Raw genomic sequence first — 57,671 nt, 5'->3', positions numbered from 1 at the left:
GCATACCAGGTGGTTTAAACCCAGGTGCTACAGTAACGGTAACCGAAGTTTACACTTTAACGCAGGCTGATAAAGATTTGGGTACTGTAAGTAATACGGCATCAGTTAAAGCCAAAACTCCATCATCAGCTGATGTTCAGGATGTATCAGGAACGGCAGAAGGGAATAATACCCCAACGGTAATTACTGTTCCTAAATCGCCAGTGGCAATAAATGACAAGGCAGAAACTCAGGCAAATGCGCAAATCATAATAAAAGTGCTTGATAATGATGATCCAGGTAACTCTACTTTAGATAAACTGGGTATAGAAATTATGGAGCAACCAAAACATGGAACGGTAAAAATAAATGCTGACGGAACAATTACCTATATGCCAAACCCTGGTTATACAGGAACGGATGTATTTAGCTACCGCGTTAAAGATGCCTATGGTTATTACACCAACGTAGCATCTGCAACTATTCAAATCAATTTCTTTGATGTAACGGTGCCAACACTTTTCACCCCGAATGGCGATGGTATTAATGATACATTCGAAATAAGAGGCTTAGATCAATATCAGGCAAATGAATTAACGATTGTAAACAGATATGGAAATGAAGTATATCGTGCTAAAAACTATCAAAACACCTGGACGGGTGAGGGCTTGAACGAGGGAACTTATTTCTATCTATTAAAAGTGAAGAGAATTGGTAGTAACGAGTTCGAAATTAAAAAAGGATATATAACGCTGATTAGAACATTTAAAAAGTAAAATGAGCCGGGATGTTTTGGCTTTCCAAAACATCCCATTTCAATCAGTAGATATTAAAATAAAATTTTCCATGAAAAAAATATTATTATTCATTACACTTTCTTTAGTACTGCTATGCAGATCGGCAATTGCCCAACAAGATGCCCAGTATAGCCAGTACATGTTTAACGGAATTTACATTAATCCAGCTTATGCCGGATATAAGGAAGTGTTAAACGTGCATAGTTTTTATCGTAGTCAGTGGACGGGCATTAATGGGGCACCAAAAAGTATGTCGCTTGCGGTAGATGCCATTGCTAATGATGGCAACGTTGGTTTAGCACTTCAGGTGGCGAGTGATAAGCTTGGTGCACAAACCAATTTAAGTGTATATGGAAATTATGCATACCGTATTAGAATGAATGACGATGGAAGCTCTCGCCTTGCATTAGGTTTGGGGGTTGGTATGGTTAATTTAGCGATAGATGGTTCAATGCTTAACCCTAATGATGTAGAAATAAATCAACCGGTGGGTACACAAAGTACGATAGTGCCCGATGCAAGGGCAGGGGTTTACTTTTCTAACGATAGGTTTTACGCAGGTTTCTCTGCCGATAATTTAATTGCGCAATACATTAACATTGATAAATATGCATTTATTCCACAGCCCAAACCCCACTATTATTTAACAGCAGGAGCTTTATTTCCTTTAAACGAAGATTTTCAGATTAAACCTTCATTTCTAATTAAAGATGATAGAGGCGGACCAACAAGTTTAGATATTAATGCATTTTTAATGATAAAGGATGCAATCTGGATTGGCGGCTCTTACCGTACTGGAATTAAGCTTTACGACAAAAGTTATCTGCAAAAAGATCTTTCTACCCGAAATTCAGCCGTGGCAGCCATACAATTATTTCCTTCAGAAAAAATTAGAATCGGATACGGTTATGATTTTTCAATTGGCCCATTGCAAGGATATAGCGGTGGTACACACGAAATTTCTGTAGCCTTTTCTTTTGGTAGATCGGATGTTAGAATGGCTACCCCAAGGGTTTTCTAATTGTATAGTAGAGCTTAAACCGTAAACATGAAAGATAAAACTAATGATAATAACATCAGAATTATTGTTGCCCAGCCACAAGAAATTGTTTACCGCGGACTAAAAGATTTGCTTTCTACATTTTGGAAAAAAACACAGATTGTTCATGTAACTTCTATGGAAAAACTGGTTGTACAACTTAAGAATAATCCAAACATTGTGTTTATAGATCCACAACTAAAAGGAATAGAAGGGAAAAACTTTATTAATGATTTAAAAGCCGTAAATAACATCACTAAAATTCTTGTGTTTTCATCTCTTAACGAAATGATTTATGCAATTCCATTATTGAAAGCTGGAGCCGATGGTTTTTTATCTAAAAATGCAACCGAATCAGAAATATTAGTTGCCATTACCACGCTGCTTGCAGGCAGCCGATACTCGAGCCAAAAAATTAAGGAAGTATTGTTTGATGGCATTTTAAGAGGCGGTGATGAAAGCGATTACTTAAGGCTTTCTAACAAAGAATTAATCGTTGCCGAATACCTTGCCAATGGATTTAGTGTTTTGGAAATTGCAAATACAATGAAACTGCAAAAAGGAACAATAAGCACATTTAAAAATAGAATTTTCAAAAAGTTAAAAATTTCCAATGTAATTGACCTCGCTGGAAAAATGAAAACTTACGAAAAATAAAATATGATTAACCGGACTCAGGTCTTTTTACATCTCAAAATAATGAAGAAAATTATATCAGGTATATCGCTTTTAGCTTATGGCGTAGTGGCTTTCAGCTTTTCGGCAAAAGCACAATATGTGATTAAAGATGCCGATAAACAGTACGAGTTGTACAATTATAGCAAGGCAATTGATCTTTATGAGCAAGCCTATAAAAAGAAAGAAACTTTACATGCAGCAGAGCGTTTAGCCAATGCTTATAGTTTTGTAAATAATTATGTACAGGCCGAAAGTTGGTACGCAATTGCATCTAAAATGCCCAACAGCAAACCCGAAAATACATTGGGTTATGCTAAAGCCTTGCAAAGTAATTCAAAATATTCTGAAGCCAAAGTTCAATATTTAAACTATGCAGATCAAAATAAAAAGGTCTCTCAAAAGCAATTGGCGGTGTGGGTTGCTTCCTGCGATTCTGCGATAAAATGGATGAAATTTCCAAAACAGGTGGAACTAATCAACCAAAAGGCTTTAAATACCCAACAATCTGATTGGGGCGCAGTAAGCTATCAAGGTACTCTTGTTTTTACTTCCGATAGGATAAACAGCGGTTTGACAACAAAAGAAAGCAAAGGCTTTTTAAAATTCGATGGTACCAAAATGCCCGATAAAAAAACTTACGGGTGGACTGGTAACGGTTATTTGAAACTGTACATTAAATCTAAAACGGATAGTTTGCAACTTTTTCCAATTAAAACAGGAACCAATTACCACGTAGGTGCTGCAAGTTTTACTGCCGACGGAAAAACCATGTATTTTACCATGACGAAAATTCCTGGTGATTTAGAAAAAGTAAAGAACATGCCAAGTACTGTAAATGTAGAAATTTATAGCAGTACCAAAGATGCCAACGGCAACTGGAGCGAGCCTGTTTCGTTTCCATACAACAACGTTAACAACTATTCTGTAGGTGATCCTTTTATTTCTACTGATGGTAATAGCCTATATTTTGCTTCCAACATGCCAGGTGGTAAAGGTGGTACAGATATTTATGTTTGTCTTAAAACCGATGCTGGCGAATGGGGAAAACCTGTAAATCTGGAAGAAATTAATACTGAGGGTAATGAACGTAGTCCTGCTTTTGATGCTAACAACAATTTGTTTTTTGCGAGTGATGGTCGTGTAGGAATGGGAGGTTTAGACATTTTTAGAGCGCTGAGAAATGGTGCTGGCATTGGCCAGGTAGAAAACTTAGGGTATCCTTTTAATTCGCCACATGATGATTTCGGCTTTAGTTTGAATGATAAAGATGGAATTGCGTACCTATCTTCAAATCGCAATGGCGGTGTAGGTAGCGATGATATTTATGCGGTTGATAGAAACATGGTTTTAGCTTTTAAACTTGAAGGACGTGTTTACGATAAGAAAAGTAACCAACCAATTAGTGGTGCAATTGTAACGCTAGCAAAAGTAAATGGTAGCGAGCTTAAAGTTGAAACGGATGAAAATGGTGGTTATAAATTTAACCTTTCAAAAAACTCAGAATATAATGTAAGTGCCGAAAAAACGGCTTATAGATCTGACGTAGAAAATTTAGCAACAATTGGTTTAACTACTTCGCAGGTACTTCAGCAAAACCTCTATCTTGAAGCTATTGAGATTAATAAAGGCATTAGATTAGAAAACATTTACTACGATTTTGATAAGTGGAATATCCGTGCAGATGCTGCGGTTGAACTGGATAAACTGGTTAAGATTATGAAAGATAATCCAACCATTTGGATTGAGCTTGGATCTCATACCGATAGTAGAGGAAAGGATAGTTACAACTTAAAACTGTCGCAAAAAAGGGCAGAATCAGCAGTTGATTATATCATTTCAAAAGGAATTGATAAAAACAGAATTACTGCTAAAGGCTATGGCGAAACGCAATTGCTAAATGCTTGCGCCAATGGGGTAGAATGTAGCGAAACCGAACACCAGCTAAATAGAAGAACTGAGTTTAAAATCGTTAAATAAAAACTCTATTAGCAGCAGTATAAAATATATTTTTAGGGTAACGCTCTCAAATTAACGTTCTCCATTTTTATATTTAAATTGCTAAACGACCGTTATTGCGAACTAAAAACTGTTCGCAATAACGGTCGTTTTGTTATAAGTAGATTTCAGTTGGGCCAATTTTGCCCGATTAATAAAAATCATTAATATATTTGCCGCGTGAACAAAGTTGTAATTTTCTTCCTGTTCCCGGTATTAATCTTTAGCACTTCTGTACGTGAAGTATTAAAGATGCCCCAACTTATAGTACATTTTATTCAGCATCATCAATTAAACTCGCAAATTAGCTTTATCGATTTTTTAGAAATGCATTACATCGGAGAGGATCAGGATGATAATGACGATGAGGAAGATATGAAGTTGCCATTCAAAAAATTAGATGGTCACCACGTAATCTCCATCGGCGTCCCTTCCGAAAAATTTATTCTTCTAAAAGCCGCCTGCTTAAATCTTTTAGTAGATTCTTCCATCGCTTACGAGCAAATATATAGTAGTCCTACTTTTGGAAGTCTTTTCCGCCCGCCAATTGCATTAGCATAGTTTTATATCTATTTCCAGTTTTCTTTCAAGGAGCAATTTTGCAGTCACCTTGAATAATATGTCGATCCATTTAAAATAATTTATTATGCTAAATAAGATTATCGGCTTTTCCGTGCGGAATAAGCTGATCATTGCCTTATTTGTTCTCTCCCTTGTGGGTTGGGGAACTTATGAGGTTACAAAATTACCCATTGATGCCCTTCCTGATATTACCGATAATCAGGTGCAAGTAATCACCGTTTCACCATCTTTAGGTGCACCGGATATCGAACGACTAATTACTTTTCCTATAGAACAAGCTTGTAGCAGCATTTCAGGACTTAAGCAAATCAGGAGTTTTTCCCGTTTCGGACTTTCTCTTGTTACCATCGTTTTTAACGAAGAAACAGATGTTTACTGGGCAAGGCAACAAATTGCCGAGCGATTGCAACAAGTTCAACAAGAAATTCCACAAGGAATCGGTTCGCCAGCAATGGCTCCGGTTTCAACGGGTTTAGGAGAAATTTATCAATATGTTGTCCGTCCGAAAAAAGGATATGAAGGCAAATATGATGAACAAGCACTCCGCACCATTCAAGATTGGATTGTTCGCCGTCAATTACTGGGTACACCCGGTGTGGCAGAGGTTTCAAGCTTTGGTGGTAAACTAAAGCAATATGAAGTTGCAGTTAGGCAAGACCAACTTAAAGCCTATGGGCTTACCATTGCTGAAATTTTTGATGCCTTAGAAAAAAACAATGAAAATACAGGCGGTGCTTATATAGAAAAAGGCCCAACAGTACTTTATATAAGAAGTGAGGGCTTAACAACAAGTCTTGCCGATATTGAAAAGATTGTTGTAAAAACACTAAATAATGGTATGCCTGTACTATTGGGGCAGGTAGCCAAGGTACAATATGGTTCGGCTATTCGATATGGTGCCATGACATATAATGCACAGGGTGAAGTTGCCGGAGCAGTTGTAATGATGCTGAAAGGCGAAAATTCATCTGTTGTAGTTAAACGTGTAAAAGATAAGATTGCTGAAATACAAAAGATGGTGCCCGAAGGTGTTGTTGTTGAGCCTTTTTTAGATAGAACCAAAATGGTAGATAATGCAATTAGCACTGTAGAAACCAATTTAATGGAAGGTGCATTGATTGTAATTTTTGTATTGGTTTTCTTCCTTGGAAATTTGCGTGCAGGCTTAATCGTGTCTTCTGTTATTCCATTATCAATGCTTTTTGCCATTATTTTAATGAATAAGTTTGGCGTAGGAGGAAATTTAATGTCGCTTGGAGCAATAGATTTTGGCCTCATTGTAGATGGTTCAGTAATTGTTGTTGAAGCCATTCTTCATCGTTTTTCACATAGCAAACACTTTCGATCACTTAATAGAATAGATCAGAATCAAATGGATACGGAGGTTGAAAAATCTACAGGCTCTATGATTAAATCTGCCGTATTCAGTCAAATAATTATTCTAATCGTTTACCTGCCAATTTTATCATTAGAAGGTATTGAAGGTAAAATGTTTAAGCCAATGGCATGGACAATTGCCTTTGCAATATTGGGAGCGTTTATTCTATCAATTACTTATGTACCAATGATGTCTGCACTATGCTTAAATAAAACCATCAGTCATAAAAAGAATCTTACAGATAAATTAATGGCTTGGTTGGAGCGCAGGTATCAACCAATTTTAAGTAAAGTACTTCAGTTCCCAAAAACTATTTTGGCGGTTACCATTTCATTATTTGCTATTTCCGTTTTCGTAATGGGTACACTGGGTGGTGAGTTTATTCCCCAGCTGGAGGAAGGTGATTTTGCTGTAGAAACCCGCTTGCTTACTGGAAGTAATCTGAATAATACGATTGAAACCACACAAAAAGCATCAAAAATCCTATTAGATCAATTTCCTGAAGTGCAGAAAATTGTAACCAAAATTGGTAGTGCCGAAGTGCCAACAGATCCAATGCCTTTTGAAGCTGGAGATATGATGGTGATTTTAAAACCTAAAAAGGAATGGACTTCTGCAACTTCTTTTCCTGAGTTAAGTGCAAAAATGACAAAGGCCGTTGAAGTTATTCCAGGCATAACGGTAGGTTTTCAGTTTCCGGTACAAATGCGTTTTAATGAGCTAATGACGGGTGCTAGGCAAGATGTAGTTTGTAAAATATTTGGCGAGGATTTGGATTCTCTCGCAAATTATGCAAAACGTTTGGGTAGCATTATTGGAACGGTTAAAGGTGCTATTAATGTGTATGAAGAACAAGTTACCGGTATGCCACAAGTTGTAATTAAATATAATAGAGATGGCATGGCGAAGTATGGAATAAACGTTGCCGATGTAAACCGCGTAGTAAATACCGCCTTCGCCGGGCAAATTGCAGGGCAGGTTTATGAGGGCGAAAAACGTTTTGATATGGTCGTTCGCTTGGATGAGGCTGCCAGAAAAAACATAAAAGATGTTGAAGATTTAATGGTGCTAACCCAATCAGGCACGCAAGTACCTTTAAGTATGGTTGCCAATATTGAAGAGGTAGAAGGTGTAAACCAAATACAAAGAGAAGATACCAAAAGACGGATTATTGTAGGTTTTAACGTTAAGGATCGCGATGTGCAATCTATTGTGGAAGAACTGCAACAAAAGGCAGGGCAACAGCTCAACCTATCCAAAGGATATACCATTTCTTACGGTGGCTCTTTTGAAAATATGACGGCGGCTAAATCCCGATTGGCAATTGTTGTACCTATTGCGTTACTACTAATTTTTCTGCTCCTTTATTTTGCTTTTAGCTCGGTAAAGCAAGGTTTACTTATTTATACAGCTATTCCTTTATCTGCCACCGGAGGGATATTTGCCCTTTGGATAAGAGATTTACCTTTCAGTATTTCTGCTGGAGTTGGCTTTATTGCTCTGTTTGGTGTTGCTGTACTAAACGGAATTTTACTGGTAACAGAGTTTAACAGACTTAAAAAAGAAGGATGGACAGATGTTAAGCGCATCGTTATTCATGCAACAAAATCCAAACTCCGTGCAGTATTAATGACAGCGCTCGTGCCATCATTAGGTTTTATTCCAATGGCCATAAGTACTGGTGCCGGTGGTGCAGTACAAAAACCACTTGCAACAGTTGTAATCGGTGGTTTATTGGTATCAACCATGCTTACATTATTCGTTTTACCCATGTTATACATCTTATTTGAAAAAGGCTTCGGTTATTTTAAACCAAAAAGTAAACTCGCTATAATTGCTGTATTAATTTGTTTAGGAACAACACAGTCTAACGCACAACAAATTAATCTTCAGGCTGCCCTAGATACTGCAATGAAAAACAATGTATTGTTACAGGTTGCTAAAACAGACATTGAATATTATAAGCAACTCACTAAAAATAGTTTTGATGTTTCTAAAACTGCTATCAGTTTTGATTACGGTAAGTTTAACAGTTTGGCAAATGATAATAAGTTTTCGGTGGTGCAAAGTCTTGATTTTCCAACAGTTTATAGCAGGCAAAATGCCGTACATAAAACTAATGTTCAAATTAGTGAAGCACAATTAAGTGGCAAGCAATTAGATCTTAAAGCAGAAGTTAAATCCACCTATTTCGATATTGTATTGTTACGCCAAAAACATAAACTATTAATTTGGGCGGATAGCGTTTATAGTGCTTTTCTTGATAAATCATCGCAAAGGTTTAAATCTGGCGATGTTGATGTATTAGAGCTTCGCACGGCAGAAAACCAAAAACAGCAAATCCGTAATCAATTGGATTTGTTAAATATGGATTATGAGCAAAGCTTAACAAGGTTTAGGTTTTTACTAAACAGCAGTCTTAATTTAGAGCCAACAGGTGATAGTTTTATTTACGCTTTTAATTTAATAACCAATCAACAGGCAGAAAACAATCCAATGCTTAAGCTCGGTGAGGCACAATTGGAATTAGCCAAAAAACAAAAGGCATTAGAAGGAAGTAAGCTATTGCCAAATCTAAGTTTTGGGTATAACAACTCTAGCATTATTGGTTGGCAAACCAACAGTATTGGTGCCGAGCAATATTTTAATGGTAATAAAAGATTTTCTTCTGTAAGTATTGGTGTTGGCATTCCTGTTTTTTTTGGTACCCAACAATCGAGAATCAAAGCTTCAAAAATTGCAATACACCAAAAGCAGCAAGAGCTAGAGTTACAGAAGAAAACCCTTTATCACCAATTGGAAAATGCCGTTTATCGCTATAAACAGTTAAATAATGTAATAAAATCCTATCAGAAAGTTTCATTAGCAAACGCTGGCGATATTATTAAAACAGCATCTGATAAATTAAATGCAGGAGAAATTGCTTACCTGGATTGGGTTATATTAATTAATCAATCTATACAACTTAAGGCAGAATATTTTGATAAGGTACAGCAGCTAAATAATGCTGCATTTGAAATAGAAAAATTAACGGCAACAGATAAATAACACAAAATGAAACATAAATTAAAAGTCGGAATTGTTTTTATAGCCGTTTTAATGGCATGCGGTAATCCAGATAAAAATGAAAAAACAGTTACTACGACACAGCCCATAAAAGTTAATGCAGATGAAGTACAACTCAGTGCAGAACAGGTTAAAAATGCAGGTATCCAATCAGGCAAGTTAGAATTGAAGGGCATGCACAATACCATTAATGTAAATGGAGTGGTAGATGTACCACCAGAAAATACCTATTCGGTAAGTGTACCCATGGGCGGATATATTAAACAAATGAATCTTATTCCTGGTATGTTGGTTAAAAGAGGAGCGGTGCTTGCAACGGTAGAAGATCAGCAATACATTCAATTGCAACAAGATTACCTGACCTCAAAAAACAAGCTTAAGTTTGCTTCAGCAGATTATATCAGACAGAAAGGGTTAAACCAAACAAAAGCAACGAGTGATAAAATTTTTCAGCAAACAGAAAGTGAATTTAATAACCAGAAGGTTTTAGTAAAAGCCTTGGCAGAAAAATTAAGATTGATTGGCATTAATCCTTCAAACTTAACTGAAGATAATATAACCAGAAACATTAAGGTTTATGCACCTATTAGTGGCTATGTTACCAAGGTTAACATTAATGCAGGTAAATATGTAAATGCGGCTGATGTGCTTTTTGAGTTAATTAGTCCGGGGGCTTTGCATGCAAGTCTTACTGTATTTGAGCGTGATGCCGCAAACTTAAAAGTAGGGCAGGAGATTATTTGTACAACAACTGCCAATCCTGATAAAAAATATATAGCTAAAGTACATTTGATAACTCCGAATATAGAGGGTGATAGAACAACGAGTGTGCATTGTGATATAGAAAATGCAGATAGTAAGCTATTACCAGGAACATTTTTAAATGCGGCAATTTCAGTTTCAAATGCAATGGTTGAGGCCGCCCCAGAAGATGCAATTGTAAAATGGGAAAATAAAAATTATGTATTTGAAGATCTAGGAAACAATCGGTATAAAATGATTCCTGTAGAAACAGGAGCAAATTTAGATGGCTTTACAGAAATTAAAACTAAAGCTAAACCCGCAAATATTGTAACCAAAAATGCTTACTCCATTTTAATGAAAATGAAAAATAGTGGAGAAGAAGGATAGTCAATTTTTTATCTAAAATAAAATTAAGCACGTTCAATTTGCCCCAGTAAATTGAACGTGCTTCCATTAAATCAAATCCATTCTTTCGGCAATTCTACAAGCCTCAAAAGAATTGCTTACCCTAAGTTTTTCTAAAATATTTTGACGGTGCCTGTTTACCGTGTTAATGCTAATAGATAATACATCAGCAACCTCCTTACTCATTTTTCCCTTTCTTATCAGTTGTAATATTTCCTTTTCTCGGGTTGATAATAGCTTGCTATAATCTTTTTGATCGGGCTTAATAGATACTCCAGTTGCAGAATTTAAAATCACACCGTTTAGTGCATCTTCGGTAGCCTCACTATAAGAAAGATTGTACAAACAAAGCGCTAACCATAAGCTACCATCCTCTGCGCTGCTTATGTAAAACATACGATGCTCAATAATAATATACTTACCAACTTTATTAAGCATTCTAATTTTACTTTTAACCTGGTAATCTGATCTTTCAATAAGCGGCAAACCTTTAAGCATATTAAAAAACTTTAGTTCCAGCAAGTGTTTATCAATTAGATCATCCGGGTGGATTTTACTAAAAATATCATCCTCCCAAATTGAGTTAATCTCCTCAGATGCATACCTTTCTTCAAAACCCAGTTCTCTTGCTACTCTGCCATTATAAATATAACTTTTATTGGCTCTCATATCACTCAGTACAGCAATAGCATTCTCTATCCTGGCGTACATAGCTGCCATATGTTGGTAATGCGGTATACTTACCAGTTTATTATGATCCTCGGCGAAGGGTTGTTTTAATAGTTTTTCATTCAGGGTATTAACAATATTCATTTTAATATGGTTATTAATCAGTATTGGAGGGCAGCCAATGGGGTTTTACATTTGTAAACTAAAACTAACATATGGTTATTAACACAAAACAACAAATGAAAAAAATTATTTTGAGCATCGTTGCTTTCATAACGGTACAAACGGGCTTTGCCCAAACACTGGAGAAAATGCAATGGTTTAACGAACCTAAAAAATGGGAAATTAAAAATAATGCCCTAACCATGCAGGTAACACCACAAAGTGATTACTGGAGAATTTCTCATTATGGATTTACCGTTGATGATGCTCCATTTTATTACAGTACTTACGGTGGTGAGTTTGAAGTAAAAGTTAAGATTACCGGAAATTATAAAGCACGCTTCGATCAAATGGGCTTAATGCTGCGTACAGATCACGAAAATTATATCAAGGCCGGAATTGAATTTGTGGATGGTAAATATAATTTAAGTACCGTAGTAACTCATAAAACCAGCGATTGGAGCGTAATTACTATAGATAAAGTGCCAGATTTTGTATGGATAAAAGCCGTACGTAGATTGGATGCCGTGGAAATATTTTATTCTTATGATGATAAAAACTATATCCTGATGCGCAACGCTTACCTGCAAGATAACAGACCTGTAATGGTTGGCTTTATGGCAGCCAGTCCAGATGGAAATGGATTTAACGCTAAGTTTGAAAACTTTGAAGTAAAGCAATTACCCGATCAGCGTAGATTGGAATGGTTAAAAAAGAACGCAAATTAACAATCTCCTTCCCAGGGCTTTTACCCTGGGAAAAACTACCTGTTTAAGGAAGAATATGTTTTTGATTAGAATTTTATTAAATTGTGTTAGTTCAATTTAATTTTACCTAATATGAAAACTACTCATTACCTAACTCTTGTTTTGTGCATGTTATCCTTTGGAGCATGTAGCATCTTTAAAAAATCGCCCACTCCGGGAGATCAAAACCCTCCGCAAACCAATGTAATTACAGATCGTAAATGGAAATTGGTAGAGCTTAATGGCAAACCCGTAGCAGATAAAGTAAATGGTAAGGAACCATTCTTAATGCTTCAAAAAAGCGATAACCGTTATTCTGCATCTGGTGGCTGTAATGGAATAGGAGGTAATTTTACATTTCAAGATAACGGAAGAATAAAATTCTCTCAGGGCATGTCAACCATGATGGCTTGCGAAAACATGGAGATAGAAAACGGACTTAGCAAAGCATTAATTACTGCTGATAACTATACCATTAGTGGCGATAATTTATCCTTAAATAAAGCTAGAATGGCACCTTTAGCTCGTTTTAAAGCCATAAAGTAGATTAACATTATTCTGTTGATTTTTAACTTAATGAAAACTTAATAAAACAAGTTATAACTTAATATTGCCTTAACGTACAGCGGTATTTAAGCCATTAAATTTGCGGTAAAGAGTTTCTCTTCATCCCGCATGTTTAAAGAAATAAAAGATTTACAGGACACTGATTTATTAAAAAGGTATAAAAATGGCGATGCAGCCGCTTATGATATTCTTTTTAAAAGATATTATGCCGAACTGTATAAATATGCCCTTAAAAATGTAAGAGGTACTTGTATTGCCGAAGAGCTTACCATGGATGTTATGCTAGGTTTATGGAAAAAGCAGGGCGATATTCAAATCGATTTAAATTTAAAGGCTTATTTATACCGCTCGGTTAAAAATGCCCTATATAACCATTACCGTAAAAAAATATTGGCAACGGTTTCTTTAGATGAAGAAATTGAAATTAATGCAGTACAATCACGACCAACAGATGATGCTATTATTTATTCGGAACTGGAAAAAATATATCATCAAAAACTTGGTGAATTAAGTCCTGCCCGCCGTAAGGTTTATCAAATGAGCAGGGAAGAAAATAAAACCTATGCAGAAATAGCAAAGGATATGAATCTTTCTATCAATACGGTAGAAAATTATATGGTTGCCGCTTTGGGGTTCTTCCGACAGCACATTAAGGAGCATGCAGATTTTACCCTTCTGATTATTATATTAACACTATTTTAAGCCTCTTAGCTCAATTAAATAGTCTTTTCAAACCTCCGCAGGTTTTAAAAACCTGCGAGATTTATTAATGACCAACAACCCTCAATTTCCAACCTGGCAAACGGTTATTAATAAATTCTAATATTTTTTTCATTTCCATAGGTGGTCTATTAAAAAGATGGTGTTATGTCTATTGAAGAACAACATCAATGGATTACAAAGAAGAAAAAAAAGCACTAATCAGAAAATACATTAACGGAATTAGTACGGCCAGTGAAACTGCTGAGCTTAAAAGGTTAATGTCTGAGTATGATTTATCTTCACTTTTTGATGAGGTGATGGATGAGCTTTCTTCAGTTACTACTAAAAACCTACCCGATGATGAACCTGATGCAGATGCTGCTTTGTTAAGGTTTAAAAACCATTTATCATCAGAAAATACTGATCCGCTTCCTGTGCAGCAAAAATTAAGAGCCCACGATATTAGGCGATACTTATCTTATGCAGCAGCTATATTGGTTGTATTTGGTTCAATTTCATTTTTTATGCTGGCTCGCTTAAATCAAAAACCTGTAGAGGTTGCGATTACTTATGAGCATTTTGAAAATCCAAATGGCAAGCGTTCTAAAATTACACTTCCCGATCAATCAATAGTATATCTTGGTGCAGGGAGTAAGCTTACTTTTCCCACCCGCTTTAATGCCAAAATACGTGAAATTAATTTGGTTGGAGAAGCGTTTTTCGAGGTAACTAAAAACCCCAAGAAGCCTTTTATTATTCATACCTCGAATATTGTAACCAAGGTTTTAGGTACCTCATTTAAGGTTGATGCCTTTGCAAATAAGCCTGTAAGTGTATTGGTAAGCACAGGTAAGGTAAGAGTAGATAGAGAAGTAAATAAAAAACTAGAATCTATAGCCGTGCTTTTACCCGGTGAAGCCGTTACCTGGAATGAAAAGCTTAAAAGTAAGGAGCTAAAAAATGTTTCTATAAGTGATGTTAAAGATTGGAAAAATGGTAAGCTGGTTTTCAGAAAAACTAAACTGGCAGATATTGCTTCCATTTTAGAAAGATGGTACAATGTGGAGATTAAAATTAACAGTCATTCTATTGCCGAAAAACAAATCAGGGTTAATTTAACAACCGATGTGCCTTTGAGTAAACTAATTAAAATACTCAGTATAGCAGGCAATTTCAAATATCAAATTAATGAAAATAAGGTGACCATTTTTTAGTAAGAAAGGAATTGGATGTAAATATTTAGACTCAAACAAAAAACGTCCCCCTTTAAAGGAGGACGCGTAAATCATCAGCGGACTGGCTGTTTTCGAAGACCCGTCAATCCACGATAAAGTATTAATAGATATCCGCCCGAGGGCGAAAAATCATAACGAATCAAAAATATGCAAAAAGTATTACATCTGCATGTTTCTTTTCAATATGTAAAGCAACTTCAAAGTGTTGTAAACCATGCTAAAAAGAAACTGAGGCAGATGGCTGATAACAATCTGCTAGCAGATAAAATTTATTTCTTTATGAAATGCTCTTTTCTAGTGATCCTTGTAAACCTTACCGGCTTAGGTGTACTTTTTGCCAGTAGCGTATCAGGTCAGGATCTTAATCAGAAAATTAAACTAAAGCTTGAAGCTGCAACTATAGAAAATAGTTTGGCTACGGTAGAAAAGCAGAGTAATATACAAATTAACGTAGCCGTAAGCCTGTTGAGCAAAGTAAGCAAAAAGGTAAACCTCAATACAGAAAACATTACCGTTGCCGAGGCACTAAACAATATACTAGCCAATACAAACCTAAAATATAGCGTGGTAGAAGGTTATGTGGTTATTACCCGCAAACCTGTACCGATTTTAATTACAGGTATTGTTTTCGATGAGAAAAATAAGGAAACACTTATTGGTGTAAGTATAAAAGTTAAGGGTGGTGCAGGTGCGGCATCAACAGATGTAAATGGAAAGTTTCGCATTACCGTGCCAGAAGGTGGCGCTACACTTGTTGTTTCTTATATGGGTTATATTACCCGCGAAATTAAAGTAGATGCGAACACAAAGGAGCTAAGTATCGCTTTAAAAGCCTCATCCACTCAGTTAAATGAGGTAATGGTGCAAGCACGTAGAAAAGGGAATACTGAAATTGCCGTGTTGGATGAGCGTAAAAAATCTGCGATTGTACAAGACGCAATTTCTGCCCAGTTAATAGAACGTACCGGAAGCATTACAACTACACAAGCCTTACAACGTGTTTCGGGCGTAACCGTAACCGATGATAAATATGTAGCCATCCGCGGTTTAGGAGATAGGAGTGTTATTGGCCAGTTAAATGGTGTACGTTTAGCTTCTTCTGATCCTGATCGTAGTACCATTCCTTTAGATTTAGTGCCAGCATCCTTATTGGATAATATTACCATTTATAAAACGGTAACTCCGGATAAACCTGCCGATGCTGCCGCTGGTATTGTAGAGCTTAAAACTAAATCGGTACCAGAAAAAGAAACCTTTGAAATTATTGCTCAATCTGGAATAAACTCTAATGTTGGCATCGGCGGACAATATAATAGTTTCTGGAACAGTGATATGGGGGCTTTTGGCAATAAAATCAATCAGAAAAACCTGAGTGAAGATTTTAAAAACCTTTCTAAGCAATATCCTAATGGTTTAGGGTCTATTCAAAGCATGATTGCCAACAGCAATTATAGTCCTACGGCTTATCAAGAGGTAAAACGCATAAATAACATTATGCAATCTTTTGATCCTGTAATGACAACCCAATACAAAAAAGCACCGTTAAATCAGCTTTATTCTGCTACTTATGGCAACAGCTTTAATGTTTTTAAAAAGCATAAACTTGGTTTAATACTAGGCGGTAACTATTATCGTCGCATTACCGATATAAGCGGTGGCGATTTAACTCAATACAGTATTTATCAAGGTGTAGTAACCGGAAATCCAGATGTTTATAGTCCGCGTAATATTCCAAATTACATTACACCAAACAGTTTATTTATGGGTAAATACCAAACCTATAAAGAAAACACCGGTGTAGAAACTTTAAACTATGGAACTTTGGTGGGAGTTACTTACCGCTTTAATCGCCGTAACGAAATTAGTATGCAGTATTTGGGCAGCTGGGGTGGCGAAACTAAGGCTACCAATCTATCTGGTAGATACGAATATACGGGCTTACCTGGTGAAGTAAAAACAACAACTTACTCGCTTAAACAAACCTTTAGAAACTTAAATACCTTTAACTTACAGGGAGAGCACAAGTTTTTTGATAAAGAATTGTCACCACGTTTAAGTTATAACATAGCCAGTTCAAGATCAAAGCAAAATGATCCCGATTTCCGTTTCGCCAGTCTTGCAGATTATACCCCACGTGGTGGCGGTTATTACACCGTAGGATCAGGCAATAGTGCACCAGCCACGGTTTATAGCAAACACCTTTATGCCTTAACTTCTGGTTATGTAAATGGTTTTGGTCCTTACGGCATTATTCAGGCAGAACCCAATGGAAGAAGATGGCGAAATCTTGATGAGAAAAATTATAATTACAAAGGTGATTTAACCATTCCTTTTAAGCTTTTAGGACAAAAACAGGAGTTTAAAACCGGAGTAAATTATTTGTTTAGGGATAGAACTTTTAATGAAAATCAACTTTTCTTACCAGGATCTAACTTTACAAGCAACAAATCTTTACCACTTTATGGTGCCGAAGGTAACCTAAATCGCTTGGTAGGTAACGAATTTATTGGTGTTAAACTTCCTACGGGCAACCAGGGAGAAGGTATGATGCCGATAGGTGGCTTCTTATACAACAGTCAAAAATCGCCAAACAATTATACTGGTTATTTTGAAACCAATGCCTTTTATGGAATGGTAGATTTAAAGTTAACAGAAAAACTACGTATTGCAGGTGGTGTACGCTTCGAAATGACCAATATTGGTTCATCAGTTGATACAGCAGGCGTATTTTTAGATCCTTCGCTTACTGCGGGTGGTGCAAACGGAAGTAAAATTCCGCTTAATCCTATTAACCCAAACTCGGTGTATAAAACGGGTTATAAACCATTTTACTCTGTTAACGCAACTTATACGTTAAACGAAAATATGAATTTCCGTGGTGCTTACAACACTACATTAGCCCGACCAGAACTAAGGGAAATAACCAATGTTTTTGAGTTTGATGCCTTTCAAATGGGGCTTGTAGTTGGTAATCCAAATCTTAAAAATCAGTTTACTCAAAACCTGGATTTCCGCTGGGAATGGTTTCCAGAAAAAGGAGAGGTATTAGCTTTATCGGCATTTGGAAAACGTATAGAAAACCAATTGGTTAAGGTTTTTAGTTTGCAAACCGCAGGTTTAGCGGCAACCTATCCTGAGTTTCCAACTATCCAGTTTCAAAACGACCCTAACGTAGGTAGAGTTTGGGGTATTGAAATAGAAGTAGTAAAAAGTTTGGGTAACATTTGGGATCCCTTGAAGAATTTCTACTTCGGCTCTAACTTATTATTGGCGCAAAGTGATATTAAAAAAACACCAGAACGCTATGAAGCCATTCGCTCTCTTGATCGTTACACACCAAAAAATAGTCCGCTTTTTGAGCAGGCACCATACTCTATAAATGCTTGGTTAAACTATGAAAATCCAAAATCAGGATCAGATTTTACCTTAACCTTTAATGTAGTTGGCGAGCGTTTGGTACAAATTAACCTAACAGGAGAGCCTGATTTATACACCCGTCCGGTGCCAGTTTTAGATTTTGTATTTAGCCAACGCCTTACTAAAAATGTAAAATTTAAAGGCTACGCTAAAAACATTCTTAACCCAAATATTAAAACTGTTTATGCCAACCCGCAAACAGGCGGTAAATGGTACGGTAACGAATACATTAACAGAAGTTATACCCGTGGCGCCGAAATTATGTTGGGCTTTACCTATAATCTATTTAAATAATGAATAAGATAAATTATAAACTCTTCAGCCTGCTATGCTTCAGTATTATGCTACTGTTTCAGGCCTGTAAAAAGGATAAGGTTGATTTTGAATCAGATAATCGGATAATAACCCAAAATAGAATTAACTCTACCGTAAGGATTGTTAATGTTACAGGCTATAATCAGGTTATTGCTAATGGCGATAGTTTAACCAATTTTATTGTAAGAACTCCAAATGCATCCAATAGTAAGCAATATCCAGGAACATCATACTTCCCGCAAAACGGACAATTAGGTGCAACATGGTTTGTACCTCAAGATTTGTTTAATGCGCAGGAAATAGTAAAACTGGATTTTATGGTCAGAAGTTATGCGCCCACTGGGATAGGTGCCTTAAAACTTGATGCAAAAAACGACTATAACAACCCGACTGATTACTTTTTGGTACCCGCTTTTATAATGGATGGTCAACAAGATGTGGTTCCAATTACAAGGAGCGTTACTGCACCATCAAAACCAGATCATTTTAAAATTAGAATAGTAAACCTTTCTGGAGTAATTAAAAACCCAGCTAATAGTGGTAGCGGCAGGCAGGAAGATGTGAGCGGAAATGTATCATTAGCCTATGCAGATGGTACTTTAGTTGATGCTAAAACGAATAACATTAGCCAGGTAAATAAAGCATCAGAATATATAGAACTTCCTTACGGTACCTATCAGTTTAAAGTGTTAACAACAGATGGAAGGCAAATTTCTGCTTTAAGTAATGGTTTTGATGGAGTTACATTAATAGATCCACCAACTTCTACTATTCCAATTGATTTGATGAATACCACAGGATTAACCTATGCGCCCATTCAAACTTATCAGCCAGGCGGTATTTATACCATTTTAGTTGCCCCGCAAAAATTTAATTATCCCATTAATGATATTGGTGAAACATCAGTTACTTATCAAAACTCGTTTCAGGTAATTGCCGACAATAGCCCAGCAGCAAATAACACTTATTTTAGGGTACAGGGTGTTAATGGGTTTAATGCTCAAAATATAAGTTTTAAGGTAGATGGTAAAACAATAGCCAGCAACCTAAGTTTTGGTACCGCCGGTGCCTACTCAAACCTTATTCAAGGAAACCACACCGTTGAAGCTGTAGATGCTTCGGGCAAAGTTATTGCAAGTGCAAATCAGGTTCTTCGCCCGGCACAAAACTATACAGCATGGCTGTATGCAGATCAGGCTGGTGCCGCAAAATTGCTGCTTGTAGCCAACGATTTAAGCGGTACAACTTATCTTGGAGCAGATGATGACGCAACATATAGCCGCAACCAATACCGTTACTTTTTCTTTAAAAGGTTTTTAAATCTTTCAATCGGGAATCCATATATCACTTTTACGCAAAGTAACGGGCAATCCTCTTCAGATACTAACGATAATCCGAATGCCGGTGTAAACCTTCAACCAGGCTTGCCACTATATGAGCGCCCTTATATAAGCAACCTTTACACACAAAAAGTATTTGAAATTATGGCTTACAGATCCAAACCTAATGTGGTACCAGGCATATGGGCCAGCGATATTGATGTGTTAAAAAACGATGCTTTTATTGCCGATAAATCCCTTTATCAAAAAGTAGGCAGACCATTACCTGTACAAGAACCCGGCATTTACACGGTGGGTTTAATCGGGCAATCAGGCGAGGGTAGTACCCCAGCAAACAAGGCTAGAATGATCATTATAAAACATAATAAATAATGAAAAACGAGAGATTAAATAATAGAAATATAAAAACTGGATTTGAGCAATTGGCTTGGCTTTTTGCAATAAGCTTTATCCTGCTTAATGCAGGCTGCGTTAAGGTAGAGTACAGCAAAATAGATGATCCGGCTTATTTGCGAGTGTTCAATAACCTTAATTATGTGCAAACATTAGGTAGTAAAGATAATAAAGTGCCGTTTTTTTGTATGCTGATTAATCCGGTAATTGATGGAAATGGCATACCAACAAGCGCAGAAATTGTAGGCGATTTTTTAGATCAGCGTGATGATTATGCCCCGCCTTATCCATCACACATTGGTAACAGTACATCGGTTAATAATCCCGAATATCCTGGTAAGCAAAATGTTTTGGTTGGACCAATTTTAAACGGTTTCGATTTAAGTAGCTGGGCACAAGTACCCTCTGGCAAGGTGCGCATTATGTTTCTTTACCGACCTAAAAACACCGTATCGTTTTTTCAATTAGAGCCTCAATTGAAGAAAGATATTATGATAGATACTACCATTAATTTAACCAGTAAAGAGGTTTATACATTACACCTGTTGCAAAAAGATTTTGTAACCAAAAGAACTGGTATGTTATTGCGTCAGGAAAATTTTCAAAAGCTATCATTATCAGATTCATTGACTTATGTGAATTTTTACAATATGAGTGCCAAGGGTTATTGGGAAGCGGATAAATCACTAAAAGCAGATAATTTTTTAATGGCAAGTTTTCAGGGAGGAATGAAAGATGATATGAACATTTTTCTATCACTTTATGAAGATCAAGGCATTTTAAGTCCGAGTGGTGCAACCATACCCGGTTTTAAAGGTAAGTATTTAGCCAATGTAAAGCTAAATACAGCAACGGGAGATGTAAGTCCGTACGTAAGTTTCCCTATTTGGGCAAGTAAAAAGGCAAATGGCATTACGACAAACATTTGGCAAAGGTTTGATTTTTTTGTGCCAGGAATGGATATCACCAACAACCCATTTTATATAGCCTCGGTTGATAATGGTGGTAATTGGGTATCAGTTAACTGCCTGCTTAATGGTAAAATAAGGATGACCGACAATGATAATGCGGCAATATTGCCCAATCTGCTGGTAAATATTCACTCCGGAGTAAATAATCCTAAAACTTTTGCCACGGTAAATACTATAGAAGTGGTAAATGGCAAAGTTTACTTAACAACCATTCAAAGAAAATATGCACCGCCCATTTACTAAAAACATGATTTCAATGAAAAAACTAAACAATTTCAATCATAACAATACAGTTTTGCTAAAGGGTAGGGCACTTTTTGTATGGGCAATGGCTTTACAATTTCTGTTTTTTGCTGGTTGTAAGCACGATGACTTATCGGTGCCCTTACCCAATGAGAACCTCCGCCCGGCAAGTGATTTCATAAAGAATAATTATGAAATGAATTTATTTTATGCAGCACTTAAAAAGGTGGGTTATGTAGATAAATTAAATGGCGAAGGCCCTTTTACCATTCTAGCCCCATCAGATGCGGCTTTTAATGCACTGGGCATTTTTAATGCAGCAGATTTCGATAAAATGAATGTAGATAGCCTTAGAAAAGTAATTGGTTACCATGTTTTGCCCCGCAAATTAAGGTTAAGCGATATTCCAAATAACGGTGTTGATGTGCGTTATGCTACTTTAGAAGGAACTGAACTTTATGCTACACTAGCATCAAACTATCCCAATAATCCAAATCCTGAAAACGACCTTTATTTTAGTGGTATAAAAGTTAACCGTAAGGATGTGGTTTTAGCCAATGGCATTTTACACCTTTTATATGGGGTAATGAAGCCTAATTTTAAAAAAACTACGCAGCAATGGTTAGCTGAACATGCAGATTACAGCGTTTTTGTAAAAGGCTTAAAAAAGTTTAACCTATGGGATCAGCTCAATACAAATGCACAATTTACAATTTTTGCACCGAATAATACGGCGTTAGAAAATGTAGGCATTACCGAAGCATCTTTAAACGCTATGGATCCAAGTAAATACATCGGCGATTTACTTTTTGGCGCTTACCTTTTGTATGATAGGCATTTCTTTATTTCAGATTCGGAAGCATTTGCCATTATCAATGCCAATGGGGCTTATAACTACTATCTACACAACAGCAATTACTATATGAATTTTGGGAGTTACAGGGCAAATGTTAGCACAAGTTATTATGGTCTTACCCTTCGCACCGGATCATCTTTTAGCGATGTTATTGTGAAAACCGTAACAAGCGATTTACCAGCCAAAAATGATAATGTATGCAGTAATGGGGTAATTCATCATTTAATTGATGGATTGGTTACCCCAGATCAAGCAATTAAGAAATAATATATCATAAATAAATATGAGAAATTTAAAAAAACTAGGTTCGGCAATGCTGTTGGTAAGTATGTTTTTATTAAGTGCTTGCTCTAAAACAGAATTTTTGCCTGATCCGGAAGGTGCTCAGATTCCTTTTCAAAATAATGCCACACAAACTGTAGATGAATTATTGGCTGCATCGCCAGCAAAACTCTATTACACCGCATGGCAAAAAAGCAACATCAAAAATGTACTTAAACAAAATAGTAATAAGCTTGTATTCACGGTTTTTGCACCTAATGATGCCGCTATGCAAGCTGCGGGATTAACAGCAAGTGTAATAAACCAAATGCCTGTTGCCGAGCTTGATAGCTTAATGATGTTTTACACCACTATAGGTTATATTACTAAAGAAGAACTGAAGCTAAGAAACGATAATTTTATTGTTAAAACACTGCTAACACACCTAGGTTTATATTTGCCATATTATGAAGGTAATGCTCAGGGTACAACAGGTTATGATGATTATTATTACAAACATTATGTAGCCCTAAAAGGTGATGACCTTTTAATGAACGGTAAAAATGTAGGTAAAGCTAATTATTTGCCAGCAACAAATGGTGGCGTTTACTTGATAGAAAAAACCATTCAAAAACCAGATAAGACTATACTTGAGGCTTTAAAAGCTGATGGCAGATTTACCATATTCATCGAGTCGCAGCGCTTAACAGACGAAATGTTTCTGACTAAAATTAGTGCCGATATTGAAGCCTTATTTGGCGTAGTAATAGAGGATGAGGATATAATGAGAGATTATGCTTCCAGACGTCTGTTTTACAAAAAAGATTGGGGAATTAATCCGCCGATATATCAGGGCTACATTGGGCCAAACATAACGGTATCTACATTATTTGCTCCAACGGATGAAGCTTTCCATAAAGCAGGCTTTCAAACCGCTGCTGATGTAGTAGAGTTTAATAAACGCAGTGCCTCCACTGTTTTTTTTGATGATGGTATTTATCAGGCAGCAGGCGGCTACCCTATGGATACCGTATATAATTACCACCGCAACTGGGGTAGAATTGTTCAACCTGCTTCTCCCAACGGAGATAAAGCTATTAATAATGCAACAGTTTTTTACAGCAACGTTTTAAATCCTGCACTTAATAATTACCTGGTAAATGCCGGCGGAAACGTAACCCTAGAGTATGCTTATAAAATGCCTTTAGAATTTTCTGTAAACAATAATACGTCTCAATTAAAGGTTAAAGGCTCCGAGTTTCCAGCTGCTACAGTTATAGATGGTGATATTAATACCTTAAATGGGCCCATACACGTGGTAGATAGATTGCTTTTTCCTAAAGGATTTAAATTAAAATAAAACATGGCACAGCAAATTAATCTATATAAAAAGAACAGCTTATTTTCTTTATTGCTGGTAGCCATTTTGGGTGCCGGGTGTAGTAAAGATGATAATAAGCTAAGCAATTACGATAACAATAAAATTAACCTTGTTATAACCGATAACTTTAATCTTTCTGCTTTTAGCGCCGCTTTAAAACGAAGTGGTTTGGATAAAGATTTGCAAGATGGAACCGGGCCATATACAGCTTTAGTGCCTTCTGATGAGGCTTTTAATAAGGCAGGTTATCCCAACCCAGTTAGCGTTTTAACGGCGAACCCAACCATCATTTCTCGTATTGCTTATTACCATACGCTTGATGGGAAATATGAACTTAATAAATTGCCTTTCCTGTTTAATCAGGAAATCCGCTCTCGTGGTGGTAAATTATACGCAACACATTGGATAAAGGGAAAAGATACCGTATTAACAATAAATGGCTCACGAATTATATCGCAGAACATCCCGGCATCAAACGGATTAATTCAGGTAATTGATCGTTTGCTAACCCCATATTTGCACGATTTACTGAGCGATGCAGTCTCAGCAGAATCCAGTATCACACTGTTTACACAAGCTTTAAAAAATTCGGGCCTATTGCAAACGGTAAATGAAACAGGACCTTACACCATTTTTGCACCTAATAACCAAGCAATGCAAGCGATGGGCTACACGAGTTTAGAGCAAATTAATAATACTGATAAAGATGTGTTAAAGCGTTTAGTAAACTATCACATTGTGAAAGATAGACGCTTTATTTATGATTATATCTTAAGTACGGGATCTACAAACACCAGCCGCCAGGCCATGCTCGATGGTAATTCGGTTTCCATAACGCTAACACCAGACCCCAGCGCACCCGGGAGTTTTAATGGAATAACGTTAAAGGGAATTGGAAATACAACAAATGTAAAATTAGTTAAACAAGATATCCTGGCGGGTAATGGTGTATTACACATTATAGATGCTGCTTTGCGAATTACTCAATAAGAAGCTAAATCGCAAATAATTAAAATTAAACTGATGAAGAAAATTATATATTCAACACCCGTCTTTTTGCACAGTGTATTAGCGCAGCTGCATAAAGTAGGGGTTAAAATTATTGTAATATGCGCTTTAATACTAACTTCTTTTTACGGTATAGCGCAAGAAACAAGCGGCTCATTAACGGGCCAAGTTAAAGATGCAAAGGGCGTGGCAATTCCTGGTGCAACAGTTGTAGCAGTTCATACTCCATCGGGTACCCGCTATGCAATTTCTGCAGATAAAGATGGCCGCTACTTTTTAAATAATTTAAGAATCGGCGCTCCTTATACCTTAACTGTTTCTACAATGGGACTTAAAACCGAAATACTTAATGATATTTCCGTTCGTTTAGGTGGCAGTCAGCAGGTAAATTTTGTGCTGCAAGAGGATGCACAAGAGCTTAGCACAGTAGTGGTATCAGGCAGAAGTAAACCAAAACAAAAAGCTGATAATTATGGAACAGGCAAAAATATTAGTGCCGAGCAGGTTAAAAACATGCCAACCATTAATCGCAGCATTACAGATATTACCCGTTTAACACCTCAAGGAAGCCGTGATAATAGTTTTGGTGGTACCAACTTTCGTTACAACAACGTAACCATTGATGGTGCGGTAAATAACGATGCCATAGGTTTTAGTCCCTCGCTAGGCGGTCAAACAGGTACATCGGGCATGAATGGCAGTAGCACCAGAACCAACCCCGTTTCTTTAGATGCCATCGAAGATATGCAGGTTTATCTGGCTCCGTTTGATGTTAAAATAGGGAACTTTACAGGAGGCTCGGTAAATGCCGTAACCCGAAGTGGTACCAATAAAGTAAGTGGCTCTGTTTATGGTTTTGGGCGCAATGCATCCATTACAGGCAATGATCGCATTGGTAGCCTTGGTAAAATGAATAATGATTTTCAGGATTATCAAGCAGGTTTCCGCATAGGTTTCCCGATTATTAAAAACAAACTGTTCTTTTTTAGTAATGAAGAGATTACCCACCGTCAAGATCCTACACAATTATTTGTAGGTACAAAAGAAACAAGTCATATTCTTAGCATAGCCGATGCGGATTTAATTAGCAATGCTGTAAAAACCCGCTATGGTAATACTTTTGATGCTGGTACAGCAGGTGTTTATACCAACTGGAGTAAATCACAAAAGTTTTTTAACCGCCTAGATTGGAACATCAATGATAAACATCAACTGGCAATTAGAAATAATACCATTTTTAGTAAAGCCACACACATGGATCGAGATCAACAGGATTTCCGTTTCAGCAGCATGGCTTTTCAGCAAGAAAATAATCAAACCAGCACTGTAGCTGAATTAAAGAGCCGTTTTAATAATGAGCTTTCGGGTAATTTATTGGTAGGCTTTACTCATGTAAGCGACAGCCGTGATCCTTTAAGCGATCCCACTTTACCACAGGTTCAAATTATGGGGCGTACACCCGGTACAACCATTTATTTAGGAACAGATAGAGAAGCGAGTATTTTTAATATGAAGCAAAAAACATGGGAATTTACCGCAAACTTAAATTGGACAAAGGGCCGACATAAGTTTTTAATAGGTACTCATAATGAGCTTTATAATATACAATATGGCTTTGTTAACGCTTGGAATGGTCGTGTAGATTATCAAAGTATTGAAGATTTTATAAGCAATAATCCTTATCGTGTTAGGGGCAGCTACAATTACACCAATAACAGCCGAGATTATTTATTGGCTAATCCTGCTGCCGATTTTAATGTAAACATGTACAGCTTATACCTACAGGATGAAATTAGAATTAGTGATAAGCTGCGTATTACTCCAGGTTTACGAGCCGATTTAGTGAATTTACCAACCATGCCACAACTGAGTGATAAAGTGCGTGATATTATGGCCGATCCTAATTTTGGTAATACTTATACTTACACACCACTAAACAGGATAGAAAATAAGTTTTTAAATAAAATTCAGTTATCGCCACGTTTAGGTTTCAGGTATGATGCATTGGGCAATCAGAAACTAATTGTAAGGGGTGGTGCAGGGTTATTTACCGGCCGGATTCCCTTTGCATGGTTAGCCTACGCTTATTACAATACAGGAAATAACTTTGGTGCTTTTGATCAAAGAGCAGACCAACAGCCTTTTGCGGCAGGTAGCGATGCCATTAAGCCAAGCCCTAACGGTATTGGTAATTTTATTGAGCAAAACGGTGCCGTAATTAACAATCCAAATAGCGGGCGCACACAAATAGATTTGGTTGATAATGGCTTTGTAATGCCCCAGGTTTTTCGTGGCAGCTTAGGAATAGATTACGAAACAGAAGGCGATTGGCGCTTTACTGCAGAAGGCATGTATACCAAAAGCTTAAAGGATGTATTGTTTCAGCAACTAAATACTAAAGATAACCCACTTTATTACGGTTACGACAAAGAAAAACAACAACCAGTTTACAGTGGAACAGTTGATCCTCGTTTTTCTAACATATATCTGTTAAGCAATACCAGCCAGGGCTATCGTTATAGCCTAACCGGATCAATTGCTAAAACATTTGTTAAGGCTTTAAATATCAGTGCTTCGTATACCTATGGAGAATCAAAAGATTTAAGTAACGGTGTGCGTAATTCAATGGAAAGTAATTGGCAGTTAAACCAAGCTTTGGTACCAAATAATCCAGCGTTAAGCTACAGTAATTTCGATACTCGCCACCGTATTGTATCCAGTATTAGCTTTAACCACGAGTGGAAAAAGGCAGGTAGAACTACCGCAAGTTTATTCTTCAGTGCACAATCAGGCAGCCCGTTTAGTTACGGTATTGTAAACAGCAGTATTCAAGGCTTATCGCAGCAAGTAAGTTTGGCTTATATTCCGCAACGCGAAGAAGCCATTCGTTTTTTTAAAGATCTGCCAACGCAAACCGCTGAACAGCAAGCTGCAGCATTTAACCAGTTTATTGATGGAAACGAGTATTTAAGCAGTAGAAGAGGTAATTTTACCGAGCGTAATAAAGGGCGTACTCCATGGAATATACAAGCAGATTTACACCTGGCGCATGAACTTTTTGTAAATAGTGCTAAATCGCAATCGTTAAGTTTAAATGTAGATATTATAAATTTAACCAATTTGATTAATAAAACTTGGGGCATACAGTATTTCTCTCCAAACACATTTAACTCAACAAGCAGTGTGGGTTTAACGCCAACATTGTTTCCACCACAGCAAAATGCAGGTAATTATCCTGTATTTACCTTCAGCAACCCTGGCCAGCCATATAGTATTGATTATTTCGGTTCAAGAACGCAAATGCAACTGGGCTTAAGATATAGCTTTTAACATAAAAATTAAATCAAATGATTATTAAACATAAGTGGAATTTAAGTATCGGATTGATGCTATTTTTTATGCTCATCATCGGTGCCTGCAAAAAAGATAAAACTGAATCTGTAGCGGTAGCATTTAAAATAGAAAGCTATTACCCAAATAGTGGTAATGCAGGTACGCTGGTTACCATTACCGGCAAAGGGTTTGGTACAGATCTTAGTAAATATTCTGCCACCATTTCGGGTAAAACAGCTGAAGTTATCAGTGCCACTACCGAAGCCGTAGTTATTCGGATGCCCGAAGGTGGAACAACAGGAGCACTTGCCTTAAAATATGATGCGCAAAGTTTTAATATTGGTGCCTACACCTATCAGGATTTAACGATTACAGCGGTATTGCCAGCAAATGGTCCAGCTGGTTCTCAAATTAGAATTACAGGCGCCGGCTTTAGCAGTACCACCAGTCCGGCTACGGTTTTTATTAATGGTAAAGCCGCTTTGGTTGTAAGCGTATCCGATAATTTAATTGTTGCAGAAGTTCCTGCGGATGCCGGCTTTGGTCCAATAATGGTAAAAGTTAACGGAAAGGAAGCTAAAGGGCAGAATTTTACCTATCAGTCCATTAGCTCAATTAAACCTTTAAGTGGCGGCAAAAACACAAAAGTAACCATTAAGGGTATAGGCTTTGAAGAGTTGGCAGCAGATAATATTGTCGATTTTAACGGAACATCAGCCACTGTTTTAGAAGCCACAACAGAACAACTGATTGTACTTGTGCCTGATGGTGTTAAAACGGGCCCCTTATCGGTAAATATAAACGGACAAAAAACAACCGGACCCATATTTACTGTAGTTGCACCACCAACTATTCAGTTTGTTAGCCCGCTCAGCGGACCAAAAGATATACAAATGACCATTTCAGGTGCTTTGTTTAGTACTGTATTAGATGAAAATAAGGTTTTTATAAATGGTGTTTCAGTTCCAATTCAATCCGCTACTGAAAGTGAATTAAAACTTGTAATTCCAGGCGGTACGGGCAGCGGAGTTGTAAGAGTAATTGTAAACGACCAGGCTGTTGATGGACCGCAATTTAAAGATCAAACTTTAGGTATTGCTTCAGTTAGTCCTGATAATGGTTTGGCTGGCACAACTGTTACTATTAAAGGTTCGGGCTTTAGTACTATTGCGGCAAATAATAAAGTTTATTTTAATGGCGTATTGGCTAATGTAAAAACAGCGACAGAAAATAGCTTGGTGTTGGATGCACCAACGGGATTAACCACAGGCGATTTAAAAGTTATGGTTGGCACTCAGGAAGCCATTGCACCACAGCAATTTAGAAGGGCAGGAGTAGAAACGTTAGCTGGCGGACCAAATAGCAACACTTTTGGTCGTTTTATGGCAGGAATAGCTATTGATAACAACGGGAATATTTACGTAACGGATAGATCTAACAATGTGGTGAAAAAGATTACCGCTAGCGGTACGGTTAGTACGTTACAGGCAAATGGTGCCGATATAATTTTTGATACCCCTTACGGAATCATTCTCGATAAGCAGAATAACATTTATGTATCTGACATCGGTCGAAACCAAATTAGAAAAATTACTCCAACTGGGCAGAATACGGTATATGCCTCGGGCTTTGCACCAGGTTTAATGACGTTTGATAACGCTGGAAACCTTTTGGTAAATATTGTTAGCGCTTACGCAGGTATGAATAAAGTAAATACTGCTGGTGCTTTTTCAAAAGTGGTAGGTCCTTTTTGGCCAATTGCGCATAGTGCTGTAGATGCCGCCGGAAATCTTTATTATGTAGATTCTGGTTCGAGTAGCAATAACGCTATTTCTCGTATTGGCACAGACGGCGTAAATACAGGCTATTTTGTTGGAAGCTCTGATGGCGCATATAATGATGGAATTGGAACTCAAGCAGCTTTTAATAGTATTTCTGGAGGTTTATTTTTATATGGCACAGGCAAATTAATTGCAGGAGATAGGTTTAATTATGCCATCAGAGAAATTGATATCAACAGTAGAAAGGTTTCTACTTTACTTAAATTATCTTACGGATATGCAAATGGTTCATTTAATGAAGCAAAAATAGGATCAATGGAGGATATGGCAGTTGATAAAGATGGAACTATTTATGTTTTAGATGCAGAGAATAAAGCCATTAGAAAGATCTTTTTGAAATAGTTTTTTTATTGGGTAGCCCGGGGAGCCAATTGCGCTTCCTGGGTTTTTTGTCATTAAATAAATTGCGAAAACTAAAAACCTCATTTGTTTGTATCTTTAATTATAAAGCATTTTCATCCAGTTTATTTAATGGAACATATATTATGGAACCAATTGAAAGAAGAAAATTTATAGGATTAACCCTAACTGCTGCAGGCGCAATAACTTTAGGTAGTATCGGCGGCTTGCCACTAAGTGCATTTGCCACCGAAGTTGATAGCGGAGATAAAAACAAAGAAGCATTTATTTTTGCTCAAGATCCTTTGCCATATTCGTATGCGGCATTAGAGCCTTATATTGATGCAATGACAATGGAAATTCATTACACCAAACACCACGCAACATATATTAAAAATATAAATGAAGCCATTAAGGCAGAAAACTTAAATTATAAAAATGCTGTAGATTTTTTTGCGCATGTGTCGGGCATGTCGGCAAAGGCAAGAAACAATGCAGGCGGAGCATGGAATCATAATTTTTTCTGGGCATCCATGAAACCTACACCTTCGGGTCTTCCTCAAGGAAAACTAAAAACGGCAATTGAAAGTACCTTTGGCTCTATAGATGCGTTTAAAGCTGAATTTACAAAGGCGGCGCTAGGGCAATTTGGCTCTGGTTGGGCTTGGTTAATTTCTGATAAAGGAAAGCTAAAAATCATTGGTACATCAAATCAAGATAACCCTTTAATGGATAATGCCGCTGTAAAAGGTACACCACTTTTGGCAATTGATGTATGGGAACATGCTTATTATCTAAAATATCAAAATAAACGCAATGATTATATTGCTGCATTTTGGAACGTTGTTAATTGGGAACAAGTAACAAAACGGTTTTCTTAACACATTACAATAAAGTAAATTAATGATTTTTACAGCAGGGTAATCCAATGGATATCCTGCTTTTTTTATGTCAATCAAAAATCAATTATTTAATACAATTATTCAATTTGGTTTGTAATATGCCAAAGTTTAGTATATTTGTGCCGAGAGCGTTAATTTAGATGCGGGTGTAAGGTTTAGGCTTTATACCCGTTTTTTTTTGAAATCAAAATTTTTGATGTTTCAAAACCAACGAATTTAAAATTATATTTAACCCTTAAATGTGGTTACGGTTAATAAATAGGTGTTAAAACCTGTTTTATTTAATACCTAAGGCACTATCCAAAATTGTAATACTTTATTATTCCTCGTAAAATATATTAATACGCCTGTCAGTTTTAGAAGATTTATTTGCAATCACTCGCTTTATTTAACCCTTAATTCAAGATTTTTTTTCTGCTATTCTGACTAAGAATATATTTTTTAGATTATTATTTTTAATCAGTCTAAATAGTATTAGCTTTGCCGAAATTTAAATCCATGAAACAGCTATACATAAAGCATTTTACCACAGTTCTTTTCATATTATTTTCTACGGCATTATTTGCACAAAACAAGGCCAGCATTAGTGGTATCGTGTTAGATTCTTTAGGCAATAAGATTCCTTATGCCAATATTCAAATTAGGAAACACAATCTTAAAACAAGTACAAATAAAGCGGGAGAGTTTTTACTTTCTGGGGTACCAGTTGGTACGCAACAAATTAAAATATCTAGTACAGGTTTTAATCAGCTAGAGCAAAATATAGTGGTAAACTTAAATGATACCACTAAAATTACTTTTATTTTAAAGGAGCAAAGCGAAGGATTGAATGATGTTATCGTATCTGCCAGCCGCAGACCTGAATCATTATCTCAAACGCCATCATCCGTTACGGTTTTAACAGCTAAAGAGCTTAATACACAATCTACAATTAGTCCTAATTTAGCCAATATTCTATCTTACAGCGTACCAGGATTAGGTTTTTCTACTAATCAAACTGGAAATTCAGGACAAACATTAAGGGGTAGAAACGTATTGGTTTTAATAGATGGGATTCCACAATCCACACCATTAAGAGCAGGTGGAAGAGATATTAGAAGTATCGATCCTTCAGTAATTGAACGTGTAGAAGTTATTAAAGGTGCTACAGCAATTTATGGTAATGGCGCCGAAGGTGGTTTAATAAACTACATCACTAAAAAGGCAGATCAGGGAAAATCTTTTGGTGGTTATTCGCAGGCAGGCATAACAGGCAACTTTAAAGGCGATAGTACAATAGGCTACCGTTTCTCACAACAATTATATGGTAAAGCTGGAAAAATGGATTTTCTGGTAAGTGGTATGTACGAAAAATCGGGTGTATACCGTGATGCAGAAGGCCTGGTAATTTCACCAGAATATGGTTTGGGAGAAACAAAATCTTACAATGGTTTTGTTAAGCTAGGTTATAATTTTACACCCAAACAACGCTTGCAATTAATGTATAACTATTTTAGTTCAAGACAGCACTCTCTTTACATAACTAAAGAAGGCGTTTACGGTCAATCTCCGGCAATTGGTATTTACGGCGTAAGAAAAGGTGAGGATGAGGGTACACGCTACAACCACAATGCCAACTTACAATATACTAATCAGCAAATTTTTGGTAAAACCGATTTAACAGCAAATTTATACTATCAGGATTTTTATACCATTTATTCTAATTCTGCGGCATTTTTCGGTAGCGGCCAATCTGCCATTACTTCAACCAAAAAAGGTGGTAGAGTAAATTTAAATACACCTTTAAAAGTATCTGAAGGAGTATTATTCCAACTAAACTATGGATTGGATTTAATGAATGATAAAACAGCACAAAGCTTAACTGATGGTAGGATATGGGTGCCAGATATGAACATGATAAACTTTGCACCATATTTGCAGGCATCAACAACTTTATTTAATGATTTAACGATTAAGGGAGGTTTAAGGGCAGAAAACATAAACATTAATGTAGATGATTTTAACACCCTTGCTACAGGTGCAAATGGTGCAGGTAGCATTGCCGTAAAAGGTGGTAAATTAAATTATAATGCATTGGTGTTTAATGCTGGTGCGCGTTATTCTAAGTATAAATATTTTAATCCTTTTGTTAGCTATGCTCAATCTTTTTCAGTATTTGAATTGGGTAGAGTTTTAAGGGCTGCCAAAAGTAATACGTTATCTCAGCTAGAAACTAAGCCAATTATTGTAAATAACTACGAGGCTGGTTTTAGCAGCACCATTGGCAAGCTTAATTTTAGTGCAGCATATTACTACAGTACCTCTAAATTAGGTGCCAACTTGTTAGAAGTTAATGGTACTTATATTTCGCAAAGAATTCCGGAAGAAGTATATGGATTCGAAATTCAGGCAGATTATCAAATATTAAAAGATTTGAGTGTTGGTGGTAACTATGCACAAGTAGAAGGTAAAGGCGATGTAGATAATGATGGTAAATTTGATGGTGATAAAGATGTTTACTTAAACACCACTCGTATACCTCCATCAAAAACTACTGTATATTTAAAGTATGCTGGCATTAAGAATTTAACGCTTGATGTTAACTGGATGCGTGTTGGCAACAGAGATCGCTTTAAACCAAATGCTGCAGGAAAATATTTAATTGGTGAAGGACCTGTAAAAGCATTCAACTTATTTAATGTGGCTGCCGCATATCAGGTTATTCAACCTTTAAGAGTTTCATTAGGTGTAGAAAATCTGCTAAATAAAGTTTATTACCCAGCCATTTCTCAATTTTATGGTAGCGGTATTAATTATGTAAGAGGTAACGGACGCAGATTTAATTTAGCCGTAGGGTATTCTTTTTAAAAGAAGAAAGAACTTAAGTCGAAAAATTTAGACTGGTGCCCCATGAAAAATAAGCCTTTGTAGGTTTAAATAATTGGGGCATCAGCATAAATAAACACTTAAATTAGAATCTACATTTTGCCCAATTATTTTTTAATACTTAATTTATGTCTGAAATTTAACGTAAATTAAGGCATGAAAAAAATACTTGCCTATGCATTAGCCATTATACTAAATATTGCATTTTATTTCTTTTTATCCGTTGTAGATGCCTTTGCTGTATTTGTCGTTTTTGGAGAAGGGCAGCAAAGTGATAAATATTCAATCTGGGTATCTGTTTTCTTTCTTTTATTACAAATATTAATTCTGTATTGGCTCTATAAAAAACAATTTCTTATAAGAGATAAAACCTTGCTCATTGTTAATACGGTTATTACAATTTTGCTATTCTTATTTTTTGTAGTTTACCTTTCTGGTACTTTTTAAAGCCCAATAAATCAATGCTGGCTGAAAAAACAAACGTAAAAATCTTTTACCATCGGTATTTAAGCCAAATGCACTTCTGTTGTGGGTAAATTGAGAAATATTGCCAGGGAAAACTAAAACGAATAATGCAGCTGCCAAATTTCCTATAGTTTTTCGTTGTTTTACTGGGGCCAACGCTAAGGCAGTACCCATCGCAATTTCTACAAAACCAGAATAAACTACAGTATCATCTTTTTTTAAAGGAACCCAATCTGGTACTTGTGCCTGGAAAGGTTTCCTCGCAAAGCTTAAATGACTAATTCCTGCAAAAACTAAACCTGCACCCAGCGCTATACGAGCAATATTTTTAATGCTTTCTTCTTTCATAATGTTATTCTTTAACGCATTTTTTGTAATCGTCAATCTAATAGAAATTCATTTAGTAGAACAGCAGTTAAATAACTATTGTTTGGTGAAGGCAGATATCTTTAAAACATAAACTACAGCTCAGTGTTGTTATCTTTAACCAATTTGATTACACACGCTTCTTAACCAAATCATGGAAACATCTAAAGATAAAGATTGGCGTTTTAAACTGCACGAGGTTATTTATGAATCGAATACGCCAGCAGGTAAAGCCTTTGATGTAGGTTTGCTAATCGCAATTTTAGCCAGCATTGTTGTAGTAATGTTGGATAGTGTAGTGCATATTCATCAACAATATGGCAAGTTGTTTAGCCATTTAGAATGGATTTTTTCTATTCTGTTTACCATAGAATATATATTAAGATTAATCTGCATCAAAAAGCCCATTCGCTACGTTTTAAGTCCGCTAGGTATAATAGATTTAATTGCTTTAATTCCATCTTACCTGAGTATATTTTTTGTTGGCGCTCAATCACTTCTTGTTTTTAGGGCTTTACGATTGCTACGGGTTTTCCGAATTTTTAAACTGGGACATTTTCTAACGGAGATCAATTTTTTAACACAGGCTTTAAAAGGCAGTGTTCGCAAAATCAGTATATTTTTATTAACGGTTTTAACATTAACAGTTATTCTTGGCTCAATAATGTACTTGGTAGAGAAACGTGAAAATGGTTTTTCTAATATCCCTGAAAGTGTTTATTGGGCCATTGTTACCATTACCACAGTAGGTTATGGTGATATTTCTCCTGTTACACCAACCGGTAAGTTTGTGGCTTCAGTAGTGATGTTAATCGGTTACTCAATTATTGCCGTACCAACAGGCATCCTTACGCATGATTTGGCTATGGCTTCCAGACAGAAGAAAGAACTGCCAGAATCTTGTCCATCATGCAGTAGGGAAGGTCACGATACGGACGCCGAATTTTGTAAATATTGTGGCGCACCTTTATTTAGAGATTAATTTTTTGTGGCTATTTGGCATCATAAAAAGCATATTTCAGGAAAAATATTAATCACACTGTAGCATTTTCTCTATGCATATCGTTTAAGGAATAAAGCCAATATAAATCGATATGAAAAAAACATTAAAGTTAGCTGCTCTACTGCTTGTGTATTCAGCTTTATTTTTTGCATGTAAAAAGAAAACTGAAAATGCACCTTTTGATCCGCTTAAAGGTACCTGGGTAGAAACTCCAGCGCAAAATTATAAAAGGATAGTTAAATTTAATGATGGAGGGAAATTTTCTATGCATATGAGTAATACTGCCGATGCAAACTATATGTTAATATTAAATGGAACTTATACTGTGCAAGGCGAAAATTTAATAGTAAAGATTACAGAGCAACAAGAAAAGCAAGGCAATGGGCAAATCGTTACAACAATTGTTAATCAAAGTGATTTATTTGAAAAAGGAACTTTTAGCATAATTAATACGGTGCTTACGTTAACTTATACTTCTTATCCAGCTGATGCACCAGTAAGAACACAAGTGAAATTTAATAAAGTTATTGCTATAGATTAGCGTTGATTAAAATTTTTAAAAGGTCATAAATTGCTTAGAATTTGCAATTTATGACCTTTTTTGTTTGTAAGATTAATTCGTTCATCATTATTTATATTTGTGATAATTGTATCAGCAAACCAGTTTAAATTATTAATATGTTTAAAAGAAAGTTACCCATCTACGTTATTCTTGCTCTTTTAATGTTGATTATAAATATGCCAGTTTGGGCGCAAAACAACCTTAAAATTATTCTCATTAGGCATGCTGAAAAACCTGCCCAAGGCGATAATCTTAATTGCCAGGGTTTAAATAGATCCATACAGCTACCGTCTGTTATTGTTAAAAAATTTGGCGTTCCGAATTATGTTTACGTTCCTAATTTAAGTGCAGGTAAAGGAACAAAACGCTCAAGGGCTTTTCAAACGGTTTTGCCTTTATCCATTAAATATAATTTGACCATAAATTCGTCATTTGATGTAGAAGATGGCAAAAATTTGGTGAGTGACATTACCACAAAAAAAGGAACGGTTTTAATTTGTTGGGAACATAAAGAACTAACGAAAATTATGAAGGCTCTTGGTGTAAAATCAGGAAATATAAAATGGGATGACGGTGATTATGATAGCATTTGGACCGTTAACTACCAAAACGGAAAAGCAATATTTAGTATAGATAAAGAAAACCTTAAACCTAAAAATAATTGTGCTTATTAAGTGTTGATATAAAGGTTATTATGTGCTTTAGTGCTGTTCTAAAGCTAATTATTGAAAAGTTTTTTGTTCAGGATCGATCAAAAATTACTAAGTTTATGGCAACAGATATTTAAGCCGAAACCGAACAATTTATTACGTTTGCAACTTTCAATATTTTCTACTCCCGATAGTCTAAAAGCGCAAGATCGCAACTTAACCATTTGCTTAATTGAAGCGGCTCATTATGTAATGGCACTCAATTTTATGGATGAGTTTTCGCTGTTATACATTACACTAAACCAAACAGAACGCTCTGCCAAAGGCGGATTTCGCTTTGTTAGAAACGGGCACCTTAAAATGCATCCAATGGTTTACGATCATTTGGCGCTCATTAGTATATCTGGCATATGTGCTGCAACCATTGATACTCATGGATTAGAAGTGGTAACCACAGAGCGTAATAATTTCCCGATAGATTCTACTCTTTTAGTAATGGCAAATTGCGAGGAAGATTATGCTAACTTTAAACGCTTGGTGAGCCCAATATCCCGTCATTTTTTACTTCCTGCACGAGAAGTGCAGTGGAGTACCATGTTAGCCGCTTTTAACTTTTTTACAGTACCCGGTGTTTGGAAAAGTGTTGAGCTTATTGCTAGTTTATTAATGGAAAGTTCGGATGATAAACTTATGCATGCAGATATTTTGACTAAACTTAAAACGGCCGATTATTATGCAGATTTATGTGTAGCAATGGATCATTTGAGGGCTTTACGGTATCCATTATCAAAAACTGTATTAAAGGTTAGCATCGGTTAATTTTCCTTAAAAAAGTTCATTAGTGCCCAGGTAACTGTTAATCCATTTTATAATTTCTCTGCCATGATCTGTAGCATTTCCTATGCCAACACCCTTTATAGCAGCTAATTGCTCTGTAGATTTTGGTAGCTTTTCTGCAATAAGCTGCAAAACCTGTTCAGAAAGTATGGTGTGTTCAGCTACATTTCTTTTTTCACTTACAGCTTTTCTCCATGTAAGTAAATCTTGATATAGAAGTGGATTAATGATCTTTTTTGGAGCTTCAACTTTTTTAGCAGCTACAACCTTTTGCGCAATTTCCTTAATGCTTCCTGCATGGTATGCTTCCATATAAATTGCCGGACTAAAATCAGACCACGAAATTTTAAATAATTCTAACTTAATATTTAAGGCATTGAAGCAATAATTTAACAGATTTAATATTTTTTCCGAATGCTCGTCCCGATAGATTTTTAATTTATGAAACTCGGTTAACTCCTTTAAAATGGTTTCAATTTTTGGTATAAAATAAGCTGAAGCCTTTTTTAATCGCTCAATAAATAAGCTTTGGGCTTTAAAACTGCTGTTTTCGGGTATTTTAGAGCGTTCCTGATTTTTAAATTGATTGGCAATTTTAATCACTTCAGTTTCCAATATTCTGCTGCAATGATCTATTAATTTACGAAAAGCGCTATTTTCTATGGTATGATTAAAATTCGATGATTTAAGCTGTATCCAATGATTTTGAATGGCTTGAAAATCAAGTAAATCATCAATTAAGCTCCATTCAAATGCAATTTGGTAAAAGTCGAGTTGCTGCTGGTCGGGCTTTTTCTTTGTTGATTCCTTTGTAAATTTTATAACGCCAGCATCAGTAATAATATTCTCCATTTTAACTGGAGATTTAAGTACCAATCCCTCCAAACTTCTGCACCTACTTAGTGCCACATACGCTTGCCCGTGGGTAAAAGACGAACTTACATCAACTATGGCTTGCTCAAATGTTAACCCCTGACTTTTATGCACGGTTATAGCCCATGCAAGTTTAAAAGGATATTGAGAAAAAGTACCTGTATTTACTTCATTAATCTTATTTTCTTCTTGATTAAGATTGTATTTAAGGTTTTGCCATTCTTCTGGAATTACTTCCAGTTCAGATGCATCATCTATAAATTGCACTTTAACCGAATCGCTGTTAATAGCTAAAATTTTTGCGGCTTTACCATTATAAAATTGCTTTTTACCTGAAGAATCATTTTTGATAAACATTACTTGTGCGCCAACTTTCAATTGCAATATTTCATCAACAGGGTAGGCGTCTTTAGGGAAATCACCAGAAACAACGGCTTGATGCAAGTATATTTCTCCTTCTAATTTTTCTAAACATTCCTGGTTTATTTGCGTAACCAAATGGTTATGAGTAGTTAAGGTAACGTATTCATCTTTCCAAACCTGATCTAAACTAGGGTCGTAGCGTTTATTAAGCTCATTAAGTAAATCCAAACTCAATGTATTTTCTCTGATGCCATTTAAAATGTCGAGAAAAACTGGATCAGACTGGCGGTAAACTTTATCCAGCTGGAAAGTAGTTAACTGAATGGAGCGCAGTACAAGGCTATCAAAAAAGTAAGGACTGGAATAATAAGCTCTGAGGATATGCCAGGCATCATGTGCAATTGGAGAAAGTTGGTAAAGATCGCCAATCATTAAAAGTTGCACGCCGCCAAAAGGACGTGATGATGCCTTAACAGTACGCAGAGCATGATCTATAAAATCAATTAAATCAGCTCTAACCATACTAATTTCATCAATAATGAGCAAATCAAGGCACCTTAATAATTTTATTTTATCCTCAGAATATCGAACTTCCTGTGTCGGTATTTCACCTTGTTTTACAGGAATAAGCGGGCCAAATGGAATTTGGAAAAAGGAGTGAAGCGTTACACCACCTGCATTAATTGCAGCAACAGCAGTAGGTGCAACAATAGCAAAGTTTTTTTCTGTTGTACTTTTAATGTGGCGAAGTAGGGTTGTTTTTCCAGTACCGGCTTTTCCTGTTAAGAAAATAGGTTGATTTGTTTGCTTAAGAAAATCGAGTATGAGCTTATCGTTCAATGTTGTGCAATTATTACAAGGTTTTTATATTGCCCTGCCTGTTTATGATTAGCCAAATATATGTTTAAGGCAATTGTTAGCTGTTTTTACAAAGATGCCCCGAAAATTTTTAATCAACATCATTTAAACGTTTATTTTTTTGTTGATTGTATTTTGGCTAAAAATACAATCATTTTTTATTTTTATCGCTAAAAATATTAGTATATATTTGTGCGGTAATAATATTAATTGGTTAACAAATAATGTGTTCATCCGCACATGAGAATTGAAAATCCCGAAAATTTATTAGCTCAATCACTAGATTTTATAGAAAAAACAGATCAAAATGTTGTTAAAACTATAAAAACTAAGGGATATTACGTACGGGAAACCGCCTGGCACAGAAATTGGAAACTGGCTTTCCCGGATGATTATCGAGAAATTAGTTTTTACGATGATAAAATCGGAGAAACCCATCGTGCAGATGTGCATACACCTTCAGGGTTTACACTTGAGTTTCAAAATTCTCCAATAACAATAACGGAACTTACCAGTAGAGAGGCGTTTTATCCCAAACTGGTATGGGTATTAAATGGCAAAAAATTTAAAGGTTTCAGGATATTAAAGAACTTGCCAGATGTAGACGATCCTGCTTTGGATAATTATGAATTTTGCCATAGCGATCATCTTTCAATGGTTCGAAAATCGGAAGTTTTAATGGGATTAGAAAAGCCTAAAGTCCTTAACTTTTATCACCCCGAAATTAAAAAAGTAGCCATAACAACACATTATTATTCGTATTGCTGGAAACAACCGCATGCGGTATGGTTTATGGCTAAAGCACCAATTATTGTAGATTTGGGCGGTCACTTTTTATATGAACTTAGAAAGAGAAAGCAGGTTTCTGGAGATTATGCTTATTTAAAACTAATAACCAGAAAATCTTTTATCGATCAGTATTTGTAATCAAAAATATCGGATATGCTTGCCCTTTTTCTGTGGGAATCTACCTTTGTAAAACAAGTAGATTGAGAACACAATAAGCCCAATTCCGGATGCCAAATAAGATAAAACTTCAATTTCTGCATGTGCAAAAAAGAAGTAAAATAATATTACTGCAAGGCAAAATGCAAGGGCGCTGATTAGATAGAGTAGGATTGATTTAAAATTCATGATTAGCGTTTTTTATAAAACGAGCATGAAATCGTAATCGCTACATTTAAAACAATTTATTTTAACCACAAATAATGAATATACACGGATAAAAACTTAATGGGTGGTTTAAGATTAAAAGCGTTAAAGTAGAAATTCCTACCTTTGTAATTGATATGATTACAACCAATTGTGCATGCTGCTCTGGCTTAAGTTATGAGAATTGTTGCATGCCTTTTCATCAAAATAAAACCCTTCCGGCAAGTGCAGAAGCATTAATGCGATCGCGTTATTGTGCATATGCGCTTCATTTAATAGATTATCTGGTAGAAACTACTCACAAAAGCCAGCGTCATCTACATTCCAAAAAAGAGATAAAAGCTTGGGCAGTTTCAAATACTTGGCTAAAGCTAGAAATTTGTGATACTGCACCAAACATTGTAGAGTTTAAAGCTTTTTATCAAAATAATTTTCAATTGCACATCCATCATGAGCGTTCTACTTTTAAGCTCGATCAAGGAAAATGGTATTACGTTAGCGGGCAATTTTTTGGCTAATCTCTATTTCCACTTTTCGCTTGTCTGATGGTATTATTATCCTTCAGGTTAAAGCGATAAACAAAAGTTAAACGATAGCGAGCTGCATTAGAATTACTCAGTTGGTTAAAAACATAGTTTTCGCCAGTGGTGGTTGTTTTCGTTTTACGGGAGTTTAAAATATTTGTTCCATCAAAACTTACGGTAGCTTTATCGGTAAAAATATTTCTGCTTAAACCAATATCAAAATTATGTATTGCTGCCATATGTGCTTGGGCATTATTTCTTGGTCCGGTAAAATTATATCTAGTTTGTACATTTAAAATTTTCGGATACTTAATTTGCGAACTTAATCTTCCTGTTAAAATTTGCCCATTAAAGTTAAAATCCTGATTTAAATAAAGCCCTTTCTGTTTAAAATTATAAGCATTAATCTCTGCATTAATTTGCAACCATTTTAATGGATTATAAAGTAAAGAAAGTTCTATTCCATTTCTAATTTCACGTTCGATATTTACTGGTGTTGTATAAAAAATACCATCGTTTCTATACGTGTAATCCTGAATAAAACCACTGTTATTTTGGTAATATATAGATGGATTAAAAGTTAAAGTACCCCAGTTTTTTAAGAATCCGATTTCGAAAACATCTGCATATGATGGGTTAAGATTGGGGTTACCAATGTATTGTGAGTTTAAATCTGTGAGTTCATTAAACGGGTAAATCATCCAAAGTGACGGACGATTGATGCGCTTGCTGTAACTAAACTGTGCCGAAGAAGTTTCGGTAATTTGATAGCCTAAATTTAGTGCAGGGAAAACTCGGGTATAATTTTTATCATTTCTATAAGTGCCTACACGATCTTTGATACTTATTTTAGTAAGCTCACTACGTAAACCAAGCATGTACGAAAACTTTTTTCCCTTGTTACTTACCTGTGCATAGGCGCTACCAATAAGTTCATCATATTCTAGTTTGTTATCAATATTGTTGTAAATAAACCATTCATCACCTTGTTGCTGTTCAGCATTAAAATCAGTTATTACACTTCTTTGTTCGGCTTTTAAACCAACTTCCAGCATTGTTTTTTCATTTAGAGGTTGTTCTAAATCTGTTTTTAGTAAAAAATCCTTGCTTGATCCGATTGAACTGGTACGTATTCCTGGTAAGTTTTCAGTAGTTGGAAATATTTTCTGTGTGTTTAAAATCCAATTCTTGTCACTATTCCAAAAATCATATTGCATATCTACAGTAAATTTCTTTCTGGTATCTTCAAAAGTTCGGGTATAGTTAAATTCGATCTGATTGTAATCGCGTTTCTCCCACGATTCACCATTCCTAACCAATGTATTATCACCATCGTTACCGCTGTACTGATAATTTAAAATACTTTTATCATGATCGTGAGTAGCATTTTTTAGATAAGCAGCTGTTATAACATTGTGGTTATTAATTAAATAATCAATGCCCAAATAAATTAATTTGGCATCATCATGGCGCTTTTCATCTTGTGTTTGATTGAGGGAATTGGTTTGTCCGTTGCTAATAGAAGTTTGGTTGCTGCTATAAAATCCTTTATAATCAGATAGTCGAATGCCAAGGGTTGAGAAAAAGTTTATTTTATCAGATTTATAATTTAAACTTGGGTTAACACGGGTTTCATTAGGAATGCCACCAACTACTTTAAGCTGCCCGTTAAAGCCACCAGCTTTATTCTTTTTAAGTATAATATTGAGGATTCCGGCAGATCCAGCAACATCATATCTGGAAGAAGGATTGGTAATTACTTCAATCTTTTCAATTAAACCAGCAGGAATCTGATCCAAAGAATTACTTTGAGTAAGCCCAGATTGACGCCCGTTAATTAACACTGTAACGTTACTGTTGCCACGCAAACTTACTGCACCTTCGGGGCTAACGGCAACAGAAGGTACACTATTTAAAATATCATTAACAGAACCGCTTTGCGCAAGAATATCCTTACCAACTTCGAATACTTTTTTACCAAGTTTTAAGCTGATTCCAGGTTTTTCTGCCGTAACGGAAACCTCACTTAATACCCTCGCATCTTGTACTAAAGTTACGGTGCCTAAATCCGCTTTATGCGAAGTTGTACTTAAAGTAATTGTTCTATTTAAGGTTTGATAGCCCATCAAGCTAAATTGAAGGTTAAGATTTCCTAACGGCAAACCTTCCAACCGGAAAATGCCTTTGTCATCACTAATTACGGTTAAAATGTTTTTAGCATTTATATCTTTCACGCTTACGGTTACATAGGGTAATGGAAATACATCCTTTTTATCGGCTAGTTTTCCGCTGATAATTCCATTAGAAATTGTTTGGGTATTTACTATTTGAGCGTAAACTTTATTGCCAATAGTGAAGGCTAAAAATAGAATGAGCAGTTTTTTCATGCCGCAAGATTAAGCTGGCAAATGTTTTTATAAAGAATAAAACATGCGAACGGCTCTATATCCTTTCAAAATGCATTATTGTGTGTTAAATTCGACTTAACTTTACAGTATGTTTAAATTTCGCTTCTTACTGCTTTTGATATTCTTTTTACCATCGTGCAAACAGGATGTAAATTACGAGTATGGAGATACTTTTTATAAAAGTGGCGATGATTTGCAATGGGCAAAAAAAAGCTTTAACGCAAAAGATTGGGGAAAAGAACCTACAAATGAAAGTGAAGTTTTTTGGGCAAGAGTTAATGTAGAAATACTAAACAGAGCATCTGGAGATAGCATTCCACTTGGTTTACAAATACATGGTTTTGGATCTTTTGATGTGTATTGGGATGGCGTTTTAATTGGTAAAAACGGACAGTTTGCAAGAGATAAGCTCCATGAAATTCCTGGTACCGAAATGAGTGATTTTATGGTGCCAGATTCCCTCGCAAAAACAGGTTCACATACGCTGTCACTTCGCGGTTCGCAACATTATAACCCTAACGAATTAAGAAGTATTGATGTGAAGTTGCAATATTATAAAGCCATGATTGAGCGTCCGCTCGTTATTATGTCTTTTATGAATTTAATGGCAGGTGCTTTTTTTGTTGCAGCTTTTTATTACTTTTTTTTATACATCAATAGCAGCAAAAAGGAATTGGATATTTTAATATTCGGTGTTATCTGTTTGTTGTTTTTTGCCTTATTAATTGCAGAATATATTAAGTTTTACATCACTATTCCTTATAATCATTTTTATACCCGGCTGGAAATTATTGGCTGGCTTACCTTTTCCATTTCTTTGCTGGTTCCATTTTATTTTACCATTCAGTTTTACTTTAAGCGAAAGTTTTTGCTGCTTGGTGTGCAATTAATTGTACTGATTGGGATGTATGTATACCACTATAAACACTACGATATGACAGCCAGGCTGTTTAGCTATACCATGTGGTTTACTTCCTTAATTATAGTTTTAACCGCATTATTTAATAAAATTAAAGGAGCGGGCGTTGTGCTTATTTGCTTAATAACCAGTGCGGTAGTTAGCTATTTTATTGTTTATGATTTTGTTCTTTTTATTTGCTTTACGCTGATTGTTTTATCAATGCTTTATTTGCACACCATTAGAACCAAGCTGCTCGAAAAAGAACATCAATCTTCTATCTTATTGTCATCTAGATTAAAGCTTGAACTTTTGAAAAAGAATATTCAGCCCCATTTTATAAAAAATACTTTAACCTCCATGATCGACTGGATTGAAGAATCGCCAAAGGATGGTGTTATTTTTATTCAGGCATTGGCAAAGGAGTTTGATATTTTAAATGAGATTGCCGATCAAACACTAATTCCAGTTTCTAAAGAGATTGAGCTTTGTAAAACACATTTACAAGTAATGCAATTCCGCAAAGAAATTAATTACCAATGGGAGCAAGCAGGCATAGATGATAATGATTTAATTCCACCAGCCATTATTCATACCGTTTTAGAAAACGGAATTACACATAGTATGCCTACCCAAAACGGGGAAATAATTTTTAAATTAAGCTTTGAAAAAACAGACAAAAGCAAAGAATATAAACTCCTTACCATAGCCAGGAACAGGAAAAAACTTAAGGAAAAGAATACTGGCACAGGTTTCCAATATATTGCGGCCAGATTAACGGAGAGCTATGATGATAAATGGACTTTTGAATCTACTGCGGTACCACAGGGTTGGTTAACTTCAATAAAAATAGACGCTTAATTATGAAGATACTGATTGTTGAAGATGAAGCCCGAATTGCCAAGAGGGTAGAGCGTATGACCCGTGATTTTTTCGGATCGACGATTGAAAGTCTTGTCGTTTGCGAATCTGTAAGCAGTGGCTTGCGTCATTTAAATGATGAAACACCTGATCTTTTATTGTTGGATTTAAATTTAAACGGTGAAGATGGCTTCGATTTGGTGAAAAGTATGGTTGCTGGTGCTTTTCATTGCATAATAATTTCTGCTTATACAGATAGAGCAATTACTGCATTTGCTTACGGTGTGCTGGATTTTGTGCCAAAGCCATTCGATCAGGAACGCCTTGAAATAGCTTTTAAACGGCTTCAGCCAGGCGTAAAAAGAGAAGGGAATTTGGAATATTTAGCCGTTCGAAAATCAGGCTCTATTGCCCTAATCAATATTAAAGAGATAAGATATATTAAAGGTGCAGGCATTTATACAGAACTACATTTGCTTAATGGAAAAAAGGAATTGCACGATAAATCTCTTGAGCGGCTTGAGCAATTACTTCCATCATCTTTTGAAAGGATTCATAAATCCTATATCGTTCCAATAGATCAGGTTGAAAAAATTATTGTACAAACTGGAGGTAAATATTCTTTGGAATTAAAGAATGAAGAATTGCTTCCAATCGGAAGATCAAAATACAAGGAACTGAGGCAAAAAATAGTTTAAAAATGCTACAAGCTCAGTACAATCTTTAATTTGTTATCCTGAGCTTGTAGATTAAATTTCATTTTAAATTAAGAGTTTAACAACGCAGGTTTTCCGTCAGCATAAACATAATCCATGTTAATTGGCTCCCTGGTCGACCAAAATTCCGAATCGATACTATTTACTTTTTTTACAATACGGGCAACGTCTGCATCATCATTTAATATAATTTTAAGGCTGTTCTCTCCGGTTTGCTCAACATCCTTGATGTCATCTGCCAATGCGGTTTCTTTTAATATGCTAATCATGCTTTTCATATTAATTTAACCTTTTTAAAGGCATAATGGTTTCAACAAATTTAAATTAATCGCATGCAAAAACCACAGCCGCAATTAAGCGTTATCAGCATGTTCAGGGTGCGAAAGGTGGTTCTCAATCTCTCCTGCAATTTGATTTATTTCCAAAGTATTTAGATGCAATTCCGGTCGGTTTTGCTCATTATGCTGATAATCAAAAGGAGGTAAATCACCAGGTTCAATTTCATCTTCAGGCACTAATTCCCATTCGGTACCACGGTTGCGGATAGCGCCAATAATACCACCAAAATAAATGATTTTATAATAATCATCCTCCGGCAATATGGTTAAAGTTAAATTGTGCTGTTTATGGATAATATGGATGTTGAAAGGGTTCATAATCCCATAACATTTCAGATGTATTTTGGTTTTAAAATAATTTATAGTCCACAATTTGTTAAAGTAACTTAATATAGCTTATACCAACTTTGCTTAGTTTTTTTACGATTAAGTTTATTGTATTTACGAATTAGCATGACATTTGTCAAACTTTGTATTTTTCTTTATACAATTTTATTGCTTTTCAAAACGGCTTTCACTTACTCAAATAAGCATATTTATATAGTTAAGTACGCTTTTGGGCTACATTTGTTGAAAATTATGAGCTTAAGGTATTTGATTATAATTTTTCTTTTTTCATACATTTGATTTAAGCAAACTATAATCGTTTCTTATATCATTAAACTAAAAAATATAAGGTCTAACTAGCCTTATCAAATTACCATGCAGATATAATTCTATATTCCGCGTGATAATTTATTTTTAGCCTTTTTGATGTTCGAAAAGGTTAAAACTTGAATACTCTTCATCCTTATTATTAATTTTATGAATTCTAACAGACGCTCTTTCCTAAAGAGAAATGTCGTGCTTGGCGGTGGTCTGCTTTTGGCGGGATCATTAGATACGCTGGGAAACGTAACGCAAAAGATCAATACCCTTTCTTCGGGCACTAAAAACATAAACATTAGGTATACAAATGATCTTTGCGGACAAACGGAAGCTGTTTTAAAAGATTTGGGTGGACTAAATGCCATTGAGGCTAGTTTAAAAAATCAGGAAGAACGTGCTTTGTTTTTTGATGCCGGAGGGTTTATAAATCCATCGCAAAGCTTTAAGAAACAGCTTAAGGGGATTGATGTAATGAACAAGCTTAACTACCATGCCGTAAACGTTAGTAAAGCAGAACTTGCGGGTGGCATTAATCAATTAATAAAGCTGGTACCTTATCTTAATTTCCCTTTGGTAAGCGCCAACTATCATTTCGATGCACCATTATTAAATCATGCGGTTGCACCCTTCATTACGTTTAAGCATGGTAAGTTTAAAATTGGCGTAACGGGTGTGGGTGCTGCTGTTGAAATAGAAGGTTTAACGGTTTCTAACCCACATACAGCTTTAAAAAAGGTAAGTAATTTATTAAAGGAAACGCATCAATGCGATTTCATAATTTGTTTAACCCATTTAGGGGTAGATGGCGATTCTGAATTTGATAATAAAAGCTTAACCGAGCAATCGGCGCAGGTAGATTTGTTTATTGGAGGCCAGCAAGCAGGGCAAATAAAAGGACTTATTGTGGTTAAAAACGCCACTAATCACGATACTTTTTTAAGCAATAACCATCCTAATGGTTTAGCATTATCTCACATAACCTTCAGTTTTAATGAAAATGCCGAAAAGATAGGGGTGGTGCTCGAGCATGAAATACCAAGTTTGTTTAAACAAACAAGTTTGGCCAAAATGAAAGATTTTAATATGCACAACAATACGATATAAGCACATGGAAAGATTTGACTCCACTCCTTTTATGGGAGAAATAATGATGGTTGCTTTTAATTTTGCGCCAAAAAACTGGGCTTTATGTAATGGTCAGTTATTGCCGATTAATCAAAATCAGCCACTGTTCGCACTTCTGGGTACAACTTATGGTGGCGACGGTAGAGTTAATTTTGGACTCCCAAATTTAGCTGGTAAAGTTCCAATTCACATGGGTAATGGTTATACTTTAGGACAAACAGGCGGCGAGGAGTCACATGTTTTAACTGCTCAAGAAATTCCAACACATAGTCATTCGCTTACTGCAACTAATTTAGCGGCAAAAGTAGGTGGAACACCAGATACATCAGACCCAATTAATAATTACTTTGCCAATAAGGCTGGATTAACCACAAGATTTAGTAAGCGGCCGGATTCACTGGCACAAGCAAATGGTTTGGTTACAACTTCTGCTGGCGCAAATCAAGGGCATACCAATATTATGCCTTCTTTAACAATAACTTTTGTAATTGCTCTTCAAGGCATATTTCCATCAAGAAATTAATATTATGGCATCAGAAGCATTCGTAGCAGAAATTTCAATAGTAGCTTTCAACTTTGCACCAAGGGGGTGGGCAACATGTGACGGGCAGTTATTGCCCTTATCGCAAAATACAGCACTTTTTTCTTTATTAGGTACCACGTACGGAGGAGATGGAAGAACAACCTTTGGTTTGCCAAATATGCAGGGGCTAGCACCAATGGGGCCAGGACAGGGGCAAGGGTTATCCTTACACGATTTAGGAGAAACTGGTGGTGAGGCTAATACATCTCTGCAGTTAAATCAATTACCATCACATACACATAATGTTGTGCCCGTTTTAAAAACAGGTGGAACAGCAACATCTGTAAATCCAGATAATGCAATGCCCGCAGTGGCACTAAATAATGAATTAATTTATTCTACCACTGCAGGGGCTGGTACCATGAAACCCATGGATATTACCACTCAAAATACAAATCCATTTAATGGTGGAGGGCAGCCACATAATAATATGCAGCCTTACCTTACACTCAATTTTATTATCGCATTGCAGGGAATTTTTCCCTCAAGATCTTAAATTATAAACTATGTCATATGTAGGAGAAATCAGAATGTTTGCCGGAAATTTTGCACCGGCAGGTTGGCTATTTTGTAGTGGACAAGTACTGCCAATTTCTGAAAATGAAACACTCTTTAATTTAATCGGTACCACTTATGGTGGCGATGGTGAGTCGACATTTGCACTACCAAATTTACAATCTCGTATTCCGGTTCATTGGGGCTCGGGTTCTTTTAATCAACTTGCGCTAAACCTGGGTGTAGAACAAGTAGCACTAAGTAGCAATCAAATGCCTTTGCATACCCATGATATTGATGGGCCTCAAATGCCATATCGTGGAGATGGGCCTGGTAATACTCCCGATCCACTTAATAATGGATTAGGCATTGGTACGGGCAAAAAATACTATGCCCCTGGTGCATCTACAGGTAAAATGGGACCGCTTTCAGGCTCTTTAAGCATTTCGCCTAATTTAGGTAATGCAACGCACAGTAATATGCAGCCTTATATCTGCGTAAATTTTATTATTTCCCTTTACGGAATTTTTCCAAGTCAAACTTAATAAATGAAGATAGGTTTACTACTTCCAGGTTCATCAACACATCCCTTATTACCGCACAATTTAGTTGGCGGTATTAATGCGGCATTATCAACATACCAGCTAACAGATCAATTTGAGTTTTTTACAGCTTTTATTGGGTTTGGAACGGATGAAAATTTAATTAGCAAAGAGGCTAATGAACTCTTTATGATGAAGCAAATTGATGTATTAATTGTTTTTGCCGATGAACCTAAAATACAAAAGCTTTATCCGCTAGCAAATGCATTAAAAAAGCAACTTATCATAGTTAATCATGGCGCACAATTTAACGCACTTAATAATGGCGATTATGTTGCTTATCATACTTTAAATGGAGTATTAAGTAGCTACTTAACAGGTAACGAAGCCAAAAAGAATTATGAAAAAGCATTAATAGTTTCCTCATTTTATGATGGCGGATACTCCATTATGCAATCCATGGTTGATGGCTTTTTAACATCTGAAGAAGAATTAATTGGAAACTTTATCCTAAAACATGTTTTAAAGGAATTTGATACATCTGTACTTAAACAGTCGCTTATTGCAGATAAAAACCCCTTGTTATGTGCTTTAAGCGGTGATTTAGTTGAAGCCTTTTTTAACCAAATGAATGATTTAGAGGGAGCTGAAACTGTAAAGATATTTGCTTCATCCGTATTGGTAGAAGAAACTTCATTATTAGATAGTCAAATTAATTTTCCGATTACTGGTTATACCTGCTGGCACCCAAATATTGAAACCACCGAAAATGCAAAACTAAGTGCTGCATTTGAGGCCGCTAATGGAAGAGCCGCTAATGCCGTTGCTGCTTTAGGTTGGGATACCGCACTTATTTTAATGCACATTAAAAATAGCCAGCAGAAAGGCAATGCCTGCTTCGCCGGTTTAAATATAGAAGCCGCAAAGGGCAAACTTACTTTTGACACTCATACCAATCGTTTTATCTCCAGTCAATACCTTGCAAATTATGAGCCAGGAGGTAAGTTTCAGTATTCAGATTCACTAAACGATGCAGAAATACTATCTGCATGGGAAAATATAATAAACAAACATCCCGATGGAGCAAATGCCGGTTGGGTTAATACATATCTCTGTTCCTAATAACAATATTCGCTCATGAAAAGAATAGCCATTCTTGCGCTTAAGTATTCGCTTATACTAAGCTTATTTCTTTGCTTTAAACTAAATGTTCAGGCTCAGGCAACTTGTCCACTCTTAAAAGGGGATATTTTTATTAGCGCCTATGACATGGCAGATGACCAAAATGATGGAACAACAAAGGATGATAGATTTTCTTTTGTTATGCTTAAAAAAGTTAATGCAGGTCAGATTATCTTCTTTACAGATTTTGGCTACATTAATGCTTCCAATCAATTTCAAACTAGCGCAAAAGCAGTTAGTGATGGTATAATAAAGTGGACTGCTGATAAAGATTATGAAGCTGGAACAGAGATTATAATCAACTGTAAGTTTACACTTAAAGCTACCTTAAAAGATAATAGTACAGCGGCGGGTACAGTTGTGGGCATGATGGAATCTTACAATACACGCGTTCTTTACCCTGGTGATCCTAAAGAATACATGAGTTTGGCAGAATTTTCGGGAGATCAAATATTTGCTTTCCTTTTGCCTGCTACCAATAGTGCTAACGATTTTACAACAGGCATTACTTTTTTAGCAGGTGTTTCTGCAAACGTTTCAAGTGGAGGTTGGGCAACCAATTTATCCGTTAATGTATTGGATGCTTCTCTTTCTGAATTACCTACACAGTTAAATTCGGGTGCACAAAATATCACATTAAGTTTTGATAATAATGATGGTTCAGATGGTTTTGCCAATGATGGTTTTGCTGGCAGACATAAAAATAAAATCACCAATACAGCCACAGCAATATTAACTAATGCAAATACACCAGCAAACTGGGAATATGCTTCAAATTTTTATCCTGATCCTAATTTTGTTCCATTATTAACGGCTGCAAATTATGCCTTAAGTCCATTAACACTTAGTATAGTTGCTGATCGTTTAAATATTTGTCGTAGCACATCAACCACGTTTTCAGTGGTAACAACAAATGCATGTTCTTATCAATGGCAAACCAGAACATCGGCAGGAACCTTTGCTGATATTACAAATGGTGGTATTTATAGCAACGCAACAACAAGTACCTTAACCATTAGTAACGTTACGGCTGTTGATGGAAACTATTACAGAGTTTTAGTTAGAGGTAACGGAGGTCCGCAAACATCTAACGAAGGCAGGTTAACTACTGTTGATCCATTAATTGTATTAACATCGGCAGCATTACCCGCTAGTTTTAAAGGCGTGGCTTACCCAAATCAAACTATTGGTATAGTTAGTGGAGGTGTGCCACCATATACTTTTAGCTATTCTGGTACTTTACCTCCAGGATTAAGTTTATCGCCAACAACAGGTTTAATTTCTGGTACGCCAAACTCAATTGGTACGTTTAACTTTACAGTAATGGCAACTAGTGCGTGTAGTAGCACAGGGTTTCAGCCATTCTCTATTGTTATAAAAGAAATTGTAGTTTCACCTACAACATTAGCCAACCCTACAGTAGGGCAAGCTTACGCACAAACCGTAACAGCAACAGGCGGAGTAACCCCTTATACCTATTCAATTTTAAGCGGTGCACTACCTGCAGGCTTAACGTTATCTCCCTCAACAGGTAATATCTCTGGAACACCTACAGCAGCAGGTACCTTTAACTTTACGGTTAATGCTACGGATGCATCTTTAGCACCAGGACCATATTCGGGATTTACCAATTATAGCATTGTAAGCAATATACCAACAATTGTGATAGACCAGGTTGGCATGCCTTCAGCAACTGCTGGCGCTGTTTACAACCAATCGCTAACCGCTAGTGGGGGTACAGCACCTTATGCGTTTATCATTAGTGGTGGCACACTACCTCCAGGACTTACTTTAAACACTAACGGAGTGTTAACAGGTACACCTAAAGCTTCAGGAAGTTTTACATTTTCTGTTAGAGCAACTGATTCATCTACAGGTACAGGTTCGCCTTTTTCTGGAACAAGAGTTTATTCTGTTGTGGTTGGTGCGCCAATAATAACAATTGACCCAGTTACACTCCCTAATTCTAAAATCGGTACAGCTTATACACAAACGGTAGTAGCCAGTGGTGGTACCGCATCTTATGTTTACTCCATAACAAGCGGTACATTACCTGCCGGAATTTCTTTTAGCTCTTTAGGTACTTTTAATGGAACACCAATAGCTGGTGGCACTTTTAACTTTACTATATCGGCAATTGATGCAACAACAGGAACCGGTGCACCATTCGCAGGTTCAAGAGCATATACATTAACTGTTGATGCACCAACAATTTCTATTGCACCAACAATTTTGCCAACTCCAATTGCAGGTTCAAGCTATAGCCAAACCATAACTGCATCTGGCGGAACTAGTGGTTATAGTTATGCCATAACATCGGGCGCTTTACCTGCAGGCATTACACTCAGTTCTAATGGAATAATTTCTGGTATCGCTACAACAACAGGAACTTTCAATTTTATAATTTCTGCTACAGATGCATCAGCAGGTGCTGGCCCATATACAGGTTCAAGAGTATTTACTCTTAATGTTGCTGCGCCAGTTATAAGTGTTACTCCTGTATTGCTTCCATCAGCTAGTATTGCAGGGGCATATACTCAAAGTTTATCAGCTACAGGGGGTACAGCGCCTTATACTTATGCAATAACAGCAGGTTCATTACCAGCCGGAATTACCTTAAGCACCGCAGGTGTATTGAGTGGAACACCAACTGGTGGTGGCATATTTAACTTTACCGTTGCCGCTAGTGATGCAACAGCAGGAGGAACATATAGTGGATTAAGAAGCTACTCCTTAAATGTAAATGCGCCAGCAATAACGCTTTCTTTAACAGCAGCAACGGTAACGGTAGGCGTTCCATATAGTCGAAATTTATCAGCTTCAGGTGGTACAGCTCCTTATACTTATGCCATAACGGGAGGTTCATTACCAAGCGGACTTACTTTAGCATCTAACGGTGTAATTAGTGGAACGCCGACTGCTGGGGGTAGTTTTAACTTTACTGCTACAGCTACAGATAACTCTACAGGCGCCGGGCCGTACAGCGGATCTCAGTCATACGCAATGTCGGTAGGAGCACCAACAATTACGATTAGCCCTGCAATATTACCAAGTGGAGTAGCCGGAGTTGCTTATTTGCCTACAGGCCTTACGGCAAGTGGTGGTACTGCGCCCTACACTTATACCTTATCATTAGGCTCATTACCAACGGGATTATCCTTAAGTACAGGAGGCATACTAAGTGGCACACCAACTGCATCAGGAACATTTAACTTTACCATTAAGGCTACTGATGCCTCAACCGGATCAGGTCCGTTCACTTCTTTAAAGTCATATACCGTAACAATAGGAGCACCAACAATTATAGTTACGCCAATCACGTTAGCAATGGCAACGTTAGGTACTCCATATAGCCAAGCTCTAAGTGCAAGTGGTGGTACGGCTCCTTACAATTATACTGTATCATCAGGTGCATTACCTACAGGATTATCTTTAAGTACGGGAGGGGTAATTACAGGAACCCCAACGGCTTTAGGTAATTATACTTTTACCATTAATGCTTTAGATCAAACAACAGGATTAGGACCATTTAATGGGTCAAAGAATTATATACTTTCAATTCAGTTTGCTCCTAAAATAACATCTGCAACTTATGATGCTTCAACGGGGACTTTAGTGGTAACAGGAACAGGTTTTCCACCATCTAGTCCAACAGCAGATATTTCCAAACTAATTGTAAAAGCAAATGGATTTACCTATCCGCTAACGGCAGCTACGGTAAGCAACTCAAGTGCAACATCATTTACGGTAACATTAAACGCTACCGATAGACTTGCCATTATGCTCAATAAAAACGGTACAACAGGAGTAGATGGATCAACTTATAATTTATCAGCTGCTACTGATTGGTTTAGTGGTGCCCCTACAGATGGAACAGGAGGCGTAATTACGGTAAATAATGTGGGTCTACCAACCATTTCTTCAGCTGTTTATAATGCATCAACTTCAATACTTACCGTTACTGGAACAAACTTAATTGCTTATCCAGGTGCCGGAAATGATGTTGCTGTAAACAAACTTTCAATTACTGCTGAAGGGCGCACTTATACCTTAACAAGTGCTGATGTAGAATTAAGCAATGCTACAACATTCGCGGTAACACTTAATAATGCAGATCAGCTAATACTTAAACCACTATTTAATAAAAACGGAACCTCATCAACAAACGGTATTATTTATAACATTGCAGCTGCGGATGATTGGCTTAAAGCAGCAGATCCATCCCTTAACATTGCCGATTTAACTGCTAATGGCATTACCGTTAATGGTGTTGTTGCGCCAACCATTACATCAGCCACCTATCAAGCCACAACAGGCGTGCTAACGGTTACAGGTAATAATTTATTGAGTTTAAATGGTGCGGCAAACGATATTGTTGCTTCTAAATTTATAATAACTGGAGAGGGAGGTACAACTTATGCACTTACCAATACTCCAGATGTAGATATTACCAATACCACTACCTTTACTTTAACATTAAGTACTACAGATCAGGCGGCGGTTAATGCAATTGTAAATAAAAACGGAACTTCATCAACAAATGGTGATGTTTATAATCTTGCAGCTACAGAAGATTGGGCAGCAGGTGCTGATGCAGCGGTTGCCGTTGCAGATCTTAATGGCAACGGAATTAATGTAAGCGGGGTGGAAGTACCAGCTATAACATCGGCTATTTATGATGCAGCTTCAGGGCAGCTTGTGGTAACTGGAACAGGATTTCTTTTCCTTACTGGAAATGCAAATGATATTGTAGCAAGTAAGTTTTCATTTACGGGGCAAGGAGGTAGTTCTTATACTTTAACAAATACACCAAATGTTGATATTACATCATCAACCCAATTTACATTAACATTAAGCGCTACAGATAAAGCTGCAGTAAAACCATTATTAAATAAAAATGGAACATCATCAAGAGGCGGTACAACCTACAACCTTGCTGCATTAGAAGATTGGAATGCGGGTGCTGATGCAGCTGTAAACATTGCTGATCTTGTAAACCCTTTAACAGCAGTTAATGCTTTATCAACAGTTGCTGATCTTAATGGTTTAACCACCTCTGCAGGAAGTTTAAACCCTGTTTTTACAACCAATACTACCGCTTATAATGTAAGTACGGTTACAGCCAGTAGCACTGCAACCGTAACCGCTGTTTTAACTGATTTAACCGCCACAATGGAGGTAAATGTTAACGGAGGTTCATATGCTGCTTTAAGCAATAATACTACTTCTGTAAGTTTACCATTAAATTTTGGAAGCAACATTATCAACGTTAAGGTTACGGCAGAAGATGCTTCTGTAAAAATATATACACTTACCGTTAACAGACCAAATGCCAGTCAAACCATTACTTTAGCACCAACAGCAAGTGTGGCTTATGGTACACCAGATTATGATCCGGGAGCAACCAGTACAACAGCTGCAATTAATGCCATTACTTATACTAGTTCTAATAATAGCGTTGCTACAATTGTAAATGGTAAAATCCATATTATTGGTTTAGGTACTACAAATATTATTGCAAAACAAGGTGGAAGCTTAGGTTTTGATGCCGCACCAGATGCGCAACAGGTTTTAACAGTTAATAAAGGAACGGCCTCTATTGCACTTAGCAATTTGGCACAAATTTATGATGGTACCGCAAAAAGCGCTACTGCTGTAACTACACCTGCTGGTTTAAGTGGAGTAAGCTTAAGCTACAATGGCTCTGCAACTTTACCCACATCAGCAGGAACTTATGCTGTTGTAGGGAGCCTGAACAATGCCAATTATGCGGCTCCGAACGTTACAGGAAGTTTAGTAATAGCCCCTAAGGGGATTACGGTAACGGCAGATGCCAAGAGTAAAACCTATGGTTCTGCAGATCCGGCTTTAAGTTATACAGTTGCTGCAGGCTCACTGGTGGGTACAGATGCAATTACCGGATCATTAAGCCGTGCAACGGGCGAGAATGTGGGCACTTATTTAATAAGCCAGAACACGCTTACTGCAGGGAGTAACTATACCATTACCTACA

At 36.4% G+C, this 57,671-nt stretch carries 42 protein-coding genes (1 of these 42 running past the window's edge); 36 read left to right on the top strand and 6 right to left on the bottom strand.

Features of this window, described 5'->3' with window-relative positions:
- From EHC72_RS19380 to EHC72_RS19350, 7 genes are all read left to right on the top strand, one after another.
- A protein-coding gene (locus tag EHC72_RS19380; RefSeq protein WP_131539368.1) for a DUF7507 domain-containing protein crosses the window boundary here: on the top strand, positions 1-755 show its final stretch. 13,927 nt of this gene lie to the left of the window's left edge; the window shows 755 of its 14,682 coding nt (coding positions 13,928-14,682); the start codon falls outside the window, past its left edge; the stop codon is at positions 753-755.
- A 70-nt stretch (positions 756-825) separates the two neighbouring features.
- On the top strand, positions 826-1,797 hold the full coding sequence (locus EHC72_RS19375) for a PorP/SprF family type IX secretion system membrane protein (protein WP_131539367.1): 972 nt from the start codon (positions 826-828) through the stop codon (positions 1,795-1,797).
- Between the two features lie 27 nt (positions 1,798-1,824).
- Entirely contained in the window at positions 1,825-2,472 is a 648-nt protein-coding gene (locus EHC72_RS19370; RefSeq protein ID WP_131539366.1) for a response regulator transcription factor, read from the top strand.
- Between the two features lie 42 nt (positions 2,473-2,514).
- Positions 2,515-4,470, top strand: a complete 1,956-nt coding sequence (locus EHC72_RS19365) for an OmpA family protein (protein WP_131539365.1) — start codon at positions 2,515-2,517, stop codon at positions 4,468-4,470.
- A 198-nt stretch (positions 4,471-4,668) separates the two neighbouring features.
- The gene (locus EHC72_RS19360; RefSeq protein ID WP_131539364.1) at positions 4,669-5,049 is read left to right on the top strand and encodes a hypothetical protein; all 381 of its coding nucleotides are present in this window, start codon (positions 4,669-4,671) and stop codon (positions 5,047-5,049) included.
- Between the two features lie 85 nt (positions 5,050-5,134).
- Positions 5,135-9,496 carry a CusA/CzcA family heavy metal efflux RND transporter gene (locus tag EHC72_RS19355; RefSeq protein ID WP_131539363.1) on the top strand — a complete coding sequence of 1,454 codons (4,362 nt, stop codon included), beginning with the start codon at positions 5,135-5,137 and terminating at the stop codon, positions 9,494-9,496.
- Between the two features lie 6 nt (positions 9,497-9,502).
- Positions 9,503-10,645 (top strand): efflux RND transporter periplasmic adaptor subunit, encoded by a 1,143-nt coding sequence (locus EHC72_RS19350; protein ID WP_131539362.1) that lies wholly within the window; start codon positions 9,503-9,505, stop codon positions 10,643-10,645.
- A 66-nt stretch (positions 10,646-10,711) separates the two neighbouring features.
- On the opposite strand, the gene EHC72_RS19345 is transcribed toward EHC72_RS19350, so the two are convergent.
- Positions 10,712-11,476 (bottom strand): response regulator transcription factor, encoded by a 765-nt coding sequence (locus EHC72_RS19345; protein ID WP_131539361.1) that lies wholly within the window; start codon positions 11,474-11,476, stop codon positions 10,712-10,714.
- A 95-nt stretch (positions 11,477-11,571) separates the two neighbouring features.
- Between EHC72_RS19345 and EHC72_RS19340 the strand changes: the two genes are divergently transcribed.
- The 15 genes from EHC72_RS19340 (at position 11,572) to EHC72_RS19270 (ending at position 34,656) form a co-directional block, all read left to right on the top strand.
- A complete protein-coding gene (locus tag EHC72_RS19340; RefSeq protein WP_131539360.1) occupies positions 11,572-12,222 on the top strand; it encodes a DUF1349 domain-containing protein in 651 nt (216 codons plus the stop codon).
- 111 nt (positions 12,223-12,333) lie between these two features.
- On the top strand, positions 12,334-12,786 hold the full coding sequence (locus EHC72_RS19335; protein WP_131539359.1) for an META domain-containing protein: 453 nt from the start codon (positions 12,334-12,336) through the stop codon (positions 12,784-12,786).
- Positions 12,787-12,915: 129 nt separating this feature from the next.
- Positions 12,916-13,509 (top strand): RNA polymerase sigma factor, encoded by a 594-nt coding sequence (locus tag EHC72_RS19330; protein WP_131539358.1) that lies wholly within the window; start codon positions 12,916-12,918, stop codon positions 13,507-13,509.
- A gap of 188 nt (positions 13,510-13,697) precedes the next feature.
- Positions 13,698-14,723, top strand: coding sequence for a FecR family protein (locus tag EHC72_RS19325; RefSeq protein ID WP_131539357.1), 1,026 nt, complete (start codon positions 13,698-13,700; stop codon positions 14,721-14,723).
- Between the two features lie 168 nt (positions 14,724-14,891).
- A complete protein-coding gene (locus EHC72_RS19320) occupies positions 14,892-18,455 on the top strand; it encodes a TonB-dependent receptor domain-containing protein (RefSeq protein WP_246029467.1) in 3,564 nt (1,187 codons plus the stop codon).
- Complete coding sequence (locus tag EHC72_RS19315) at positions 18,455-20,188, top strand: DUF4397 domain-containing protein (protein WP_131539356.1); 1,734 nt, start codon at positions 18,455-18,457, stop codon at positions 20,186-20,188. Before EHC72_RS19320 ends, EHC72_RS19315 begins: the two co-directional genes overlap by 1 nt.
- Positions 20,188-21,423, top strand: coding sequence for a hypothetical protein (locus tag EHC72_RS19310; protein ID WP_131539355.1), 1,236 nt, complete (start codon positions 20,188-20,190; stop codon positions 21,421-21,423). The genes EHC72_RS19315 and EHC72_RS19310 overlap by 1 nt, the downstream gene beginning before the upstream one ends.
- Before the next feature lie 13 nt (positions 21,424-21,436).
- Positions 21,437-22,546, top strand: coding sequence for a fasciclin domain-containing protein (locus tag EHC72_RS19305; protein WP_165585880.1), 1,110 nt, complete (start codon positions 21,437-21,439; stop codon positions 22,544-22,546).
- A 16-nt stretch (positions 22,547-22,562) separates the two neighbouring features.
- Positions 22,563-23,900: a fasciclin domain-containing protein gene (locus EHC72_RS19300; RefSeq protein ID WP_131539353.1), complete on the top strand. Its 1,338-nt coding sequence runs from the start codon at positions 22,563-22,565 to the stop codon at positions 23,898-23,900.
- A gap of 3 nt (positions 23,901-23,903) precedes the next feature.
- Entirely contained in the window at positions 23,904-24,911 is a 1,008-nt protein-coding gene (locus EHC72_RS19295) for a fasciclin domain-containing protein (RefSeq protein ID WP_131539352.1), read from the top strand.
- Between the two features lie 33 nt (positions 24,912-24,944).
- Positions 24,945-28,259, top strand: a complete 3,315-nt coding sequence (locus EHC72_RS19290; protein WP_131539351.1) for a TonB-dependent receptor — start codon at positions 24,945-24,947, stop codon at positions 28,257-28,259.
- Positions 28,260-28,276: 17 nt separating this feature from the next.
- Entirely contained in the window at positions 28,277-30,445 is a 2,169-nt protein-coding gene (locus EHC72_RS19285) for an IPT/TIG domain-containing protein (RefSeq protein WP_131539350.1), read from the top strand.
- 143 nt (positions 30,446-30,588) lie between these two features.
- Positions 30,589-31,323, top strand: coding sequence for a superoxide dismutase (locus EHC72_RS19280; RefSeq protein ID WP_131539349.1), 735 nt, complete (start codon positions 30,589-30,591; stop codon positions 31,321-31,323).
- Between the two features lie 519 nt (positions 31,324-31,842).
- Positions 31,843-34,191 (top strand): TonB-dependent receptor, encoded by a 2,349-nt coding sequence (locus EHC72_RS19275; RefSeq protein ID WP_165585879.1) that lies wholly within the window; start codon positions 31,843-31,845, stop codon positions 34,189-34,191.
- A gap of 174 nt (positions 34,192-34,365) precedes the next feature.
- Positions 34,366-34,656 carry a hypothetical protein gene (locus EHC72_RS19270; protein WP_131539348.1) on the top strand — a complete coding sequence of 97 codons (291 nt, stop codon included), beginning with the start codon at positions 34,366-34,368 and terminating at the stop codon, positions 34,654-34,656.
- Here EHC72_RS19270 and EHC72_RS19265 read toward each other — a convergent pair.
- Positions 34,621-35,022, bottom strand: a complete 402-nt coding sequence (locus EHC72_RS19265) for a DoxX family protein (RefSeq protein WP_131539347.1) — start codon at positions 35,020-35,022, stop codon at positions 34,621-34,623. The two genes, EHC72_RS19270 and EHC72_RS19265, sit on opposite strands and share 36 nt — an antisense overlap.
- 172 nt (positions 35,023-35,194) lie before the next feature.
- On the opposite strand from EHC72_RS19265, the gene EHC72_RS19260 reads away from it, so the two are divergent.
- From EHC72_RS19260 to EHC72_RS19245, 4 genes are all read left to right on the top strand, one after another.
- The gene (locus tag EHC72_RS19260) at positions 35,195-36,022 is read left to right on the top strand and encodes an ion transporter (protein WP_131539346.1); all 828 of its coding nucleotides are present in this window, start codon (positions 35,195-35,197) and stop codon (positions 36,020-36,022) included.
- 112 nt (positions 36,023-36,134) lie between these two features.
- Positions 36,135-36,584, top strand: coding sequence for a hypothetical protein (locus tag EHC72_RS19255; protein WP_131539345.1), 450 nt, complete (start codon positions 36,135-36,137; stop codon positions 36,582-36,584).
- Positions 36,585-36,721: 137 nt separating this feature from the next.
- Positions 36,722-37,279, top strand: coding sequence for a histidine phosphatase family protein (locus EHC72_RS19250; RefSeq protein WP_131539344.1), 558 nt, complete (start codon positions 36,722-36,724; stop codon positions 37,277-37,279).
- A gap of 138 nt (positions 37,280-37,417) precedes the next feature.
- Positions 37,418-38,074 (top strand): hypothetical protein, encoded by a 657-nt coding sequence (locus EHC72_RS19245; RefSeq protein ID WP_165585878.1) that lies wholly within the window; start codon positions 37,418-37,420, stop codon positions 38,072-38,074.
- Between the two features lie 6 nt (positions 38,075-38,080).
- On the opposite strand, the gene EHC72_RS19240 is transcribed toward EHC72_RS19245, so the two are convergent.
- The gene (locus EHC72_RS19240) at positions 38,081-40,168 is read right to left on the bottom strand and encodes an HRDC domain-containing protein (protein ID WP_131539342.1); all 2,088 of its coding nucleotides are present in this window, start codon (positions 40,166-40,168) and stop codon (positions 38,081-38,083) included.
- A 258-nt stretch (positions 40,169-40,426) separates the two neighbouring features.
- On the opposite strand from EHC72_RS19240, the gene EHC72_RS19235 reads away from it, so the two are divergent.
- Together EHC72_RS19235 and EHC72_RS19230 are read left to right on the top strand one after the other, a co-directional pair.
- Positions 40,427-41,113 carry a competence protein CoiA family protein gene (locus EHC72_RS19235; RefSeq protein ID WP_233167065.1) on the top strand — a complete coding sequence of 229 codons (687 nt, stop codon included), beginning with the start codon at positions 40,427-40,429 and terminating at the stop codon, positions 41,111-41,113.
- A gap of 362 nt (positions 41,114-41,475) precedes the next feature.
- Positions 41,476-41,856: a YchJ family protein gene (locus EHC72_RS19230; protein ID WP_131539341.1), complete on the top strand. Its 381-nt coding sequence runs from the start codon at positions 41,476-41,478 to the stop codon at positions 41,854-41,856.
- Here the strand turns inward: EHC72_RS19230 and EHC72_RS19225 are convergent.
- Positions 41,853-44,249, bottom strand: a complete 2,397-nt coding sequence (locus EHC72_RS19225; RefSeq protein ID WP_131539340.1) for an outer membrane beta-barrel family protein — start codon at positions 44,247-44,249, stop codon at positions 41,853-41,855. The two genes, EHC72_RS19230 and EHC72_RS19225, sit on opposite strands and share 4 nt — an antisense overlap.
- A 109-nt stretch (positions 44,250-44,358) precedes the next feature.
- Here EHC72_RS19225 and EHC72_RS19220 point away from each other — a divergent pair, with 109 nt between their 5' ends.
- Both EHC72_RS19220 and EHC72_RS19215 read left to right on the top strand, forming a co-directional pair.
- Positions 44,359-46,029, top strand: coding sequence for a histidine kinase (locus tag EHC72_RS19220; RefSeq protein WP_131539339.1), 1,671 nt, complete (start codon positions 44,359-44,361; stop codon positions 46,027-46,029).
- Between the two features lie 2 nt (positions 46,030-46,031).
- Positions 46,032-46,727, top strand: coding sequence for a LytR/AlgR family response regulator transcription factor (locus EHC72_RS19215; RefSeq protein ID WP_131539338.1), 696 nt, complete (start codon positions 46,032-46,034; stop codon positions 46,725-46,727).
- 68 nt (positions 46,728-46,795) lie between these two features.
- Here the strand turns inward: EHC72_RS19215 and EHC72_RS19210 are convergent, their stop codons facing one another.
- Positions 46,796-47,014, bottom strand: a complete 219-nt coding sequence (locus tag EHC72_RS19210) for a hypothetical protein (protein ID WP_131539337.1) — start codon at positions 47,012-47,014, stop codon at positions 46,796-46,798.
- Positions 47,015-47,098: 84 nt separating this feature from the next.
- Positions 47,099-47,401 (bottom strand): hypothetical protein, encoded by a 303-nt coding sequence (locus EHC72_RS19205; protein WP_131539336.1) that lies wholly within the window; start codon positions 47,399-47,401, stop codon positions 47,099-47,101.
- A 486-nt stretch (positions 47,402-47,887) separates the two neighbouring features.
- Between EHC72_RS19205 and EHC72_RS19200 the strand changes: the two genes are divergently transcribed.
- From EHC72_RS19200 to EHC72_RS19175, 6 genes are all read left to right on the top strand, one after another.
- Positions 47,888-48,835: a bifunctional UDP-sugar hydrolase/5'-nucleotidase gene (locus EHC72_RS19200; RefSeq protein WP_131539335.1), complete on the top strand. Its 948-nt coding sequence runs from the start codon at positions 47,888-47,890 to the stop codon at positions 48,833-48,835.
- Positions 48,836-48,839: 4 nt separating this feature from the next.
- Complete coding sequence (locus EHC72_RS19195; protein WP_131539334.1) at positions 48,840-49,379, top strand: phage tail protein; 540 nt, start codon at positions 48,840-48,842, stop codon at positions 49,377-49,379.
- A 4-nt stretch (positions 49,380-49,383) separates the two neighbouring features.
- The gene (locus EHC72_RS19190) at positions 49,384-49,935 is read left to right on the top strand and encodes a phage tail protein (protein WP_131539333.1); all 552 of its coding nucleotides are present in this window, start codon (positions 49,384-49,386) and stop codon (positions 49,933-49,935) included.
- A 10-nt stretch (positions 49,936-49,945) separates the two neighbouring features.
- A complete protein-coding gene (locus tag EHC72_RS19185) occupies positions 49,946-50,479 on the top strand; it encodes a phage tail protein (protein WP_131539332.1) in 534 nt (177 codons plus the stop codon).
- A 3-nt stretch (positions 50,480-50,482) separates the two neighbouring features.
- A complete protein-coding gene (locus EHC72_RS19180; RefSeq protein ID WP_131539331.1) occupies positions 50,483-51,598 on the top strand; it encodes a type 1 periplasmic-binding domain-containing protein in 1,116 nt (371 codons plus the stop codon).
- Between the two features lie 15 nt (positions 51,599-51,613).
- The coding region (locus EHC72_RS19175) for a beta strand repeat-containing protein (RefSeq protein WP_131539330.1) at positions 51,614-57,671 on the top strand (6,058 nt) is incomplete at its 3' end.

The sequence above is a fragment of the Pedobacter nototheniae genome, from assembly GCF_004335085.1.
GTDB lineage: Bacteria > Bacteroidota > Bacteroidia > Sphingobacteriales > Sphingobacteriaceae > Pedobacter > Pedobacter nototheniae.
This window is presented reverse-complemented; position numbering and strand designations above follow the sequence as displayed.

Bases quoted from the DNA above. Each gene is read 5' to 3' on its own strand.
- EHC72_RS19375 (WP_131539367.1), top strand. From the start codon at position 826: ATGAAAAAAATATTATTATTCATTACACTTTCTTTAGTACTGCTATGC.
- EHC72_RS19370 (WP_131539366.1), top strand. From the start codon at position 1,825: ATGAAAGATAAAACTAATGATAATAACATCAGAATTATTGTTGCCCAG.
- EHC72_RS19365 (WP_131539365.1), top strand. From the start codon at position 2,515: ATGAAGAAAATTATATCAGGTATATCGCTTTTAGCTTATGGCGTAGTG.
- EHC72_RS19355 (WP_131539363.1), top strand. From the start codon at position 5,135: ATGCTAAATAAGATTATCGGCTTTTCCGTGCGGAATAAGCTGATCATT.
- EHC72_RS19350 (WP_131539362.1), top strand. From the start codon at position 9,503: ATGAAACATAAATTAAAAGTCGGAATTGTTTTTATAGCCGTTTTAATG.
- EHC72_RS19345 (WP_131539361.1), bottom strand. From the start codon at position 11,476: ATGAATATTGTTAATACCCTGAATGAAAAACTATTAAAACAACCCTTC.
- EHC72_RS19340 (WP_131539360.1), top strand. From the start codon at position 11,572: ATGAAAAAAATTATTTTGAGCATCGTTGCTTTCATAACGGTACAAACG.
- EHC72_RS19335 (WP_131539359.1), top strand. From the start codon at position 12,334: ATGAAAACTACTCATTACCTAACTCTTGTTTTGTGCATGTTATCCTTT.
- EHC72_RS19330 (WP_131539358.1), top strand. From the start codon at position 12,916: ATGTTTAAAGAAATAAAAGATTTACAGGACACTGATTTATTAAAAAGG.
- EHC72_RS19325 (WP_131539357.1), top strand. From the start codon at position 13,698: ATGGATTACAAAGAAGAAAAAAAAGCACTAATCAGAAAATACATTAAC.
- EHC72_RS19320 (WP_246029467.1), top strand. From the start codon at position 14,892: ATGCAAAAAGTATTACATCTGCATGTTTCTTTTCAATATGTAAAGCAA.
- EHC72_RS19315 (WP_131539356.1), top strand. From the start codon at position 18,455: ATGAATAAGATAAATTATAAACTCTTCAGCCTGCTATGCTTCAGTATT.
- EHC72_RS19310 (WP_131539355.1), top strand. From the start codon at position 20,188: ATGAAAAACGAGAGATTAAATAATAGAAATATAAAAACTGGATTTGAG.
- EHC72_RS19305 (WP_165585880.1), top strand. From the start codon at position 21,437: ATGAAAAAACTAAACAATTTCAATCATAACAATACAGTTTTGCTAAAG.
- EHC72_RS19300 (WP_131539353.1), top strand. From the start codon at position 22,563: ATGAGAAATTTAAAAAAACTAGGTTCGGCAATGCTGTTGGTAAGTATG.
- EHC72_RS19295 (WP_131539352.1), top strand. From the start codon at position 23,904: ATGGCACAGCAAATTAATCTATATAAAAAGAACAGCTTATTTTCTTTA.
- EHC72_RS19290 (WP_131539351.1), top strand. From the start codon at position 24,945: ATGAAGAAAATTATATATTCAACACCCGTCTTTTTGCACAGTGTATTA.
- EHC72_RS19285 (WP_131539350.1), top strand. From the start codon at position 28,277: ATGATTATTAAACATAAGTGGAATTTAAGTATCGGATTGATGCTATTT.
- EHC72_RS19280 (WP_131539349.1), top strand. From the start codon at position 30,589: ATGGAACCAATTGAAAGAAGAAAATTTATAGGATTAACCCTAACTGCT.
- EHC72_RS19275 (WP_165585879.1), top strand. From the start codon at position 31,843: ATGAAACAGCTATACATAAAGCATTTTACCACAGTTCTTTTCATATTA.
- EHC72_RS19270 (WP_131539348.1), top strand. From the start codon at position 34,366: ATGAAAAAAATACTTGCCTATGCATTAGCCATTATACTAAATATTGCA.
- EHC72_RS19265 (WP_131539347.1), bottom strand. From the start codon at position 35,022: ATGAAAGAAGAAAGCATTAAAAATATTGCTCGTATAGCGCTGGGTGCA.
- EHC72_RS19260 (WP_131539346.1), top strand. From the start codon at position 35,195: ATGGAAACATCTAAAGATAAAGATTGGCGTTTTAAACTGCACGAGGTT.
- EHC72_RS19255 (WP_131539345.1), top strand. From the start codon at position 36,135: ATGAAAAAAACATTAAAGTTAGCTGCTCTACTGCTTGTGTATTCAGCT.
- EHC72_RS19250 (WP_131539344.1), top strand. From the start codon at position 36,722: ATGTTTAAAAGAAAGTTACCCATCTACGTTATTCTTGCTCTTTTAATG.
- EHC72_RS19235 (WP_233167065.1), top strand. From the start codon at position 40,427: ATGAGAATTGAAAATCCCGAAAATTTATTAGCTCAATCACTAGATTTT.
- EHC72_RS19230 (WP_131539341.1), top strand. From the start codon at position 41,476: ATGATTACAACCAATTGTGCATGCTGCTCTGGCTTAAGTTATGAGAAT.
- EHC72_RS19225 (WP_131539340.1), bottom strand. From the start codon at position 44,249: ATGAAAAAACTGCTCATTCTATTTTTAGCCTTCACTATTGGCAATAAA.
- EHC72_RS19220 (WP_131539339.1), top strand. From the start codon at position 44,359: ATGTTTAAATTTCGCTTCTTACTGCTTTTGATATTCTTTTTACCATCG.
- EHC72_RS19215 (WP_131539338.1), top strand. From the start codon at position 46,032: ATGAAGATACTGATTGTTGAAGATGAAGCCCGAATTGCCAAGAGGGTA.
- EHC72_RS19210 (WP_131539337.1), bottom strand. From the start codon at position 47,014: ATGATTAGCATATTAAAAGAAACCGCATTGGCAGATGACATCAAGGAT.
- EHC72_RS19205 (WP_131539336.1), bottom strand. From the start codon at position 47,401: ATGAACCCTTTCAACATCCATATTATCCATAAACAGCACAATTTAACT.
- EHC72_RS19200 (WP_131539335.1), top strand. From the start codon at position 47,888: ATGAATTCTAACAGACGCTCTTTCCTAAAGAGAAATGTCGTGCTTGGC.
- EHC72_RS19195 (WP_131539334.1), top strand. From the start codon at position 48,840: ATGGAAAGATTTGACTCCACTCCTTTTATGGGAGAAATAATGATGGTT.
- EHC72_RS19190 (WP_131539333.1), top strand. From the start codon at position 49,384: ATGGCATCAGAAGCATTCGTAGCAGAAATTTCAATAGTAGCTTTCAAC.
- EHC72_RS19185 (WP_131539332.1), top strand. From the start codon at position 49,946: ATGTCATATGTAGGAGAAATCAGAATGTTTGCCGGAAATTTTGCACCG.
- EHC72_RS19180 (WP_131539331.1), top strand. From the start codon at position 50,483: ATGAAGATAGGTTTACTACTTCCAGGTTCATCAACACATCCCTTATTA.